The sequence below is a fragment of the Bacillus rhizoplanae genome (assembly GCF_917563915.1).
In the GTDB taxonomy this organism is placed as follows: Bacteria; Bacillota; Bacilli; order Bacillales; family Bacillaceae_G; genus Bacillus_A; species Bacillus_A rhizoplanae.
On record NZ_CAKJTI010000024.1, the window covers coordinates 1 to 51,854 of the forward strand.

Annotated in this window: 57 protein-coding genes, 1 pseudogene and 1 other annotated feature; of the genes and pseudogenes, 16 read left to right on the forward strand and 42 right to left on the reverse strand. The window is 35.1% G+C overall.

Going from position 1 to position 51,854, the window contains the following annotated elements; translation table 11 throughout:
• A partial coding sequence (locus tag LRP84_RS17235; RefSeq protein WP_230576191.1) for an HAD-IA family hydrolase occupies positions 1-406 on the forward strand: 406 nt, incomplete at its 5' end.
• A gap of 54 nt (positions 407-460) precedes the next feature.
• Here the strand turns inward: LRP84_RS17235 and argS are convergent.
• The 9 genes from argS to LRP84_RS17280 all read right to left on the reverse strand — a co-directional run bounded on the left by argS (position 461) and on the right by LRP84_RS17280 (position 9,218).
• Entirely contained in the window at positions 461-2,149 is a 1,689-nt protein-coding gene (gene argS / locus LRP84_RS17240) for an arginine--tRNA ligase (RefSeq protein ID WP_230576192.1), read from the reverse strand.
• 49 nt (positions 2,150-2,198) lie between these two features.
• Positions 2,199-2,414 (reverse strand) — a binding site (T-box leader).
• Positions 2,415-2,454: 40 nt separating this feature from the next.
• Positions 2,455-3,231 carry a class I SAM-dependent methyltransferase gene (locus LRP84_RS17245; protein ID WP_230576193.1) on the reverse strand — a complete coding sequence of 259 codons (777 nt, stop codon included), beginning with the start codon at positions 3,229-3,231 and terminating at the stop codon, positions 2,455-2,457.
• A gap of 45 nt (positions 3,232-3,276) precedes the next feature.
• On the reverse strand, positions 3,277-3,711 hold the full coding sequence (locus LRP84_RS17250) for a BrxA/BrxB family bacilliredoxin (protein ID WP_230576194.1): 435 nt from the start codon (positions 3,709-3,711) through the stop codon (positions 3,277-3,279).
• Positions 3,712-3,795: 84 nt separating this feature from the next.
• Positions 3,796-4,179 carry a thiol-disulfide oxidoreductase DCC family protein gene (locus LRP84_RS17255; protein WP_230576195.1) on the reverse strand — a complete coding sequence of 128 codons (384 nt, stop codon included), beginning with the start codon at positions 4,177-4,179 and terminating at the stop codon, positions 3,796-3,798.
• 5 nt (positions 4,180-4,184) lie between these two features.
• The gene (locus tag LRP84_RS17260) at positions 4,185-5,312 is read right to left on the reverse strand and encodes a conserved virulence factor C family protein (RefSeq protein ID WP_230576196.1); all 1,128 of its coding nucleotides are present in this window, start codon (positions 5,310-5,312) and stop codon (positions 4,185-4,187) included.
• Positions 5,313-5,375: 63 nt separating this feature from the next.
• The gene (locus LRP84_RS17265) at positions 5,376-5,714 is read right to left on the reverse strand and encodes a single-stranded DNA-binding protein (RefSeq protein ID WP_230576197.1); all 339 of its coding nucleotides are present in this window, start codon (positions 5,712-5,714) and stop codon (positions 5,376-5,378) included.
• 160 nt (positions 5,715-5,874) lie between these two features.
• Positions 5,875-6,606: a Bax inhibitor-1/YccA family protein gene (locus LRP84_RS17270; RefSeq protein WP_230576198.1), complete on the reverse strand. Its 732-nt coding sequence runs from the start codon at positions 6,604-6,606 to the stop codon at positions 5,875-5,877.
• A gap of 75 nt (positions 6,607-6,681) precedes the next feature.
• A complete protein-coding gene (locus LRP84_RS17275) occupies positions 6,682-8,574 on the reverse strand; it encodes an ABC-F family ATP-binding cassette domain-containing protein (protein ID WP_230576199.1) in 1,893 nt (630 codons plus the stop codon).
• The gene (locus LRP84_RS17280; protein WP_230576200.1) at positions 8,571-9,218 is read right to left on the reverse strand and encodes an HD domain-containing protein; all 648 of its coding nucleotides are present in this window, start codon (positions 9,216-9,218) and stop codon (positions 8,571-8,573) included. The genes LRP84_RS17275 and LRP84_RS17280 overlap by 4 nt, the downstream gene beginning before the upstream one ends.
• A 121-nt stretch (positions 9,219-9,339) precedes the next feature.
• Here LRP84_RS17280 and LRP84_RS17285 point away from each other — a divergent pair.
• Both LRP84_RS17285 and LRP84_RS17290 read left to right on the forward strand, forming a co-directional pair.
• Positions 9,340-9,687: pseudogene (locus tag LRP84_RS17285) on the forward strand (hypothetical protein); the annotation flags it as partial.
• Between the two features lie 762 nt (positions 9,688-10,449).
• The gene (locus LRP84_RS17290; RefSeq protein ID WP_230576201.1) at positions 10,450-11,025 is read left to right on the forward strand and encodes a hypothetical protein; all 576 of its coding nucleotides are present in this window, start codon (positions 10,450-10,452) and stop codon (positions 11,023-11,025) included.
• 366 nt (positions 11,026-11,391) lie between these two features.
• On the opposite strand, the gene LRP84_RS17295 is transcribed toward LRP84_RS17290, so the two are convergent.
• From LRP84_RS17295 to LRP84_RS17305, 3 genes are all read right to left on the reverse strand, one after another.
• Positions 11,392-13,314, reverse strand: a complete 1,923-nt coding sequence (locus LRP84_RS17295; protein ID WP_230576202.1) for an LTA synthase family protein — start codon at positions 13,312-13,314, stop codon at positions 11,392-11,394.
• Between the two features lie 312 nt (positions 13,315-13,626).
• Positions 13,627-14,115, reverse strand: coding sequence for a hypothetical protein (locus LRP84_RS17300; RefSeq protein WP_230576245.1), 489 nt, complete (start codon positions 14,113-14,115; stop codon positions 13,627-13,629).
• Between the two features lie 175 nt (positions 14,116-14,290).
• Positions 14,291-14,767 (reverse strand): glutathione peroxidase, encoded by a 477-nt coding sequence (locus tag LRP84_RS17305; RefSeq protein WP_230576203.1) that lies wholly within the window; start codon positions 14,765-14,767, stop codon positions 14,291-14,293.
• Between the two features lie 208 nt (positions 14,768-14,975).
• Here LRP84_RS17305 and LRP84_RS17310 point away from each other — a divergent pair, with 208 nt between their 5' ends.
• Positions 14,976-15,197, forward strand: coding sequence for a DUF3925 family protein (locus LRP84_RS17310; RefSeq protein ID WP_230576204.1), 222 nt, complete (start codon positions 14,976-14,978; stop codon positions 15,195-15,197).
• 93 nt (positions 15,198-15,290) lie between these two features.
• Positions 15,291-16,262, forward strand: coding sequence for an MBL fold metallo-hydrolase (locus tag LRP84_RS17315; protein ID WP_230576205.1), 972 nt, complete (start codon positions 15,291-15,293; stop codon positions 16,260-16,262).
• Positions 16,263-16,437: 175 nt separating this feature from the next.
• Here LRP84_RS17315 and LRP84_RS17320 read toward each other — a convergent pair whose 3' ends face one another.
• The 4 genes from LRP84_RS17320 to LRP84_RS17335 form a co-directional block, all read right to left on the reverse strand.
• Positions 16,438-17,607 (reverse strand): DEAD/DEAH box helicase, encoded by a 1,170-nt coding sequence (locus tag LRP84_RS17320; RefSeq protein ID WP_230576206.1) that lies wholly within the window; start codon positions 17,605-17,607, stop codon positions 16,438-16,440.
• Positions 17,608-17,626: 19 nt separating this feature from the next.
• Positions 17,627-18,154, reverse strand: a complete 528-nt coding sequence (locus tag LRP84_RS17325) for a hypothetical protein (RefSeq protein WP_230576207.1) — start codon at positions 18,152-18,154, stop codon at positions 17,627-17,629.
• 90 nt (positions 18,155-18,244) lie between these two features.
• Positions 18,245-19,933 (reverse strand): formate--tetrahydrofolate ligase, encoded by a 1,689-nt coding sequence (locus LRP84_RS17330; RefSeq protein WP_302850618.1) that lies wholly within the window; start codon positions 19,931-19,933, stop codon positions 18,245-18,247.
• Between the two features lie 81 nt (positions 19,934-20,014).
• A complete protein-coding gene (locus LRP84_RS17335) occupies positions 20,015-20,695 on the reverse strand; it encodes a class I SAM-dependent methyltransferase (protein WP_230576209.1) in 681 nt (226 codons plus the stop codon).
• 210 nt (positions 20,696-20,905) lie between these two features.
• Here LRP84_RS17335 and LRP84_RS17340 point away from each other — a divergent pair, with 210 nt between their 5' ends.
• Complete coding sequence (locus LRP84_RS17340) at positions 20,906-21,244, forward strand: permease (RefSeq protein ID WP_230576210.1); 339 nt, start codon at positions 20,906-20,908, stop codon at positions 21,242-21,244.
• A 210-nt stretch (positions 21,245-21,454) separates the two neighbouring features.
• Positions 21,455-21,982, forward strand: coding sequence for a hypothetical protein (locus LRP84_RS17345; protein ID WP_230576211.1), 528 nt, complete (start codon positions 21,455-21,457; stop codon positions 21,980-21,982).
• Positions 21,983-22,070: 88 nt separating this feature from the next.
• Here the strand turns inward: LRP84_RS17345 and LRP84_RS17350 are convergent, their stop codons facing one another.
• From LRP84_RS17350 to ytfJ, 5 genes are all read right to left on the reverse strand, one after another.
• Complete coding sequence (locus LRP84_RS17350; RefSeq protein ID WP_230576212.1) at positions 22,071-23,522, reverse strand: RNA-guided endonuclease InsQ/TnpB family protein; 1,452 nt, start codon at positions 23,520-23,522, stop codon at positions 22,071-22,073.
• 229 nt (positions 23,523-23,751) lie between these two features.
• Positions 23,752-23,961, reverse strand: a complete 210-nt coding sequence (locus LRP84_RS17355) for a hypothetical protein (protein WP_141525095.1) — start codon at positions 23,959-23,961, stop codon at positions 23,752-23,754.
• Between the two features lie 72 nt (positions 23,962-24,033).
• Positions 24,034-24,354 (reverse strand): hypothetical protein, encoded by a 321-nt coding sequence (locus LRP84_RS17360; RefSeq protein WP_230576213.1) that lies wholly within the window; start codon positions 24,352-24,354, stop codon positions 24,034-24,036.
• Between the two features lie 52 nt (positions 24,355-24,406).
• Positions 24,407-25,183, reverse strand: a complete 777-nt coding sequence (locus LRP84_RS17365) for an oxalate:formate antiporter (protein WP_230576214.1) — start codon at positions 25,181-25,183, stop codon at positions 24,407-24,409.
• Between the two features lie 161 nt (positions 25,184-25,344).
• A complete protein-coding gene (gene ytfJ, locus LRP84_RS17370) occupies positions 25,345-25,770 on the reverse strand; it encodes a GerW family sporulation protein (RefSeq protein ID WP_230576215.1) in 426 nt (141 codons plus the stop codon).
• A gap of 135 nt (positions 25,771-25,905) precedes the next feature.
• Here ytfJ and LRP84_RS17375 point away from each other — a divergent pair, with 135 nt between their 5' ends.
• Positions 25,906-26,691 carry a GNAT family N-acetyltransferase gene (locus LRP84_RS17375; RefSeq protein WP_230576216.1) on the forward strand — a complete coding sequence of 262 codons (786 nt, stop codon included), beginning with the start codon at positions 25,906-25,908 and terminating at the stop codon, positions 26,689-26,691.
• A 66-nt stretch (positions 26,692-26,757) separates the two neighbouring features.
• Here the strand turns inward: LRP84_RS17375 and LRP84_RS17380 are convergent, their stop codons facing one another.
• The 6 genes from LRP84_RS17380 to LRP84_RS17405 form a co-directional block, all read right to left on the reverse strand.
• Positions 26,758-27,066 (reverse strand): antibiotic biosynthesis monooxygenase family protein, encoded by a 309-nt coding sequence (locus tag LRP84_RS17380; protein ID WP_230576217.1) that lies wholly within the window; start codon positions 27,064-27,066, stop codon positions 26,758-26,760.
• An 11-nt stretch (positions 27,067-27,077) separates the two neighbouring features.
• Positions 27,078-27,629, reverse strand: a complete 552-nt coding sequence (locus LRP84_RS17385; RefSeq protein WP_230576218.1) for a GNAT family N-acetyltransferase — start codon at positions 27,627-27,629, stop codon at positions 27,078-27,080.
• A 99-nt stretch (positions 27,630-27,728) separates the two neighbouring features.
• Positions 27,729-28,172, reverse strand: a complete 444-nt coding sequence (locus tag LRP84_RS17390) for a GNAT family N-acetyltransferase (RefSeq protein ID WP_230576219.1) — start codon at positions 28,170-28,172, stop codon at positions 27,729-27,731.
• A 22-nt stretch (positions 28,173-28,194) separates the two neighbouring features.
• Entirely contained in the window at positions 28,195-28,680 is a 486-nt protein-coding gene (locus LRP84_RS17395; RefSeq protein ID WP_230576220.1) for a GNAT family N-acetyltransferase, read from the reverse strand.
• Entirely contained in the window at positions 28,677-29,261 is a 585-nt protein-coding gene (locus LRP84_RS17400; protein ID WP_230576221.1) for a 2'-5' RNA ligase family protein, read from the reverse strand. Before LRP84_RS17400 ends, LRP84_RS17395 begins: the two co-directional genes overlap by 4 nt.
• A complete protein-coding gene (locus LRP84_RS17405) occupies positions 29,231-29,797 on the reverse strand; it encodes a GNAT family N-acetyltransferase (protein ID WP_230576222.1) in 567 nt (188 codons plus the stop codon). The genes LRP84_RS17400 and LRP84_RS17405 overlap by 31 nt, the downstream gene beginning before the upstream one ends.
• A gap of 229 nt (positions 29,798-30,026) precedes the next feature.
• Here LRP84_RS17405 and LRP84_RS17410 point away from each other — a divergent pair, with 229 nt between their 5' ends.
• The 3 genes from LRP84_RS17410 to LRP84_RS17420 are packed head-to-tail and all read left to right on the forward strand — an operon-like array spanning position 30,027 to position 32,608.
• Positions 30,027-30,929 carry an ABC transporter permease subunit gene (locus LRP84_RS17410; RefSeq protein WP_230576223.1) on the forward strand — a complete coding sequence of 301 codons (903 nt, stop codon included), beginning with the start codon at positions 30,027-30,029 and terminating at the stop codon, positions 30,927-30,929.
• Complete coding sequence (locus LRP84_RS17415; RefSeq protein WP_230576224.1) at positions 30,926-31,972, forward strand: ABC transporter permease subunit; 1,047 nt, start codon at positions 30,926-30,928, stop codon at positions 31,970-31,972. The genes LRP84_RS17410 and LRP84_RS17415 overlap by 4 nt, the downstream gene beginning before the upstream one ends.
• A gap of 15 nt (positions 31,973-31,987) precedes the next feature.
• Positions 31,988-32,608: a DUF1648 domain-containing protein gene (locus tag LRP84_RS17420; protein ID WP_230576225.1), complete on the forward strand. Its 621-nt coding sequence runs from the start codon at positions 31,988-31,990 to the stop codon at positions 32,606-32,608.
• A 100-nt stretch (positions 32,609-32,708) separates the two neighbouring features.
• On the opposite strand, the gene LRP84_RS17425 is transcribed toward LRP84_RS17420, so the two are convergent.
• A complete protein-coding gene (locus LRP84_RS17425) occupies positions 32,709-33,140 on the reverse strand; it encodes a GNAT family N-acetyltransferase (RefSeq protein WP_230576226.1) in 432 nt (143 codons plus the stop codon).
• A gap of 129 nt (positions 33,141-33,269) precedes the next feature.
• Between LRP84_RS17425 and pdxR the strand changes: the two genes are divergently transcribed.
• A complete protein-coding gene (gene pdxR, locus LRP84_RS17430; RefSeq protein ID WP_230576227.1) occupies positions 33,270-34,664 on the forward strand; it encodes a MocR-like pyridoxine biosynthesis transcription factor PdxR in 1,395 nt (464 codons plus the stop codon).
• Between the two features lie 368 nt (positions 34,665-35,032).
• Here pdxR and LRP84_RS17435 read toward each other — a convergent pair whose 3' ends face one another.
• From LRP84_RS17435 to LRP84_RS17450, 4 genes are all read right to left on the reverse strand, one after another.
• Positions 35,033-35,422: a cupredoxin domain-containing protein gene (locus LRP84_RS17435; protein WP_230576228.1), complete on the reverse strand. Its 390-nt coding sequence runs from the start codon at positions 35,420-35,422 to the stop codon at positions 35,033-35,035.
• A 534-nt stretch (positions 35,423-35,956) separates the two neighbouring features.
• Positions 35,957-37,699 (reverse strand): SulP family inorganic anion transporter, encoded by a 1,743-nt coding sequence (locus LRP84_RS17440; protein WP_230576229.1) that lies wholly within the window; start codon positions 37,697-37,699, stop codon positions 35,957-35,959.
• A gap of 109 nt (positions 37,700-37,808) precedes the next feature.
• Positions 37,809-38,249 carry a DNA mismatch repair protein gene (locus LRP84_RS17445; RefSeq protein WP_230576230.1) on the reverse strand — a complete coding sequence of 147 codons (441 nt, stop codon included), beginning with the start codon at positions 38,247-38,249 and terminating at the stop codon, positions 37,809-37,811.
• Positions 38,239-38,604 carry an ArsR/SmtB family transcription factor gene (locus tag LRP84_RS17450; protein WP_230576231.1) on the reverse strand — a complete coding sequence of 122 codons (366 nt, stop codon included), beginning with the start codon at positions 38,602-38,604 and terminating at the stop codon, positions 38,239-38,241. The genes LRP84_RS17445 and LRP84_RS17450 overlap by 11 nt, the downstream gene beginning before the upstream one ends.
• Before the next feature lie 498 nt (positions 38,605-39,102).
• Here LRP84_RS17450 and LRP84_RS17460 point away from each other — a divergent pair, with 498 nt between their 5' ends.
• Complete coding sequence (locus LRP84_RS17460; RefSeq protein WP_230576232.1) at positions 39,103-39,525, forward strand: GNAT family N-acetyltransferase; 423 nt, start codon at positions 39,103-39,105, stop codon at positions 39,523-39,525.
• 16 nt (positions 39,526-39,541) lie between these two features.
• Complete coding sequence (locus tag LRP84_RS17465; protein WP_230576233.1) at positions 39,542-40,414, forward strand: GNAT family N-acetyltransferase; 873 nt, start codon at positions 39,542-39,544, stop codon at positions 40,412-40,414.
• Positions 40,415-40,472: 58 nt separating this feature from the next.
• On the opposite strand, the gene alr is transcribed toward LRP84_RS17465, so the two are convergent.
• Entirely contained in the window at positions 40,473-41,648 is a 1,176-nt protein-coding gene (gene alr, locus LRP84_RS17470; RefSeq protein ID WP_230576234.1) for an alanine racemase, read from the reverse strand.
• A gap of 166 nt (positions 41,649-41,814) precedes the next feature.
• Here alr and LRP84_RS17475 point away from each other — a divergent pair, with 166 nt between their 5' ends.
• On the forward strand, positions 41,815-42,276 hold the full coding sequence (locus tag LRP84_RS17475; protein WP_230576235.1) for a DinB family protein: 462 nt from the start codon (positions 41,815-41,817) through the stop codon (positions 42,274-42,276).
• Positions 42,277-42,508: 232 nt separating this feature from the next.
• Here the strand turns inward: LRP84_RS17475 and spoIIP (LRP84_RS17480) are convergent, their stop codons facing one another.
• The 6 genes from spoIIP (LRP84_RS17480) to spoIIP (LRP84_RS17505) form a co-directional block, all read right to left on the reverse strand.
• Positions 42,509-43,654, reverse strand: a complete 1,146-nt coding sequence (gene spoIIP / locus LRP84_RS17480; RefSeq protein WP_230576236.1) for a stage II sporulation protein P — start codon at positions 43,652-43,654, stop codon at positions 42,509-42,511.
• Between the two features lie 220 nt (positions 43,655-43,874).
• On the reverse strand, positions 43,875-44,834 hold the full coding sequence (locus tag LRP84_RS17485) for an SPFH domain-containing protein (RefSeq protein WP_230576237.1): 960 nt from the start codon (positions 44,832-44,834) through the stop codon (positions 43,875-43,877).
• Positions 44,834-45,265 carry an NfeD family protein gene (locus LRP84_RS17490; protein WP_230576238.1) on the reverse strand — a complete coding sequence of 144 codons (432 nt, stop codon included), beginning with the start codon at positions 45,263-45,265 and terminating at the stop codon, positions 44,834-44,836. Before LRP84_RS17490 ends, LRP84_RS17485 begins: the two co-directional genes overlap by 1 nt.
• A gap of 667 nt (positions 45,266-45,932) precedes the next feature.
• Entirely contained in the window at positions 45,933-46,673 is a 741-nt protein-coding gene (locus LRP84_RS17495) for a M15 family metallopeptidase (protein WP_230576239.1), read from the reverse strand.
• Positions 46,674-46,930: 257 nt separating this feature from the next.
• Positions 46,931-47,179, reverse strand: a complete 249-nt coding sequence (locus tag LRP84_RS17500) for a hypothetical protein (protein ID WP_230576240.1) — start codon at positions 47,177-47,179, stop codon at positions 46,931-46,933.
• Positions 47,172-48,326, reverse strand: coding sequence for a stage II sporulation protein P (gene spoIIP / locus LRP84_RS17505; RefSeq protein WP_230576241.1), 1,155 nt, complete (start codon positions 48,324-48,326; stop codon positions 47,172-47,174). Before spoIIP (LRP84_RS17505) ends, LRP84_RS17500 begins: the two co-directional genes overlap by 8 nt.
• Before the next feature lie 89 nt (positions 48,327-48,415).
• On the opposite strand from spoIIP (LRP84_RS17505), the gene LRP84_RS17510 reads away from it, so the two are divergent.
• On the forward strand, positions 48,416-48,706 hold the full coding sequence (locus LRP84_RS17510) for a hypothetical protein (protein WP_230576242.1): 291 nt from the start codon (positions 48,416-48,418) through the stop codon (positions 48,704-48,706).
• A 391-nt stretch (positions 48,707-49,097) separates the two neighbouring features.
• On the opposite strand, the gene csaA is transcribed toward LRP84_RS17510, so the two are convergent.
• The 3 genes from csaA to cbpA form a co-directional block, all read right to left on the reverse strand.
• Positions 49,098-49,427: a chaperone CsaA gene (gene csaA / locus LRP84_RS17515; protein WP_230576243.1), complete on the reverse strand. Its 330-nt coding sequence runs from the start codon at positions 49,425-49,427 to the stop codon at positions 49,098-49,100.
• Between the two features lie 68 nt (positions 49,428-49,495).
• The gene (gene brnQ4 / locus LRP84_RS17520; protein WP_230576244.1) at positions 49,496-50,833 is read right to left on the reverse strand and encodes a branched-chain amino acid transport system II carrier protein BrnQ4; all 1,338 of its coding nucleotides are present in this window, start codon (positions 50,831-50,833) and stop codon (positions 49,496-49,498) included.
• Positions 50,834-51,188: 355 nt separating this feature from the next.
• A complete protein-coding gene (cbpA, locus tag LRP84_RS17525; RefSeq protein ID WP_230576246.1) occupies positions 51,189-51,836 on the reverse strand; it encodes a cyclic di-AMP binding protein CbpA in 648 nt (215 codons plus the stop codon).
• Positions 51,837-51,854 lie beyond the last annotated feature (18 nt).

Here is a 51,854-nt window from a genome sequence, read left to right on the forward strand (position 1 = left end):
ATCTAATGCATCTTTTTTATATGATGAGAGTATAGACCTTATAGAAAGTCTACATAAATACTATAGACTTTCTATAATTACCAATGGTCTTAAAGATGTCCAAGATAATAGAATACGAAAATCTATTATAGCAAAATACTTTGAAGATATCGTAGTCTCTGAGGATGTTAAGGTATCAAAGCCAGATTCTAGAATATTTGAACACGCATTAAACAATATAAAGCATACTGACAAGAGCAAGGTATTGATGTTAGGAGATAGCTTAACTTCTGATATACAAGGCGGGATCAATTTTGGTATAGATACGTGCTGGTTTAATCCTAATAAAATTGTAAATACATTAGGATTAAAACCTACTTATGAGATTTCAAATTTAATGGAGCTTAAAAGTATACTTAAAAAATAAATAAAAAAGAGAAAGAAATTGATAAACACTCAATTCCCTTCTCTTTTACATCTTCTACATCTCCTCAGGCGCTTTCATCCCAAGCAAACGTAAACCTTCTTTTAATACAATTTCCACCGCATATACGAGCGCAAGTCTACTTTCTTTTTCTGCATTTTCTTCTAAAATACGAACGTTACCATAATATTTATTAAACGCCTGCGCCACGTCTAGTAAATATTTTGCAATATGAGATGGCTCGCATTTTACAAAAGCTGTTTCAATTACTTGCGGAAAGCGATTTAACAATTTTATCACTGTCCAGCTTATATCATCAGTTAACTGTAATTTTTGTTTTTCAATATCGATATCGCTTTTTTTCAATAATGAACAAGTACGTGCATGTGTGTATTGTACGTATGGTCCTGTTTCTCCTTCAAATTTCAACATATTTTCAAGTGAAAATTCAATGTTATGCATGCGTTCGTTTTTCAAATCGTGGAAAATAATTGCGCCAACACCGACTTGCCTTGCTACTTCATCTTTCTTTTTCAAATTCGGATTTTTCTCTTCAATATTTTGTTTCGCTAGCATAATTGCTTCTTCTAGCACTTCTTCTAATAAAACAACTCTTCCTTTACGAGTAGACATTTTCTTACCATCTTTTAAAATAAGTCCGAACGGAACGTGAGCCATACCTTCTACCCACTCAAATCCTAGTTTCTTTAATACAGTGAAGAATTGTGAAAAATGCAAGCTTTGTTCTTCCCCAACAACATATAATGCTTTATCAAATTCATACGTATTTTGGCGATATAATGCAGCTGTTAAATCACGCGTTGCATAAAGAGTGGCACCATCTGACTTTTTAATTAAATATGGCGGCATTCCTTCTGCCTCTAAATTTACAACTTGTGCCCCGTCAGATTCTTCTAATAAGTGATGTTCTTCTAGAAGCGAAACAAGATCATCCATTTTATCATTATAGAATGCCTCGCCTTGGAAATTTGAGAATTCTACGCCAAGCAGTTCGTAAATACGAGAAAACTCTTTTAAAGATTCGTGACGGAACCAGTTCCATAAATATACCGCTTCTTTATTACCATCTTCTAACTTTTTAAACCAAGCACGTCCTTCTTCTTCTAACTCTGGATGCTTTTTTACTTCCTCATGAAAACGTACGTATAACTTAAATAGCTCACGAATTGTGTCTTCTCTTACAAGCTCTTCATTGCCCCATTTTTTATAAGCAGTGATTAGTTTTCCAAACTGCGTTCCCCAGTCACCAACGTAGTTAATACCGACAACTTCGTACCCACATTTTTCACATATATACTTTAATGCATTTCCAATCATTGTAGAACGTAAATGCCCCATCGAAAATGGTTTAGCGATATTAGGAGAAGAATAGTCAATCACAACTGTTTTTTCTTGCCCAAAGTACAGACGTCCGTACTCTTCCTTTTCATCCATAATTTTACATAATACTTCATTACTTACATCTTGACGATCAAAGAACACATTTACATATGGTCCAACCGCTTCCACTTTTGTAAAAAATGGGTGAGATAATTTGTCTGCTAATTCCTTTGCAATAACTGCCGGTGCTTTTTTGTATTGTTTTGCTAATGTGAAACAAGGAAAAGCGGCATCTCCAAACTCATCTTGCTTTGGCGTTTCAATTAAAGCAGCGATTTGTTGTAATGATAAACTTGGTTCTAATACTTCGAATACACGATTTGCAAACTTCATTTTATATTCCATCAGTTTCTTCCTCCTTTTTTGTTCATAAAAAAACTCGCCTCTTTTCGAAAAAAGAGACGAGTTTACACCCGTGGTACCACCCTTGTTGTTCATACTGAACCACTTTCCCGTTTATAACGAGGTTAGGGACCCCCGGCTTACTCTACTATACCGTTCAAGCAGCATCTCCGAAGTGCGCTTCATTATTTTCTCTGCACTAGGCTTTCACCGTCCCTAGCTCGCTATTGCTTCTGAAAATAATTACTCTCTTCATCTAAGATTTTCTATGCAATTTATTATAGACTATTATACATATTGTCTAATAATTAGCAAGTTTCAATTACACCAAAATGAAATTTAGAGCTTTTTCGTTTATATACAAAGAAGTTATGTTTTTCAAAGCGCGTACTACGAAAATGATCCTTTAACACAACACGTTTTCTTGCTACACGCTTAGCCTGTTCAATTGTTTCATCCGTAATATCGTTATACAGAGCAAAATGTTTTAAACCACGAATACCGTCTGATTCTATTACCGTTTCTTCAAACATCGGATCTAAATATACTACATCATAGCTTTGATCTTCACATTGTTGTAAAAAAGAGAAATGCTCCGTATGCTTTACTGTAATTCGCTGCATTGCTTCGTTAATTTCTATTACACCTGCATTCCATTGCTGTAGACCTTTTTCAATTAAATATGCCATATAGCGATTACCTTCTAATCCAGTAACTTGTCCCGCTTCTCCTACAGCATAACTTGCCACAATGCTATCAGATGCCATACCAAGTGTGCAATCTAATACTGTCATCCCTTCTTCTAACTGAGCAGCTTGCAGAAATGGATCATGTTCACCGCGCATTAATCGCTTCACGCGAAACATTGCTGAATTTGGATGGAAAAAGAACGATTCTTTCGTCCCTTGCGGAAAAATGGCTAAACGATTTTTCCCAGCAACAAGTACATCTTGTTTATATTGATCATGTAATTCATAAATAGGATGGTCATTTCTCGTAAAAAAAGAACATTGTAAATCTGCTGCTATTTTTTCAGCATATGCTGTCATCTCTTTACTTGTTCGCCCTGCTGTCGTTACAATCATTCTGCCACCTCATTACAAAGAAAAAGGGAGAAAATCTCTCCCTTTTTAGCAATGCTTTTCAAAAGCTTGTTCTAAGTTATTAATAATTTCTTCCATTGTTGCACCTTCAATTTCATGACGGTGAATAAAGTGAACTACTTCTTTACCTTTTAATAGTGCCATAGATGGTGAAGATGGCGGGATCTCATCAAAGTAAGAACGCATCATCGCTGTCGCTTCTTTATCTTGACCTGCAAATACAGTTACAAGATTGTCAGGTTGCTTCTCAGAACGTACAACCGCTTGACCAGCTGATGGACGCGCTAAGCCTGCCGCACAACCACAAACAGAGTTAACAACAACTAATGTTGTCCCCTCCGCATTTTCCATATATTCTTGCACATTTTCTGCTGTTGTTAATTCTTTAAATCCCGCGCGTACTAATTCTTGACGCATTGGGATTACCATTTGGCGCATATATTCTTCGTATGCATTTGTCATATTACCAATCTCCCCTTCAACTTTCATTCCAGATTCATCATATCACGCTCTCATAATAGACGCAAAAGAAACATCATGACTCTCTTATTTTTCCCTCGGAAGTTCGCAAACCCCATTTTTACAATGCCCAACGGGGACAATTTCCCTTTTTGTCGCAATATAATCATATAAGAAATGACCAAATCCAAAAAGAATCGATAATTTAATAAAAGGTACGATTGCCCAGTATGCAGGAATCGCTTTCGCTAAAACATCTACACTTCTAATGCCTTTATACCAACGACTATCTTTATAAATATACAGCTGTTTCTCCATATTTTGCTGCATCTCTTCTGATAAGCAATATTGCTGAACAATCTCTTCTTCGCGAAAAGAGACAAATTTGATTTTCCCCTTTTTATCTAGTTCTTTCGTTCGATTTGCAACCTTTGTACACATCGGGCACCAGCTATCATAAAAAACAAGCATGGCTATTATTCTCCTTTTCGATACTCCGTCATTTGCTTCCAAACAGAACCTTTCGCTTCTTCTCCGCCTTCAATACGTTCAAGTGCTAAGCGAGCTTGCATCGCTACCTCAAATTCTCGATCTTCCTGTGCTACGCGAAGTGCCGGAACTGCACTTTCATCACCAATTTCAAATAAGAACATTGCCGCACGCCAGCGTACAAGTTTACTTGGATCTTTTAACGCTTTAATCATCACAAACATTGCTGCTGGGTCACCGATATCTGATAGGCAGTCACCTGCTGTACGACGTACGCTTACTGATTTATCAAGTAATGCTTTATATAGTAAAGGTAATACGGCATCACCTTTTACCATTCCTAAATAAGCTGTTGCTAAGCGGCGAATTGATACTTTTTCATCTTCTAACGCTTTCTTCAGTACAGGAATATCTTCTTCTGCTGGATCCATTTGTTCAAGTGCCGCATAACGTTTTGTCCAATCAGAATCATTCATCATTTCCTCTGTTACTTTATATGGCTGACGTTTTGTAATCGTTACTTCTTTTGCTCCTGCTTGCTGTAATAATTCTTGTACAATCGCATCTACACGATCAGCTGGATATGCCGCAACAATCTCTTCCACAACTTCTTTCCCGATGTCTTCAAAGTCACCGTAGCGTGTACTTTGCTCAACCCACTTACGTTCTTTTACAACATTTGGCGCTGACATTTGCACTTTCATAATCGCTTCTTTAAAGCGATCTGGCAATCCTACGCGTTCCTCAGTTGTACCATCTGTTAGTTTCACTTGCATTGGGATTGTAAAGAACATTTGAATGAACACTTTCACTTCTCCAAAATGGGCATTTTGTTCTTGCTCGCTCTCTGCTGCGACTTCTTCCCCAAATACTGCACGAACTTGCTGTAAAATATGTTTCCAGTCATATTTCGCATTACGCTCTACCGCCAAAAAATCCGCTACATGATATACACCTTTTACACCTTCAATGTGTAAAATTTGCTGCACTCTCTCTGGAGCGTCTATTATATTATCACGTGTGTAATTATTACGTGCCCCTGCTGGTAATACTTCGTTTAAAATAACCTTCATTGTATTTGGACTTGGTGTCGGTTCAATTCCTTTAATCTTCACGAATATTGTCTCTCCTTTATTGCTGTTCTTAGCTGTATTGTAACATGTTCTGAAATGAGACTCCTACTGCGGTGCTTGCTCTTTTTTCTTCTCTAAAAAAGTAAGTCTTTCAATAACAACTTCTGTTCTATATATTCTTTTTCCGCTCTCATTATTGTATTGACTCGTATGAATATGTCCGATTATACCAACAAGTGCTCCTTTTTTGCAGTACATCGTTACATTTTCCGCTGATTTTCGCCAAATCATACAGTTAATGAAATCTGCTTGCTGCTCCCCTAAACTGTTACGAAATCCTCTATTTACCGCTACGCAAAGACGTGCATAAGCAATCCCTTGCTTTGTATAGTATAAGTCTGGATCTTTTGTTAACCTGCCAATTAACACAACTCGATTCATCATACGATTTGTTTCACCTCTTCGTTTTTTCTTTATTGTAGAAAAAACGAATCATATAGTAAAAAATGTAAAAAGATATTTTTGTATAAAAAAAACTCATCTTTATCTCTATAAAATTGCAAAAAAAATCCTGCATGATACAAACATGCAGGATTTCAGTACGTTAATCATTTTTTACAAAATAAGAAACGAAGCGTAAAATTTCTAGGTATAACCAAACTAATGTCATCATTAATCCTAATGCGCCGTACCACTCCATATACTTCGGCGCACCGCCGCGCGCACCGCCTTCAATGAAATCAAAGTCTAGCATTAAGTTTAACGCGGCAACAACAATCACAACTGCACTAACGATCATGCCAATTGTTCCACCTTGATGTAAGAATGGTACTGCCACGCCAAATAATTGTAGAACTAAAACGATTAAATACATAATCATAATCCCAAGCGTTGCTGCCATAACACCTGTACGGAACTTATCCGTTACTTTCACAGCACGCGTTGCATATAACACTAACATTGCTAGTAAAATAGAAATGGTTAGTAACACTGCATGTAAAATGATATAATCACCAAAACGTATTGTATACATAGCAGAAATACTTCCTAATACAATCCCTTCCACAGCTGCATAAATCGGTGCTGTAATTGGTGAAATACGCGGTACGAATACCGAAGCAAGCGCTACAATCGCCGCTATAATTAAAGCACCAATTAATACTGGTGGTTGCATCTTATTTTCTATCATCTGCGTGTATGCGTACACAGACGTTCCTAATAACAATATGAGCATAATAAACGTTTTACCAACTGTACCACCGATTGTCATCGCTGAAGTACTTACGCCCTCTTTCCGAAACGCCTCTTTCTTTAACATTGGATTAGATGTTCGCATGATTTCCCTCCTAAAATATTTTCTACCAATAGTGTAAATATTTTTCCTTTATTTTTCAACATATGCAGCTTGTTCTTATTTTAACCCTTCTACAATGTCAGATAGTTCACTCCAGCGCTCCATTGTTTGCTCTAATTCTCCTTCTGTTTGTTGCTGCTCTTCAGAAAGCTGCTGTGCTTTCGTATAATCAGCACCAACTTTCTCTAATTCTGCTGCAATACTTTCAATTTTCGCTTCTAACTCTGCAATCTTATCTTCAATTGTTTCCCATTCACGCTGTTCATTATAGGAAAGTTTACGTTTCCTTTGCTGTTTTGGAGCCTCTTCTACTTTCTTTTCTTTCTGCACTTCTGCTTTTAACAGTGCTTCTTGTTCTTTTTTCTCATCTAAATAATCGCTATAACTACCAAAGAAAACGCGAACGTGACCGTTACGTTCAAAAACAAAAAGTTCTTCTGCGATTTTATCAAGGAAGTATCGATCATGCGATACGGTAATCACAACACCAGGAAACTCTTCTAAATAATCTTCAAGCACTGTTAATGTTTGCGTATCTAAATCATTTGTCGGCTCATCTAGAAGCAGAACGTTCGGCTCTCCCATTAAAATGCGCAGTAAATACAATCTTCTTCTTTCACCGCCTGACAATTTATTAAGCGGTGTACCATGTGTGTGCGGTTCAAACAAGAAGCGCTCTAGCATTTGCGAAGCACTAATTGTTTTTCCATCTGTCGTATGAATGACTTCAGCTGCTTCTTTAATATATTCAATCATACGCTGATTTAAGTTCATATCTTCATTTTCTTGCGTATAGTATGCGATTTTTACTGTTTGTCCTACTTCAATCTCACCACTGTCTGGTGTGATTTTACCAGCTAGCATATTTAATAGAGAAGATTTCCCGCTACCATTTGCACCGATAATACCGATACGATCCCCTGGTTTCACAATATATTGGAAATTATGAAGAACAGTTTTATTCCCGAATGTTTTTGTTACATCTTTTAATTCAAGTACTTTCTTTCCTAATCTACTACCGCCAAGTGCAATATCAACGTTTTGTTTTGCTGTTGGTCCTTCTTTCTTTTGCAGCTCTTCAAAACGCTGAATACGTGCTTTTTGCTTCGTAGAACGAGCCTTTGCACCGCGGCGAATCCATGCAAGTTCACGGCGATATAAGTTTTGACGCTTTGTCTCCTGTGCAATTTCTTGTTCTTCTCGAAGTGCTTTCGCTTCTAAAAAGGCACCGTAATTTCCTTCATAGCTATATAACTTACCATTGTCTAATTCAAAAATACGGTTCGTTACACGATTTAAGAAATAACGATCATGCGTAACAAGTAAGACGGAACCTGTGTAACGTGATAAATATTCTTCTAGCCATTCTACTGTTTCATGATCGAGATGGTTCGTCGGCTCATCTAAAATTAATAAATCTGGTGTTTGAATAAAACATTGCGCCATCGCAACACGTTTTTTCTGTCCGCCTGATAAATTTCCTACTGCCGCAGAAAAATCAGTAATACCAAGCTTTGTTAACAACGATTTTGCATTTGCATTTGCTTCCCAAGCATTCATTGCATCCATACGCTGCTGCACTGCAAATAATGCTTCCTGCGCTTTTTCATTTGTTGGATTTTTTTCTAAGTTCAATAATGTTTGCTCATACTCACGAAGAAGACGAATTAACGGTGTATCGCCATGGAACACTTGCTCAAGTACAGTTAAATTTTCTTTAAAATCCGGTTGCTGTGATAAATAACTAATCGTATAACCACGCGTATGTGTCATTTCTCCTGTATCTGGAATTTCTACACCTGCAATAATTTTTAATAATGTTGATTTACCAGTTCCATTTACACCGATGATACCAGCACGCTGCCCTTCAGCAATACTAAAAGATAGACCATTAAATAACGGTTTCTCTCCATATGATTTGGATACATTTTCGACTGTTAACATTCTCATATTTGTGCATTCCACTCTTTCATAAATTGGTCAATAAATTGCTCCATATAGCGATGACGTTCTTCCGCCTCTTCTTTCGCTGCAGCTGTATTCATTAAATCTTTCAACTTTAACAGTTTTTCATAAAAATGATTTAACGATGGTTCATCACTTTTTCGATATTCTTCCTTCGTCATCACTTCACGCGGTGGAATTTTTGGATCATACATTAAACGTCCCTTTGCCCCTCCATAAGCAAATGTCCGGGCAATTCCAATTGCCCCAAGTGCATCAAGGCGATCAGCGTCTTGTACAATTTTTCCTTCTAACGTTGCCACAGTTCCGCCGTGTCCACCTTTATAAGACATATTGGCAATAATATGAACAATATGATCTACATCCTCTTGTATAATCTCTAATTGTTCAAGCCAATCTGTTACTTTCTTCATACCAGCTTCTTCACTTTCATTTAACTTCTCATCTGCGACGTCGTGAAGCAAAGCTGCCATTTCAATAACAAAGCGCTGCCCGCCTTCCTTCTCAGATAATGCAATCGCTAATTTATGTACACGCTCAATATGGTACCAGTCATGTCCGCTTGCATCTTTTTCTAGTATGTCTTTTACAAATGTAATCGTTTTTTCAATTTGTTCTTGTTTTTTCATAATATCTTCACCCAATTTATTATTGTAACACGCCCTCATTTTTTCATCACACATTTTCTCATCCGCCCATACTATATGTTGTAACTAGTATCATGGAGGAGGAAAAAAAATGTTTTATAACCCGCAACAGCCCTATCCACAGCAACCATACTATCAATCAAACTATGAGCAACAACCACACCAACAGTATTATTATGATTCACGTGTCCCTCAATCCAGCCCTGCAACGCCAACAGAACCAACACAACAACAAATCCAACAATATGTTTCACAATTTCAACACTTAAAACAACCTGTATTAAGCCTTGTAAAACCTTGGGTAGACTACGGTGTAAATGAAGCAAAACATACTTCCGTAGCACACGCCATGACTGAAATTGCGGCGATCACGTACTTAATTGGCCGCGGTGTAAACCCGACAGTTGCTCATTATATCGTTGAATCTTGGGAAAAAAATGAACAGTTTTAAAACTATTCATTTTGTAAAACATACAAACGATGAAAGTGCCAAGTGACCTTGTATTACAGGGATTTTGGTGCTTTTTGTTTTTCTATAATCTATTTTATCACAAAAATCTTTTTCACATTTTCTGCATATTTTTATATTGTTCATGAGCAAAATTTGATCCCAGAACCTAAAGAAAAAGCCTTTATATAGCGCTATTTAATATTAATAAAACTAGAACTTTAATTTTTTTCACATATTTTTAGAAAAAACTGTACACTCTATCCATAAGCCGTTCGAACTAGCGGCTTCACTCTTCTTGCAATGAGTAAGCGATTAGTTATAACAGCTTACTCATTGTACCAAATGACAGGCAATTCATTTTTTCCTGCCTCTTTTTAGATAAGATAGAACAATTTTTTACATACTTCTAAAAACTACTTGTATCGAAAATCTCAATACCTTTCTAACAAACTCTCCTCCGTTAACCAAACGCTGTTATAATCGACAAAATTTTAAGTTATCTGTTGTTTTTTGTATAATCCATTTCATTTTACCTACACTATCCAAGAGTCCTTTTAACAATATGAATCATTTGAGAATTACTTAACACTACTTGAATTATTTTCAATCTGACAGGATAAGCAGAAATGCTTGTCCTGTTTACAGTTCATGTATTTCCTCTACTTTTATCCACCTGAAATTTTATTTAGTATTAAAAGCTAACTTTTGTACATTATAAAAAATGTTCTTCACTACAATGTGAATACAAAAGGAGGACTAAAAATGGACAAACGAACAGAAAAAAAGGTTGAGGCTATAGCACGTAAAGCAGCAGATTTAGAAGTAGCTGAAGAGTTAACTAATCTGAGAAATCAAATTCAGCATTTACAACAAGCTCTATCCCAAAGATCTCAAACACAACAACAAAGTCAACAGCCACAACAAGGATTACAACAAGCTAATCAATTAATGCAACAGCTTCAACAATTTAGCCAACAGTCTCAACAACAGATGCAACAAGCTGATCAACAATTACAGCAAACTATTCAACAAGCGATTCAAACTTTAAACCAAGGTCTGCAATACCTTCAATCTAATCAAACATTAGGTCAAATGAACCAAGCAATTTCTCAAGCTCAACAACAAATCAAACAAATGGGTGGTCAACAAGGCCAAATGAGTAACCAGCAAGGCCAGCAAATGGGCGGTCAACAAGGGCAAATGAGTAATCAGCCAGCTCAACAAATGGGCGGCCAACAAGGCCAAATGAGTAATCAGCCAGCTCAACAAATGGGCGGTCAACAAGGGCAAATGAATAATCAGCAAGACAATTATTCAACCCAACAACAATTTCATTAAACATATCCCTAATCAAACAAGAACAAGCAAACTTTCTATCTCTTATAAGATAGTAGGAAAAATCCAATTTCTTTTTATTAGCTATAATTAACTCAAAAACATCAATGTATATTCTTGAAGGAGTACCTATCTATGGTACTCCTTTTTATGAATCTTCTATAGCCATACAAAATTTTTGTTGTATCTTCTTGTATTTTCATCTAGGACACGTATATATTATGTTGAACTCTTCTTTGCCCGCCTTCTTAAACAAGAGTACCAAGAGACCTTATTATAGAAATGTTTTAGTCCTTTTATATTTCTGCGTAACATAGTAATAACATCTATAGCAAAAACCCGATGCCTTTTTCAGACACCGGGTTTTCATTATTCTTTCTTATCATCTTTAATAGCTGTTTTGATTGTTCCTGATTTCACTTTATTCGCATCTGAGAAACGTAACAAGTCACCTTGAATAATACTATCGGACATTTTCAATTCTGTCTGTGCCCGATTAATAAGTGCTTTTGCCTCTTGTTCTGGTACTTGAACGACTTGACCACTTTTACGATCGTAGAATGTGTTATTGTAATAAATATATTTGTCTGTAATAAAGCTTCCATCACGTTCTACAACGAACGGTTCTCGCTCTGGTGAAAATAAATCATGACCAAACTCAATATCCTTAGAAGTATCAACTCCTAATAAGTGAAGAATCGTCGGTTTCACGTCAACTTCACCAGCAGGAGCAGTCATTGTTTTTCCTTCTGTTTGACCTGGAACATGAATAAATAATGGTGTACGTTGTAACTGCATGTGATCATATGGAGTAATTTCATTTTTCCCTAAGTATTGTGCCATCGCACGATTATGGTTGTCTGAAATACCATAGTGATCACCGTAGAAAACGATAACTGAGTTGTCATATATTCCAGTGTCTTTTAAACGTTGAATAAATTCTTTTAAAGCTTCATCTTCATAGCGCGCTGTAACAAAATAGTTATCTAATGTTTCGTCACCTGAATTAAATGGTTCAATCATTTTTATACTGTCATCATACGTAAATGGAAAATGGTTCGTTAATGTAAGAAAACGAGCATAGAACGGCTGTTCAATATTTTGTAATTTATCCACAGATTGATCAAAAAATTCTTTATCCTTCAATCCCCATCCTATTTTATTCTCTGGTGTAACGTTATAATCCAATTCATTATAGTAGCGATCATATCCTAAGGACGGATACATCACATTACGATTCCAGAACGTAGCATTATTCGCATGGAATACAGCTGTATAATAGCCTTGTTGATGTAAAATTTCCGGAGTTGCCATATACTCATTTCCAGCATTCGTAAAGAATACAGAACCACGATCTAATGGATATAATGAATTATCAATCATAAACTCTGCATCCGATGTTTTCCCTTGTCCTGTCTGATGATAAAAGTTTTCGAAATAATAACTTTCTTTTTTAAATTGATTTAAGAAAGGTGTAACTTCTTGACCATTTACTTTAGAATCAATTAAAAAGGACTGCGTTGATTCTAAAGAAACAACAATGACGTTCTTTCCTTTTGCCATACCATACATATTTGGATCAGGTTTTGTCTCCACTGTTTTCATATAATTCTCTGCTTCTTGAATTTTACTTCCATCAGCAAATACTTTTTGTGAGCTTGTCTTTACTTGTAATCCAAAATCATATAATTGATGAAAATATATCCCAAGATTTTTCACAATCATAACGCGGTCAAATGAACGAGTTAATAATTCCGGACGTTCCTTTTCTGCCAAACCAAGGTTTACCATAAAAATAGCAATGCTGATTAAAAAGTATAGCGACTTCATAGAGCCAGAAATACGCTCTGTTTTTGCAAATTTAGGCTTCTTTTTAGCAAGGTAAAATAAAAAGATAACATCCGCGAACATTAATAAAAACTTAATGTCTAACAAAGCTTTTATACTAGATCCTAATCCGTCCATATTCGACGTTTGCGTTAACACTGGAAGTGTAACAAAATCATTATAAAAACCATAAAACATTACATTACCAATGAGGATAATGGTCATAATAATGTCGATAATGATAGCTATATAATTCCTTTTTGGTCCCTTCGCAAATAATGCAAGCCCAATTAACACCAAAGAAGATGCTAACGGACTAATAAATAGAATGAATTCCTGCATAGGAGATTCTATCTTCAAATCAAAACTAAATCGCGTAACAATATATGTTTTTAACCATATCAAAATAGCGGTTAACAAAATAAAACGCATATTTTGAAATTGTTTTTTTAACGCTTCCTTCATCTCTCTCTCCCTTTCTGACTAGAACATTTGTTGAATGAACACATAGAATATCTCTTCATGTATTTATGGCTTCTTTCTCACCGAGACATTGTATCGAATACTTTTGTATTTCGTGTGAACTTTTTCTTTTTTTTATTAAATTAATATACAAAAAAGAAGCCCTTCTATTAGAAGCCTCTATTTTATCATAATTCCTTCAATTTGCCTTTCTAACTGTTAACATCATTATGAAAAATCACTATGAACATTTAAAACAAATGGTTAATCATTTTGTTTATTCTTTGTTTCTTGCGCCTTCGGTGTTTCTGCATGTCAGTTTTTCTTTGCTTCTATTTTTTCTTTTACTTTTTCAGCTTTATCTAAAGATTCTCCAATTTCCTTCTGTTTTTCTCTTACTTGATCAACACTATCTACCGCTTTAATTGCTTTATCAATACCTTTCTCCTCTACTGCCTTTCTTTTTTCATCTCTCGTTTCTTCTTTTTTCTCTATATCTTTTGCCTTCTGCAACATTTCTTCAGCATTGGACTTTACAGCTTTTTCAAGTGTAGCATCTTTTTTCATATATATTACTTGATTCGCATTTTCAATTGTTTGTTTATAATCCCCATCTTTTAATGCAGTAGAACCCTGTTCCATCCATTTTGCAACTTTCATATAAGTTTTTGTTTCAGCTGTAGACTTTTCTTGATTGGCTTTTTCAAACCACATAATTGCATCACTATACTTCTCATCTTTTAATGCTTTCATGCCCGCTTCAACGTGTGCATCATAATTACTCGTACTGCAACCAGCTAACATAATAAATAAACATCCTATAGTAAAAATAAATTTTCTCAAACTATTTCCCCCTACATCCTTATACTACTATATTATTTTCGAATGCTCCTATTATCAATGAAAATTCTTCTCTGCTATCTATGTTTTAAAAGGTAGCTAACAAAAAAAGAGGCTCTTCTATATCGGCCTCTTTTCTCTATATTTCCTTTTCGATCTCCATTTCTAGCTGCTCTGGTTTCGTCTTAGGTGCAAAACGCTTCACTACCTCGCCGTCACGCCCCACTAAAAATTTCGTAAAATTCCACTTTACCGCTTTCATCCCTAATAGCCCTGGCGCTTGCTCCGTTAAATAGTGAAATAACGGATGCGTGTTATTCCCTTTTACATCTATTTTTGCGAACATCGGGAACGTCACACCATAATTTAGTTCACAAAAACTCGTAATTTCATCTTCTGTGCCTGGCTCTTGACCTCCAAATTGATTACATGGGAATCCGAGTATTTCAAAACCTTGCTCCTTATATTTTTCATACAAAGCTTGCAATCCTTTATATTGTGGTGTAAAACCACATTTACTGGCAACATTCACAATTAACACTACTTTTCCTTCATAATCACGTAATGACTTTTCTTCCCCTGTTATTGTTTTTGCAGAAAAATCATAAATTTTCATGTCCTTTTCGCTCCTATCATGTAACTCTCACTTTCATCATAAGACGCTTTCTCTGTATTGTCTAATGTGAACGCCTTATTTTTGTTCAAAAATTTGTCACAACTAACTAGACATTTTTCTTGGAAAGTTTTACAATAAAAGTGTGAACAAAATGTGACAGTTTATCTTCTGAATTGTGACATTTTCAATTCCATTATTACAAATAAGGATGGTGTTGATAATGAAAACTGCACAAAGTGAAAAGCTTTCTAATCGCGAATTTTATTTCGTACTATACATGATGATGTTACTTGTCTTAGGATGGTTTATGGATGTTAACGGTATTTTCTTAAGCAAATACTTTACACTAGCAGGAATGATTACTGTTCCAGCAATTGGTGGTCTTGTCGGATACTTTATTATGTCTCTTAACAAACAACAAAATAACTAAACATATTACATAAAGGCAGAAAACGATGTTTCGTTTTCTGCCTTTTCTTTTATAATAAAAGAAAAGAATAGTAAATTATAAGGAGTGATAAGTTTGAAAAAAGTAGAGAAAATATCTTCACGGTTATATATCATCGACGATTACGACTTACAGCATGAACAACGTACAGGTACATATGTCTTACTCGGTGATGAAATCACTATAATTGAAACGTGCGCTGCACCTTCTCTTCCTTATCTTTTAGATGGATTACAACAATTAAATATACAGCTTGTCGATATTAAAAATATTATTGTCACACACGTTCATCTTGACCATGCTGGTGCTGCTGGCCTAATGATGGAGAAATGCCCCAACGCAACGCTATTCGTTCATTCTCGAGGCGCTCGTCACATGATTGATCCGACTAAACTCATTCAAGGTGCAAAAGCTGTATACGGAGATTCATTTGATAAACTTTTTCACCCCATTTTGCCTATTCCAGAAGAACGTGTTCACATCGTGCAAGATGGTGAAACACTGAATATCGCAAAAGATCGAACGCTTACATTCTATGATACACCTGGCCATGCAAAGCATCACATTAGCATTCATGATTCCTTAACAAATGGTATATTTACAGGTGATACGATTGGTATTTACTACCGTCAATTAGCTGAACTAGGTGTTGAGCTTTATTTACCAACAACATCACCTACACAGTTTCAACCAGAAGCTATGTTAGCTTCAAAAGACCTCATTCAAAATATGAATGTCGATTTCATTTATTTCGGTCATTATGGTGCCTCTTCTCATGTCTCGGAAATCGGCGCTCAGCTAGAACATTGGCTCCATATTTTTGTTGAAACTGGAAAGCAAGTATTTGAAAGAGAACAAAACTTTGAAAAAGCAAGCCATCAACTGTCCACTTTATTGCTGGAAAAAGTGTCATCGCACCTTACGAAAAAAGGCGTCCCAGCAACACATTCTATTTATGATTTGTTGAAACTTGATATGGAAATTAGTGCGATGGGAATTATTGATTATTTGATGAAACAGGAACAATCAGAAACAACTATAAAGTAAAACTTTCATCATTATTTTTCATTTCCGCTGATGATTACAATTTTAAAATTTTCATTAAAAGTGTCTTACATTGGCTTTTCAGTACAAAACCTCTTCCTAACCACTAACCAATCTACACCTAAATGATAATGAAAAAGACGCGGCTACGTAATATTCGTAGCCGCGTCTTTTTTATTTATCTAGGCTTCTTCTTCCCATTAAATGCAGGTTTCTTTTTCTTTGGAGCTTTCGGTTTCGATTCAACAAATGATCCTTTAAACATTTCTTGCTTGTTGAACTGAATACCTAACTTCTTCGCAAATTGAAGTAACTTCTTCTCTTCTTGCAGTGTTACAAGCGAAACGACTGTCCCTTCTTTACCCATACGTCCTGTACGTCCTGAACGATGAATATATTGATCGAGTGTATCTGGTAATTCTAAATGAATAACATGTGTTAAATCATCAATATCTAATCCGCGTGCCGCAATATCTGTCGCTAATAAGATTTCTACTTTTCCTTGACGGAATGCGCGCATCGTTGCTTCACGTTCTTGTTTGTTTGCTTCTGCATGAAGAGCTGCTGCTTTCATCTTACGGAATTTCAATTTTTCAGCAATTTCATCTAAACGGAATGGATCATTTAAAAAGGCAACTGCTTTTACATCGCCAGTATGCATAATTCTTCTAATATACTCGTTCTTTTCACGACGCTCGCAAACGATATACGTATGCTCAACAAGACTCTTCGTTTCCGTACGTTTTACGCGAATCAATTGCGGTTCAACGGCAAAATCACGCGCTACTTCCTCTGCATCTTTTGTCATTGTTGCAGAGAAGAATACTACTTGACGATCACGCATTGTCGATTTAATTACATCGGACACAGCATCTATCATCTTTTGTTTTACGATTTGATCAAACTCATCAAATACAATTGTTTTCACTTCATGCATTTTCAATTTCTTCATGCGGATTAGTTCTAAAATACGTCCAGGTGATCCAACGATCACTCGTGGATGTTTCTTTAACTTCTCTACTTGACGCTTAATATCCGCGCCGCCAATTAAAGATGCACCTGAAATATCAGTTCCCGCCGTAAACTTTTGCACTTCTTCATGAATTTGCATCACAAGTTCACGCGTCGGTGCTAAAATGACTACTTGAGGTTGTTTCACTTCAGGATTAATTTTATGTAAAAGTGGCAATAAATACGCTAATGTTTTACCTGTCCCAGTTGGGGATTCAGCAATAACATCTTGTCCTTCTAGAATAGTTGGAATAGCTTGCTTTTGGATTTCAGTAAACTCTTTAAAACCAGCCTTCTCCCAAGCTTGTTGCAAAAATGGTTGCATATCTTTTATCATTTCTTTTTCTCCTTTATCTCTATTTTTGAAGAAATTGTTGTATTATTCGCATCGTTTCTATCATATGAGAAATAACAGCTATTAAGTCATCAACATGGTCTTCTGTAATCACTTTTTGAAATAAAATTTCTACCTTATTATGATATGAAATCGCTTGCTTATTATATTCATATGAAATTTGCTGCGTAATCATTCGTTCTTTTCCCCATATGGATTGTAGCAACGCTTCAATTTCTTGACAATCTTTTTCTGGATGCTTCAAAGAAAATGCAAAGAAAAGCTTCATTTCACAGCCAGGCACAAAATACGGTACCTCTAATATCTCACCTGATAAATTTTCTGCATTAACTGATAATAAAAATGTTGCTTCTACTAGTGACTCTATATATTCTTTCAGTTGAAACGAAATGGTATATGTACGACTAAACGACGCTAGATCCATTATATCTTTTCGGTCAGTTACAATGATGTCACCATGCAAATCAAAATCATATACAGCTCCTTCAACAATAACTTTTAAATTTTCAAAAGCAGTTGGATCAAACATATATTCCTCCAAAAAACAAGCGCCTTTCCATCGAAAGGCGCCTCGTGATGTACGTATAGTTTACCGATAAAAGAGAAGAAATACAACCTTTTAGAATAAACCTACTGCTTTTCCATCTTCATTTACGTCCATTTGAAGAGCAGCTGGTTTCTTCGGAAGTCCTGGCATTGTTAGCATTGTTCCTGTTAACGCTACGATAAATCCAGCACCAATAGATGGTTTTAACTCACGAATTGTTACAACAAAATCAGATGGACGTCCTAATTTTGTCGCATCGTCAGAAAGAGAGTACTGTGTTTTTGCCATACAAATTGGCAAGTTGCCCCATCCTTCTCCCGCAAATTGCGTTAATTGCTTGCGAGCTTTTGGTGCAAATTCAATATCTTTTGCACCGTATACTTTTTGAGCAATTGTACGAATTTTTTCTTCTAATGGAAGTTCTAAATCATATAAAGGTGCGTATTTATTTTCACCTTTTTCAATTACTTTTAATACCTTCTCTGCTAGGTCAACACCGCCTTGACCACCTTTTTCCCATACTTCTGTTAATGATACTTCGTAACCGCGCTCACCGCACCAATTTTGTAAGTACTCTACTTCAGCATCTGTATCTGTAATAAATTTGTTGATTGCAATAACAAACGGAACACCAAATTCTTGAATGGTTTCAACGTGTTTTTGTAAGTTTTCCATACCTTTTGCTAACGCATCAACATTTTCTTCTTTTAACTCATCTTTCGCTACGCCGCCATGCATTTTAAGAGCACGAATTGTCGCAACAATGACAACTGCTTCTGGTTTAATACCTGCTGCACGCGCTTTAATGTCTAAGAATTTTTCAGCACCTAAATCTGCACCAAAACCAGATTCCGTAATCACATAATCACCCAGTTTAGCTGCCATTGTCGTTGCAATTACGCTGTTACAACCGTGTGCGATGTTGGCAAATGGTCCACCGTGAATAATTGCCGGTGTATTTTCTAACGTTTGTACTAAGTTTGGCTTTAATGCATCTTTTAATAGAAGTGTTAATGCACCTTCTACACCTAAATCTTTTACTGTTACAGGCTCATTATCCATATTGTAGGCTACAACAATACGAGCTAAACGTACTTTTAAGTCTTGTACATCTGTCGCTAGACAGAATACAGCCATAATTTCAGATGCAACTGTAATATCAAAACCATCTTCACGCGGTACACCTTGTACTGGTCCACCTAGACCAATTACAACATTGCGAAGCGCACGGTCATTTAAATCTACACAGCGCTTCCATACAATTTTACGTGTATCGATGCGAAGGTCATTTCCTTGTTGAATATGGTTATCGATAAATGCTGCAAGTGCGTTATTTGCAGTTGTAATCGCATGAATATCGCCTGTAAAGTGAAGGTTAATGTCTTCCATTGGTACGACTTGCGAGTAACCACCGCCCGCTGCACCGCCTTTTAATCCCATAGTTGGTCCAAGAGATGGTTCACGAAGTGCAATAACTGCTTTTTTACCAATTTTATTAAAAGCTTGCCCTAAACCAACTGTTACAGTTGATTTCCCTTCCCCTGCTGGAGTAGGGTTAATCGCTGTAACTAAAACAATTTTTCCATCTTCTTTTTCTTGTAAGCGCTTAAAAATATTAAGAGATAACTTCCCTTTATAATGGCCGTATGGCTCTAATTCTTCTTCTAAAATGTTTAATTCTGATGCAATCTCTTGGATTCTCTTCATGCTTGCTTCTTGTGCAATTTCAATATCAGATTTTACTGTAGTAGTTGCTGTCATATTCCCTAGTCCCCCTTTAATTGTTTCTGAAAATATTGTATCAGTTTTTTGTATTTTCTGCACTTATAATCCTCCTATAAGTTACTTCTTTTGAAACATAAATACCCACATAAATGTTAAAGCTTGCTGCAATTCAAGCGGAAGTTGTCCAATCATCTTTTCGCTTACGCCACGCTTATATACGCCCATTCCATCTATTAAATTGAACCCTTGTTCCTGTGCAAGCTTTTGAAATTCCCACGGCATCATCGTATTACAAATAACATCTTTTCCATATAGACGTGGATAGCTATTTTCACGTGGCTTTGCTGTTGGTCCTAAAATGGCAATACATGCAAAACCTTCTGGCGCTAATACTCGCTTTATTTCTTGCAATGCTTGAAGTGGCGCTTCCGTCCATTCTAATGAATTTACTGCTAAAACTGATGCAAACTCCTCATCTTGAAACGGTAATGAAGTAAGATCTCCTACTATAAACGATAAATTAGGACCCTCACCGCGCTCTTTTCCTTTTTCAATCATTTGCTCTGATAAATCAATACCACAGGCTTTGTAACCAGCTTTATTTAATTTGTATGTGCCATATCCATCTCCGCACCCTACATCAAGAACAGTTGCCCCGTTTTGTATGTATTTTTGGAAAAATGGAATAATTTCACTACGGCTGCCACTATCCCACATTTCTTGACTATTTTGATTCCAAAAATCAGCATTATTATCCCATTTCTGCTGCGCTGCTTCATGCCAATTAAATTTTGTCATTATTGTCCCACCTTTACATTTTACATCTATTTAAAAGTCATTCTACATCATTTTACATTATTCCTGTTTATTCTTAAGGAGAGATGGATAACATAGCAATGGACAATCACTTTCTCCATTTTTTATTTGTTTGGATATAAATAACAGGCATGCTTTTTTTCTTTATAAAAAATACTAAACATACCCTAAATCGAAAGAGAGGGCTATTCATTGCCAAAGAAACGAACGCATCATTTAAAAAGCGGAGAAAAACAGGAAGAATATGCGGTAGAAATCACCCCTCAGCGCCTTCCAATTAGACGTCGTCGTAAAGAAATCGATAAAGAAGAAGACAGAACAGACATTGGTACAATTGTTGGGTACATCGCATTATTTCTCTCTTTATTTTCAATTGCTTTCTATCCTATTACATTTGGATCTCTTTCCATCTTAATTGGGCTTCTCGCTGTTCGTTATGAAGCAAAAACACTTGGATATACAGCTATTGGCTTTGGAGGATTTTCTCTACTTTTCAGTTTATTATATCCTCTCTTCTTATCAGCCTTTTAAAAGGCGCTTTCTTATAAAGAACTAAAACAAAAAATATTTGCAAACTAAAAAAGGAGTGAATCTTCACTTCTTTTTTAGCTTGCAAATCTATCACCTTCATTATTGCGTTTTATAACTGAGTAAATTATTCATTCTAAACTTAGAGGATTGTCCATTTCAGATGCCCTCAGGTTACATATAATTTATTAAAAAAGGAGTTGTTATAGCAGTTTGGAAAATAAACAAGTAGATGCCTCTGCTGAGTTAGACGGACAAAAAACTATCGTTGAACGGTCTATACATGAGAAGCTAAAAGTTGTAATTGTTATTAACAACCAATTCACTAATGCACCAAATACTACACAACTAGCAAGTGGCGCAGGTCGAAGCAGTGCTGAAGGAAAAGCAAAAAATGAAGGCATGGAAGGCACCCAGTACGAATCACATGAAAACCATAAAACATGCTGTGCAGAAGAAGAAATCATCATTATTATTAATAATCAGATTAATTATGCAGGAGAGAACGATTCTAATTCATCTGCTACTCAAGTAGCAAGCGGTGGTGGCACATACAGTACAAGTGGTACAAATTCGGCAATTGAAAATTCCAATACGAAACAACAAATTTCAATTGGTTGCTCAAAAGATGCTATAGGATTAAACAAAGGAATGAATAGTGACCAGATAGGAGCACATTCCAAAGTTTTCAACTCAAAACAACAATTTTCTGATGATGGACCTAAACTTTTCATCCCTTAAAGAATGAACTGCCCTTTACGTATAGGATGAAAACTCCCGCCACTTATCTCCTTCGGATCTTGAAGTGGGGGTTTCTCGTGTATCACCTTCAAGAGATGCTTAACACGAGTGGAGTTGACACAGCTGCCTGATGGCACAACCCCTCTATTCCATCGGCAAACGCCTTTGGAACTGCTTTTTTTAAGATGTTATAGGAAGCATTCACATCTGCGTTCAGTAGTTTGTTCTCTTTCGTACGATACAAGCCACGTGTAATCCGTTTTCCACTAAATATAGGAATGTCTTCCTCACCGTAAGTGGGAATCGCATCATTGTCTAGAAAGGATGCCTTGCTTGTATACGATTCTTCCACGACTGGTACCATTATTCCCTGTCGATTCGCCTTATAAGTGATCATTTCAATAAGTAGATTATGTGGAATATGGCAGAAGGATTGATTCTGTTTTTTCCCCATCTCACTGTTTTGTTTCCATGCTATATTTTTCCCAATCACAATCACAGAAATCTCCTGTTGAATCGCCAGCTGGACAATATGATAACTCATTTTGTGAAAGAGATCTTTTATCTTGAGAAACCGTTTCTCATGAAGCCTCTCTAAGCGGTTTGATGTATGTGGTCCTTCTTTTGGTTCTTTTCCATGACGAAGAATACCAAGTAAACGAGCCCTTTGCTTGTTGTAATATTGATTGATGCTTTTGATCACATTGCCCTTTACTAACACAGGTATGGTTCCTGTATTCGTTACGATGGTTGCAATGTTATGAATCCCTAAATCAATACTCATATAGCGATTGTTATCTACATGCTCAGGCGCTGGCTCAGATTTTCCTGTCACGATTTCCACTTTAAACTTCCCGTAAGCAGGAGAAACACGTACCTCTTTTAGATTTTCGATATATCCGAACAATTTACCGATATTTAATTTTATGTTTGTTTTTGGAAAACGAATGTATTTATCTTGGAGTTTACACACTTGATTCGTGAAAACAATTTCTTTCATAGATGATTTCATATATTTGGGAATGCGAGGTCTGCCAGTAAAAGTGGAAGGATGTTTCTGATATGCTTTCATAGAAGTGAAGAATGACTTCCAATTTTGATACAACTTCTTCATGACTGCTTGATTCATTTGAGCTGGTAAATTCATATAATCTTGTTGTTTCATTGTTTTAAACAAACAATCTAGAAAGTTATAGGATAGAAACGATTTCTCTTTTGTCGGTAATGTAAACAAGTTACATTTCATTTCTTTTTGTTCTTTAACAGGTTTTGCTTTCTGTTTTTGCACACGTTTTTGGTACGCACGAAGTTGATTTTCGTTCATGATTTCAATCTGTGTTTGTAATGTATGAAGGACTTCTTGCTGAAGGGGCTGTAATGGTTGATTCGTACGTAAGGCCGTATACACTTGGCGAATATAGAAGTTTGTTGTATTGTAGAGATTTTTTGCGTTTTGACACATTTTTAGGAAGTAAGAGTATAATTTATGACCTTTCTTGATCCAAATTTGATAGGTTGCATATTCTTTTTCTTTTGTCATCATGTTCACCTCCTTCTTTCCTTCATGATACTACAAAGTAGTCAAAAGGAACATATATTCGCCATGCTGCGAAAATATTTTTACAAATGCGATGGCAATTCATCTCCACCTTAAACTGGGCTATGCCCTACACGTTTTGAAGATGGAGTTTTCTTGCCAATTTTTCGATAAAATAAATGCATCCACTCACAATTGTTGAATGGATGCATTTATTTTATCCCTTTGCTTATTAACGAAATAACATCACATAACCGCAACCACTGCAATGATAAGCAGTAATTTCTTGAAATACAGGATAGTTCTCCTCATCTCGCTGTTCAATAAATACTTTTTCAAAACGATACATATTCGGCGCATACGCCCAATCTTGTTTTGTACGAGCATATAAGGTGGACGAAAAAAATTCTTCTCCTCCGCAAACCATACAAGTCTTTTTCAAAATACTCTCCTCCCCAAGCCTGTCTTACCATAACTATATGAGGGAGAGTATAAAAAAAAGACCTTCTAAATATTAGAAAGTCTTTTCGGAGGAAAAGAGGAACATCCCCAATATTCCAATGGCACTATACGTCTTCTTTTTTCCTGTTTCTGTTTGAAAGGTTTGTTCTATTTTCATAAAGAATACGCCGTTTCGAACATCACTACTAACAAACTCTAGTTTCTCTTCTTTATTATCTTTTTGCTGCGTACAATTAAAACTCATTTCACTACACACAATTGAATATTCATCTGCTAAATGTTTTTGAAAGTCTGCTTCTTTCGGACAAGTTAATAATAAAATTGCTACAAATATAATACTACTAATACCTATTATTGTGAAAGTCTTCCCCATTTTATCTCCTTTCAAAAAAGAAAGAAAACTTGACTCCTATCGTCAAGTTCCCTTAGTCCATTATCCACTGCCACTCTTGTTCTTTCTTATCAAAGATAAGCCATCCCGTTTTAGAAGCTTCACTTTTCAAATCTTCTAAACCATCTAGAACTTCATTTGTACTTTCATATGAGCCGATGACATAAACAGGAATCTCTAAACCACGCCTTGATTCTATTTTTCCTGCTAAGTCCAGGTATAAACCATCTTCCATAAATGGCAAAAGTTCGAGAATAACCTCTTTTGAAATTGCCGGATAAATTTTCGATTTTTGAAAGAATGTGAATCGTTTTTTTCCAAATGAGCCAAGTTTATACGGAATTACCTTAGTAAGCATTCCAACAAAGTCCGGCATTCTTCGGTAATATACCTTATTGTACCAGCCATCATCATGAGAAAGATAAACGAATCTATTTTTCAAAAGTGGGAAAAAGGCCTTCCCAAGCGGTTCCTTTTTGTGTGCCAAATAGAGTAATTCTGCAATTTCTTTTGGCTCCAATTCATCCAAGTCATTTACATCATCAAAATCAACCCAGCAAAATTCTTCAAACTTCTCAACATCTGCTGCAATTAATTTATGTATACTCTCTTCCTCTGCATATTCAAATAAAGTATGATAATGAAAATCCGCCCATTCAAAACTATGCTTTAAAAGCAGAACTTGATGAAGCGGCGAAGGAATATTGCTTGCAAATTCCTCAAACGTAATTCCAGATGTGATAAAACAATGATTGCGACGATTACCATTAATATAAATCATATTTTTGATTTGGTCAGATCCTCCAGACAAAGCACCTAGCCACCTTCGTTTTATATGTTTCAATACTATAGGATATTTTATCACGAAAATTTTTAGAAACATAGAAAAAACTATAAAAACTATTTACATTTTTATGAGTTTTATTACATCACCGTTACAAGAAAAAATGCCTGCTTATAAACAGGCATTTTTTATGCAATTTCATCTGGATTTTGTGGATAATGCGAACTATCCTGTTTTTTATTATTTTGAAAGATCGACTGAATCTTATCAATTGTTTGCGGTGCAAGTTCGATTACTTTCTCTGCCAAGTGCGTTGCATTTTGCAAATGAAGAATATTTACACCATCCTTATTCACAACAAGAAAGGCAACCGGTGTAATAGAAACCCCACCAGCACTACCACCGCCAAATGCGGGATGACCTTGTGCCTTTTGTACGTCATTTGTGGAAAAATCTGATCCACCTGCACCAAAACCAAATGCTACTTTTGAAACAGTTAAAACAACACCGCCATCTGCTGTTTGAACAGGCTCACCGACAATTGTATTCACGTCAACCATTTCTTTTAAATTTTCCATAGCTGCTTTCATCAGCCCTTGAATTGGATGATCCACCGTTCATAACCTCCTTTTTCATATCCTTCCTAGTTTTTCCTAAACATTGTGAACTAAACATAAAATTTTTTATTGATTTCCAAAATTATAAGTACTAATATTTAGAAAATACAAATAAAAGGAGATTCAGCAAAAATGATTCGAAAACTAACCGAACAAGACCATGAACAAGTACTTTCTTTTTTAAAGAAAGAAGCTGCATTCAACCTATTCTTAATTGGTGATATTGAGGCATTTGGATATGATCAGGATTTTCAAGAACTATGGGGACAGTTTACGATAGAAAATGAATTACAAGCTGTTCTATTGAGATTCCATGATTCCTTTATTGCCTATGCTGAGGCTTCATTCCAGCCAGAAGCGTTTATTGACCAATTTACTAACCATGACTACATTAAACTCTCTGGAAAATCAGAGGTCGTAGAACAGTTTGAAAATCTCGATAACCTAAACCTTGGTAAAAAACTGCAGACATACTTTTGTGAATGTACAACCGAGAAACAATTAGTAAAAGATATAAACAAAGAAAACATAAAAATGGCAACGGTTGAAGATGTGGATCGTATTATACATTTACGAAAACAAATTACAGAATTTAAGATAGCAGACAGTGCAGGTAAACTCCTTCGCCAAGCAATTGAAACAAACACCGGACGGACATATTATATAGAAGAAAACGAAGAAATTATTGCGTGCGCGTCCACATCTGCAGAAAATTCATTATCTGCTATGGTTATCGGTGTATGCACACATCCAAATCACCGCGGAAAAGGGTATGCTTCTCAAATCATAAGTAAAATGATTCAAGATTTTATCGCTGAAAGAAGAACACTTTGTTTATTTTACAGCAACCCTGCTGCTGGACGGATTTATAAACGTTTAGGATTTGAAGATATTGGAACTTGGACAATGTATCGCTAAAGTGAAACTGCCATCAACATAGAACATTTCCATTTCCTATTGATGGCAGTTTCATTTCATTAATAATTAATCCTTCTTCTTATCCAATTCCACGTATTGAAAATGCTCTACTGTCGGAAACGGCTCGTAAAAATGATGCAATCGTTTTTTCCATTCTTCATACTCACTTGATTTTCGAAACCCTTCCGTGTGATCTTCTAACGTCTCCCAGTTCACTAACAAAAGATATTTCCCTTTGGTTTCTATACATTTATGAAGCGTATGACCTTGGTAACCTTTCATAGAAGAAATAATGCTAGAAGCCTCTTGGAAGGCATTTTCAAATTCATTTTCCATTCCAAGCTTCACTTGGAGCATTGCTGCCTCTAATATCATCATCTCATCTCCTAACTTATTATTACATCTCGAACCCATTCTTCTCGTAATAAGCCCATTATCACTGTATCGTAGTATTTTCCATTTACATATACATCTTCACGGAGAACACCCTCCACTTGAAACCCGCACTTTTCATATGAACGAATTGCCCTTTCATTTCCACTCCATGTATCAAGTTGAATTTTTCTCATATTTAAGTTTAAAAATAAATATTTTACAAGTGTTTGTATAGCGTCTGTTCCAAACCCTTTTCCCCAATATTCTTTATCTCCTATCGTTAAGCCAATTACCGCCTTATGTGTCACCGCATCTATATCTCTATAGTCTGCTATTCCGATATATTTTCCCTCTAACGTGTAAACAGCAAACACACATTCATCTTTTTTATTTAAGTTCCATACTTGTTCAAAAAAATGGTCTAACTGTTCCATTGAAACATTTGTATAAAATGGTGAATTTCCTGTCGCCCAGTAACTTACTTCATCATCATTGCGCCATTTATAAAGAGAGTTCATGTTTTCTTTTGTAATAGCTCGTAATTCTACTAAATTCCCCTTCAATACATATATCCTCCTCAAATATAATCCTTTATCCCCATTCAAATGCTTTCCCATCATTATTTTTAGATTTAAAAGTATGATTCCATGTTTCTTTCAAAATTACATACTCTCACGTTTTAAACTCATAACACTTTGCCTCTCAACGAATCCCATTTCTTTATACAACTCTTTCGCAAAATTCCCTGCAAATACGTTCAAACGAATTTCTGAGTAGCCTAGCTTATAGAGTTCATCAACTGCTGCTCTCATAAGCTGGCGTGAAAGACCTTGTCCACGATAAGAAGGAAACACATACAACTCATAAATAAAACCTATTTCTTCTCCAGAAAAATAGTCCTTATTGCTTCCAATCAATATCCATCCATTCAATATATCATCATGTTTTATAACAAGATAGAATGCTCCTTTTTTTAAAAGAGGGACTGTAAGCTCTAGTACTTTCTCTTGGCTAAATTGACTCGTTTTCATGGTCCCTTCATATAAAGATTCGGCCGCATGAGCTAAAATTTTTTCCGTATCGCTTTCAGTTGCTCTTTGGATCATAAGAACCTCTTTCCCCCTCCTATTAAACATGTAATACCATTCTTAATGTTTTCAGCATATATCCATCAAAGTCTTCTTCAAACGCATCTACCACTGCAAATCCTTTTGCAGTATAAAATGCTTTTCCGGTTTTATTCTCTGATTCTACGTTAATATATATCTTCTTGACACCTTCTAATGTTGTAATTCCTTTATGTAATAACGCTGTTCCCATACCACTTCCTTGGTATTCAGGCAATAAGTAAATCGCCCCTAACTCCGTTTCACATTGATACTTTATCGGTGAAAAATTTGCAAATCCAACAACTTTTCCGTCTACTTCTCCTATAAATAAATGTGAATGTTGTAAACGATGCTTCATCATGTCATGAGAATAAGCATGTTCTAAAAATTTTTCTTGCACTGGTATCGGAATAAGATCTTTATATGTATCGTTCCAAGAAGTCTTGGCCACATATTGTACAGATGAGATATCTTCTTCTTTCATTTCACGGATGACAAAATTCATAAAGACTCCCCCAACTTATATTCTGCTAATGTGTTACACTTCACACACATTCCATCTTCATATACGACTTGGATTAATTTAATACAATCTACTGCCGCTCTCATCGCTTCAAAGCTCTCACATACATGTTGAAAAATTTGTCCTAATTGTATTTTCGTTAGTCTACTTGCTACTGTACAATGTGGAACCCATTTATCTGGTACATAATAGGAATCTGCATTATCTTGAAAAGGACTAAAATATTTATGATAGTTTGTATGAAACTGTTTCAGATTTTCTGTTATCGTTGGAGCATAAAACACCGTTCCATTTGCCGGGAAACTCCCTACATGAGAAAATTCAATTTCAATAATATTCGTACGCTTTGAAAACTGACGCAGCTCTTGCTTGAATATTTTTACATCCAGCTGTTTATAATCTGCTAATGTAACATGTGGTTCCATTCCTTCAATGTTGTTTATATAAGATGACAAATCACTTTCATCCCACTTCTTTTTTATATATGTTCCAAATAGTTCATCAAACGTAACAATTGCTGCGTACAAACTGCTCATCTCCTCACTGCCTTCATTTCTTCCCATTCTTCACGGATCATCCCCATCCGAATCGAATCATAATATTCTCCATTATAATAACGGCATTTTCTCATTCTTCCTTCTAATTGCATGCCAAGCTTCTCAGCAACTTTCATCATGCGGCTATTTCCTGACCATGTTGTCAAACCGACCCTTCCAATCGTCATATGTTGGAATAGAAAGTCAATGTACATACGTAAAGCTTCTGTACCATAACCTCCATTCCAATATGTTGGATTGTAAATGGTAATTCCAATCTCTAACCAACGTGAAGGCTCATGCTCCCAGTAATACGTTACGATCCCTATGATTTCACCATCTTTTTCAATAAGAAATCTTGAATATGGATCTTTCATTAATTTAGAACATAGACCTTCTTGAAAAGCAGTAAACTCTTGTCTAACAAATGGAAAATACGGTGCATCCCATTTTTTCCACTCTGGATTTTCTTCTTTATAAACTTCTTGCCATAGCAGGTACAGATCCGCTTTTTCTATCGTTCGAATAACTACTTTTTCGCCTTTTAAATATGTTTGTTCCATAGAATCCTCCTATATATGCTTTCTTATCTTTCAATTACTATGTAGCAATACACTATAAGTTTTACTAGCAAAGATAGTACGAAATTACTCTTCTCTATTTCTAAATGAACTAGAGAAATATTATATTTATTTACTAGTTTTATTTATTATAATGTTTTTTCTGAAAAATCAAAACAAACAATCGATTATTTTGTATAATATTGTAAAAATGTTTTTTGGGAGGGATTTTATGCTAAGGAAGCTATGGAAATTCTCTATACAACTACTAGCTGTTATCATTACGTTACTTGTTCTATTAAACATTCCAGCCCTATTTATAAACGAAAGCGGAAACATTTCATTTCAGCCAAACAAATTCATAAATACAATCATCGATACAGTAAAACACGCTTTTTCTTTACATTCCCTTACTTTTCAAATACCTGCACCTACAGGTGGAGGTAAAACAGTATCCTTATTTCCCACTGTATTAGAACCATATATATATTCATTTACAATTTTATTTACTGCCTTTTTTCTTTCTACCTTCGTTGCAACAAGTATTGCTTACCTCTATTTTTTATCAGCAAAGTTGGTCCAAACTATCATACAGCGCACCGTTTTTGTATTGGAAGCTGTCCCTGACGTAATGATTATGATCTGTATACAAATGTTTTTTATGTGGTATTTTCGGCAAACAGGTGAATTGCCAGTACACATTATGACATTCAATGAAAACAAAGCGTATATACTACCTATTATTTGTTTATCTATACTCCCAACAATTCAAATGTTCCGAATGATGATATTGTACATAGAGGAAGAACGTATAAAACCATATGTCGAAGTTGCTTATGGAAAAGGCCTTTCTTCAAGCTATATTATCCGTATACATTTATTTAAAAATATTTTTATTCACCTATTTCATCATTTAAAAATGATTTTTGTCTTTTTACTTTCCAATTTATTTGTACTAGAATGCGTGTTTCACATGTCAGGCATTATTCAATTCCTTATTTTCACAACCCACTTTTCGACATCAATTACATTCGTTGTGCTTATTATGATTGTGATTCCATTTTACCTTTTATTTCAAATTTCTTCTTATTTTATAAAAAAATGGGAAAATCAAATGAACGGAGGAATTATATGAAAGCTATTTGGAAATCAAAACGTTTTTTAATCGGATTGACATATATTGTCATACTTGTCATCGCTAGTTTTATTTACGGCTTCTACTTCAAAGAAGATACTTTAAAGCCAATGAGACTGTTATACGATGAGAATGGAGATTTAATTGCCGCTTCACCATTCTCACCAAAGCAAATGCCACCTCTTGGTTCTGATCGCTTTGGAGAATCGATTTCCTTCCAAATATTAGATGGTGCAAAATTTACAATTTTATTCGCAATTGGAATCAGTTTATTACGTGTTTTACTTGGTACAATATTCGGTGTGTTATTAAGCTTATATGTAACACGATTAAAAAACTTTGTAAAAACATGTACAGAAGTATTTTATTATTTAGCAACCGTTTTCGTTGCATACATATTAATGCAGCCTATGAACAAAATGGTCTTTTCAAATCTAGATAGTAAACTCGAAGTGAATTTGCCTCTTGTATCATATCAAGCTATCGTTCTCGTTCTTGTTGTTTTACCTACTGTAACAATATATATTTCTTCTGAAATTGATGAATTTATGAAACAAGAATATATTTTAAGTTCACAAATAATGGGAGCAAGTCGTTTACACATTGTTCGTACACATTTACGTGTATTACTAAAAGATCGCCTCTTCTTATTATTTATGCAGCATATTGTACAAACACTTCTTTTAGTTACTCATCTTGCATTGGTAAGTCAATTTATCGGAGGTGTACAAAGGAAAAGTGCAGACTTAGGCGAAGATAAATTTATTTCGCTTTCTAACGACTGGGCAGGACTTATTGGTCTCAACTATTTCGAACTAAATGTATCAATGTGGATTGTTTTTAGTACGCTTGTTGCTCTATTTTTGACTATTCTCATACTGAAATTCATGACAACAGGAATACAAGATGCTTTAGCAAGGCAAGAATATTCTATTAAAAAAATTGAAAGAAAAAAAGAAACGTCTCCATACATACAAGACAAACACTCCTTCACCTTCGCTAACAAAAAAGAACATTCTTATCATTCTTCTGCCAATATGTAGTAAGAAAGGATTATTATGAAAAATAAATTCGGCTTAATTATGCTATGTACGATTATTACTACAAACATCATTCTATACTTTTTCTTGCCGCCTGAAGTTGTAACAAAGTGGGATTTTAACGGAAATCCCACTTCTACTATGACAAAAGGAACACATGTAACAATCGCTATTCTTCTGTCATGCTTTATCGCTTTTCTATTTGAAGGCTTATCACACACGATAGAAGACGCACGTTTTTTCAAATGGATTGGAAATGCAGTGTTACTTTTCCTTTTCTTTACTGACACTACTCTTTCCCTACTTGCGCTTGGATATAATCTTCCTCATGAACAACTCATTCTCTCAGCTGTTGGGTTACTTTTCATTATTATTGGATATTTCATCATGAAAGTTGACGCGAAAAATTCTACCATATCCTATCAGTGGAATAGCAAAAGGCTGGAGAAAAAGGCACAAAAGATATGTGGTATTTCTATTATACTAGCAGGTGTATGCATCGTAATTTCACCATTTGTGTTTCCTTCTTCTCTCATGCATTATGCTGCATTTGGAACAATTGTTATTATGACAGTTGTAGTCATTGGCAGTACGATATATTTATTTATAAAGGATCAAAAGCAGTCTTCTTCATTATAAAACAAACTCTTTGTATAAATTGAACTACCCCCACCTACCGCTTCGCGCTTGAGGTGGGGGTCTTCTCGCCAGATATGATAAAGCAGAAGAATATCCTGCTTTATTTTATTTCTTTCCAAAACGAATAGCTCACCTTTTCATACCCTTCTCGTTCATAAAAACGATGTGCATCTATTCTTGGAAACGCTGAAGTTAATACGACACAAGTACAATCATTTTCTTTGCCCCACCCCTCAATATACGACAGCAGTGTCTCTCCATATCCTTTTGAACGATGTGCTTCTGCTGTAACAAGATCATATATAAAGACATGTTTCTTATTATAAAAATTTGTACAAATTGCTGTTCCTGCTAAACTCACTACTTCTCCTTCACTATTATACAAAGCAAATAGGCGATAATTTTCTTCGTTCATTCTTTCCAAAAGAGACTGTGCTTCTTCTTGAGAAAGTGTAGGCCGCAACTGCTGTAATACTGGTAACACCTTACAAAATTCTTGCTCTGTTTTTACCTCTTGCACACATGTATTCATATTCTTTCCCTCCAATTATTTATAAAAAATTCAAAATGTTTTATGATTGTTATTATAAAAAGCGCGTGCCCCTTTTGTAAGTGGCAGTTTTATTCTTTTTTATAGGGACAGTTCGAAAGGAAGATGACAATGGAACTTATCATCCCATTAGATTCAGAAAGTAAGATACCACTTTACATACAAATTTATAACTATATAAAACAAGAAATCTTACAAGGAAGTATTGAGGTTGGCAGTCGTCTGCCATCTCACCGCAATTTGTCTTTGCAGCTTGGTGTAAGCCGCAATACAGTTGAATATGCATATCAGCAATTAATAGCTGAAGGGTATGTAGAAAGTAAACAAAAAAGAGGTTTATTTGTTGCTGATGCAGCTTACGATATGATCCAGACAACAAACAATAAAAATATTGCATATAAAGAGAAACCTGTTCAGGAAAATTTACGTTATGATTTCAGTCATGGGAGCATTGATATAGACTCCTTCCCGTTGTCTACTTGGAGAAAGATAACGAATAATTGTCTCCTAGAATATGAGAATGACTTATTTACAAAAGAAGACTCACAAGGTGAATGGCAGCTTCGCTATGAAATCTCTCGCTATCTCTATCAAGCGCGTGGTGTCCACTCTACTCCAGAACAAATTATCATCGGAGCAGGTACACAGCCTCTTCTTTGGTTACTTTTGCAATTGCTTGGGAATGAGTATAGATATGCAATGGAAAATCTGGGTTTTCACCGAGTAAGAGCTATAATACAAAGCTGCGGATTACATATACACCCCATTTCTCTAGATGAAAAAGGTATTCGTATTTCCTCTTTACATAAAAGTGGGGCTAATGTTGTATACATAACACCTTCTCATCAATTTCCATACGGAATGATTATGCCACTTTCTCGCCGAATGGAGCTGCTAAAATGGGCAAGTGAAAATGATGGCTATATTATAGAAGATGATTATGACGGCGAATTTCGTTATACCGGAAAACCTATTCCTTCCTTACAAGGATTAGATACAAATGGACGTGTCATTTATATGGGAACATTTTCGAAATCATTTTTGCCTTCAATCCGAATGAGTTATATGGTTCTTCCACAAGCCCTGCTAAAAACTTACCAACATGATGGTACCATCTTCAAGCAAACTGTCTCAAAAATACAACAACTCACGTTTGCGACGTTTATGAGAGAAGGTTATTGGAATCGACACTTGAATCGAATCCGCACTGTATATAAAAAGAAACATCAATTATTAGTACATACAATTCAACAAGAAATGGGAACATCTGTCGATATCATAGGTTCTCAGTCAGGACTTCATATTGTATTACATGTTCATAACGGAATGAATGAACATGAGCTTATCGATAAGGCAGCTGAAAATCGTGTCAAAGTATATCCTCTTTCTCTATATGATGCAGTAAATGCTTTACAGAAGGAATCTTACGTATTGATGGGGTTTGGAGGGTTATCAGCAAACGACATTCTCTGTGCTATACAATTATTAAAGAAAGCTTGGTTTTAGTGTTGCTTTAGAATAAAGTTTGATCAAATTGATACTAATAACTTTAATAAATGAACAAAAGGAAAGAGCGTGTTTTGAAAAAAGATTGATCAAAACATGCTCTTAATATATCCCGGTAAATCAATCTTTTATAAAAAAGATTGATCATTTCTGTTATCCTTATTCAATTAAAGCGCTCGATTGTGGAAGATCTTAATTACTATGTCTTATTGAACAAACCTACCTCTTTACTTTACAAAAAGTGAGCATTTACTTTTTATAAGAACATATGTTCGCGCATGAAAGTTAGCTGTTATAATGATGTCTGGGTAATAATAAGTAAGTTACCGTTGCTTATTAAAAAAGCAAGGCACGATTGGCCCCGCTTGTTATTTGACTATCACTTTTCCATCCATTCCTTTCTGGAAATGGTACCGACATATCAGTTCATATGTACCGGGCTTTTTAGGTTTCACGGTTATGTTTTTTTCTTTTCCCGGCTGGACTTCGGCGTCAATTCCGAGCTTTTCCACTGTGAAGGTGTGCTCTTTATTACCTTGGTTTTTCAATATCAACGTTGTCGTTCTTCCAATCGGAATAGTGATGACGTTCGGATTAAAGTAATCATCGTTCAACTCGACCTCAATCACTTTCACTGACTCAATAGGCTGTGTTACGACGCCGGGTTCGGCAAATACACTGAGTGAGCCTGGAGTTGTCACAACCACAATCATCGCAAGCAAAACGACCAATCCAGTTAACCACTTTTTCACAGACATTCGCAATCCTTCCTTTCCTAAGCACTATTGTTTTCCAATTCATAAAATATTATCACTATAAATGGGGTTCCAACGTGCTTCAAATAGTAACTCTTTATCTGAAACAGTGACAAAGAAAAAAGATCGACTCTATTTACGATCTTCTGAAATCCATTCTTCTTCAATTAATCTGCACCATTAGTTTAAGTGTAATACTTCACATTCAAACAAAATATTTTCATCATCTTCAAGTTGATCTTCCACAATCTGGCCCTTTAATTGAACAATACAACTGGGGTTTAAGGGTCAAAAGAAAAACCCTAAATTAATACAGAGTTTTATCAAATTTTTTTATAAATTATCGAACTTTTTTACAAATTATCAAACCTTATTTTAAATCAACATTTAGGTAACATAAGCAACAAAAAAAGTGCTGTAAACGATGTATTTTATCTGTTTACAGCACTTTTTCATTTCTTATTTAAGATAAGGGCTTTATTGTCCTATAGGATAAAAAGGGCACCTTGTTTTCTTGCATATCCTGACAGATCTTTTTTAATAATCTAATGCACTCACTGGTTGAGGTTGATGAGAAAGTTGGGTGCATTCACGAAAAGCAAAATGTTTACACTCTATACATTTTTTCGTATCCAACTGTTCTAGAGCATAAGTAATAGCTTCTCCTGTGTGATCAAAAAAGTTCTTTTCTCCGATTTCATCATACAATCCATTTTTATCTAAAGTTGCTTTTAACTCTGATTGAATTCCTGAAACAAGAAGTACGCCACCTTGTTTTTTAAAATGATGAACAATATTCCTAAAATAGGATTCTCCTGTTGTATCAATAAAAGGAACCTTTCCCATACGTAAAATTAATACTTTTGGTTTATAATGAATAGTTGCTAAAATGTTTTGTTCAAACGTTTGAGCAGCTCCAAAGAATAACGGACCTTCTATTGTATAAATACTAATTTGTGGACAATCATGCGTTTTATTCACCACATGTGGCAGCAATTTTTCGTTCTTTCTTGTATGATCAGGAAGCACTTTAGATATAACAAGCATGTTACTCATACGTTTTGTAAATAAAATAATAGCTAGAATAAGACCGATTTCTACAGCTGTTGTCAAACTAGTAAATACAGTAAACAAAAATGTTACAAGTAATACAAGAGAATCTCCTGTTTTCATTTTAAGGATGTGAGCAAAATGTTTTTGTTCACTCATATTCCAAGCTACTACCATTAAAACGGGGGCCATACTAGCAAGCGGAATATGTGAAGCAGATGGAGCTAGCAGTAGAAGCGTTAATAAAACAAGCACCCCATGAATAATACCTGACATCGGAGAAGTAGCTCCACTCCTAATATTAGTTGCTGTTCGGGCAATCGCTCCAGTTGCCGGAATTCCTCCGAATAAAGGTGTAACAATATTAGCAATTCCTTGACCGATAAGCTCTTTGTTACTGTTGTGCTTACTATTTGTCATACCATCTGCCACGACAGCCGATAAAAGAGATTCAATACTACCCAACATGGCAATAACAAATGCAGGACCAATTAACTGTTTTATACGCTCCAATGTGATTTCTGGAATATGGAACTGAGGAAGTGTATTCGGAATCGCACCATATGCTGTACCGATAGTAGGTACATGACCCGAGAAAAATACCGTTGCAATTACAGTTGAAATAACAATACCTACTAATGAACCAGGAACTTTTGGTAAAATTTTTGGTGTTATCAATATAACAAAAAGGCAAATCAAAGCAGTTATAATACTATAAAAATTGATGGTATCAATATGGATAAAGATTTCCTTCAAATTTGCTATAAATTCCTCATGCTTTTTTATACCTGTCAGCCCCAAAAAGCCAGCAATTTGTCCCGTAAAAATAGTAACAGCAATACCTGATGTAAAACCAACTGTTACAGGACGTGGAATAAACTTAATTAAAGATCCCAGTTTAAAAATCCCCATAAGGCATAAGAGAATTCCAGCTAATAAACCCGCCAGTAATAAATTTTCATATCCATAAGTAATTACAATGCCTAAAAGAATCGGAACAAAAGCACCTGTCGGTCCTCCAATTTGATACTTCGAACCACCAAATAGCGAAGTGAGGATCCCAGCAATACATGTTGTATAAATCCCGTATTCTGGTTTAACCCCAGAAGCTATAGCAAAAGACATAGCAAGTGGAATCGCAACAACTGCGACAATTGTTCCTGAAAGAAGATCCTTTTGAAGATGTCCCAATGAGTATCCTTCAAATCTTCCTGTATATAACCCTTTCATATAAACCCTTCTTTTCTATTCTTAATAAATTTTGCTTTTTCTGAAAGAATAACTATTTTTTAATAAATTCAAATTGCAAATTTTAACTTTTTCTAAAGAGAACGTGAACCTAATATTTACTATACGTTTTGTTCAAACGACATTCTAATTTACCTATATCTCCGCCTTCTTGTACGTAGGTTTTCAACCTTTCTGCTAGAAGTTCTCCACCGTGACTATCTAGCTTCTGCGTATCTATAAATGATGTAATCGATACCTTCTTTGGCGTACTATCTCTACGAAACATCTGACCCGGAATTTCGCTCCAAAAACGATTCCATTCATCCAGTAATCCTATTTGATCAAATAAAAAACTTTGAATCCCACATAACCAAGCTGTACAAGCTGTATTCCTTTCTTGACATCCAACTCCATCTTGTAAATGTTGGCATGAAAAACAACAAGAATTCCCACTTTTAATACAAACATTGCAAACGTGATGAGCTCCTATTGAGCGAAGTATTTCAATTCCGTGTTGGATAATAACTTCTTTCTTAACCTCAATATTCAACCCGTACCTCCTTGGCTATCGTTTCACCGTCTGTTTCATCTAGTTCTTCTAACATTGAAATCGTATCAATCAAATGGTTATTAAAAATTTTCCGTGCAACTTCCAATAAATTCATAATCATAGGATCTCGAAGAGAATATAAAACTCGTTTTCCATCTTTGGTACCAACAACAATATTTTTTGCACGTAACACACTTAACTGTTGAGAAACCGCAGAACCTTCCTTATTAAGAATGCTTTGAATTTCATTTACACTTTTTTCCCCCTCTGACAGCAATTCGAGAATACGAATTCGCAAGGGATGTGATAAAGCTTTAAAAAAATCAGCCTTAAATTGTTGCATTTCCCCTCCCATTAAAACACCTCCATTACTTATTGTTAATTTTAAATAACCCAGAAGTATCATATACATCTTCAAATGTTTGAAGATGTATATGATACTTCTAGAGTTTACAATTTTCAATACAAATCTTGAAACGTTAACAAAAACTCAAAAAAGTGCTGTAAACGATGTATTTCATCTGTTTACAACACCTTTTTTGATTCTGTGCCATCACTTATCCGCCTAAAATATCCCTATTTTACCTATAAATATTATATAATAATTTCGAGTGAATTTTCCGAAAAAAGAGTCCGTATACGATATGATGCTACAAACGATGTTTTCTTCCCCTATTTTACACATAGAAGAATTACATCCTGGCTACGAAGACCATGCAAGCAATGCAGATAACCATATCGATACTTATATCATTTACTGTCTGTCCAAGGAAGTGTGGACCTAGACGAGTGGATGGAACACCCATCTTTCTTTTAATTATCAAACAACACAATATAAAAAGGAGAATACAATATGCAACTTCAAAACAAATGGATTCAAAAGGACAGCGATTATATTAGAAAACAATTAATCGCATTCAATCATTCACAAGTTTCAGGTAGTGAGAAATCACTTGTTAAAGATGTCTGTTTAACACTAAAAAATGATAATGAAGAACTAGTGGCTGGTTTAATAGGGAATATATTTTGGCAATGCTTACACGTCAATATTTTATGGGTCAGTGATAGTCTGCGCCATCAAGGTTATGGCAGTAAACTTCTATTTGAAGCCGAACGAATAGCGAAAGAAAACCATTGTAATCTTATTAAACTTGATACATTTAGCTTTCAAGCACCGGAATTTTATAAAAAACATGGCTATGAAGTATATGGTATTATAGAAGATTTTCCGAAAGGACATACACACTATTACTTACAGAAAAGATTACTAGTATGAAATGGAGAGTGATTCTTTGAAGATTAAAAAAAAGAATATATTAACCTCAGAAGACATACAACAAATAATCGATTTAGCAACATACTGTGAACGTAACGATGGACTGGAGTATAAACCTTCTTTATATGTAGATGTGCTCCAAACAAGAAATGAAGATCAGGTGAATGATTTTCTTTATTACCAAGACGACAAATTAGTTGGTTTTGTAAGTATGTACGAATTTGAAAGACCTACTAAACTTGAGTTAATAGGAATGGTTCATCCTTCATTTCGAAGGCAAAAAATATGTAGTAACCTTCTAGATGCAGCTTTTGACGAAATAAAAAAGCGCAACATCAATGAACTATTATTCATCGTAAATGCTGCTTCTACAAGTGGAAACGCCTTTGCTAAATCTTTTGGATTACAAATTTCGTTTAGTGAATACTCTATGCAATTTAAACGAGATTCAACATCTTTGATAGAAATGAAAGATACCCTTCAACTTGTACCAGCTTCAACTGAGAACTTAACGACTATCTCCAAGATTGCAAGCGAAGCCTTTGGCGATTCTTTACAGGATAATATAACATGGTTACATAAGACAATATCATCCACTAATCGATATCTCTATATTGCTCTTTTCAATCGCGAAGCAGTAGGAACGATAACCGTTTCTCACGAAGAAGAGGTCACATCGATCTCCGGATTTGCTGTAGATCCTTCTTATCAAGGAAGAGGAATTGGAAAAAACGTGTTACAAACTACTGTACAGCGATTATTACAAGAAGGAAAAAGAAACATTACACTAGAGGTAGAAACAGAAAATGAGAATGCTTTGCAACTTTATAAACAATGTGGTTTTGAAATTACTACAAGCTATCATTACTATGATTTGATCAACAAATAGCCCGATAGTAACCGCTTTCATTTATATAAAAAAGAAGAATGCATAACATTCTTCTTTTTTACTTTCTTCTTAATGGATTTACAACTCCAACGATTTTACCATCTTCTTTGTATACACGTGGAATTCTTCGATCTAACATGCACGTTACTTCATAATTAATTGTCCCTAACGTATCAGCAATCTCTTCTACTGTAATCTCTTCATTACCTTGCTTACCATAGAAGACAACCTCATCCCCAACATGTACAGGCATCGCTTTTGTTACATCAAGCATAAGTTGATCCATACAAACACGGCCGATAATAGGTACTCTCACGCCATTAATTAACGCATATCCTTTACTTGATAATTGACGGCTAAATCCATCTGCATATCCGATTGGAATCGTAGCAATCCACTCATCACCTGTTGTAACATACGTATTTCCATAACTTACGCCTCTTCCTTTTTTCGCGTGTTTCACATGAGATACTTTTGACTTTAACGTTAAAATTGATTGAAGTGAAACTGCTTTATGGTCCACTTCTTTTGAAGGATACATTCCATATACCCCTATCCCAACACGAACCATGTTTTGAAATTCGTTATCTAATTCCATAGTTCCTGCGCTATTGGAACTATGAATAAGCGGCAAATGAATCTCCATATCCTTTGCAGCATTTACAGCTTTCTTAAATAAATCTTTTTGCATCAACGTATATGTTTTATCTACTTCATCAGCAGTCGAGTAATGTGTAAACATTCCTTCTACTTTCACATGTTTCATTTCTTTCAATTCTTGTAGAAATGTTGTCACTTCTTCTTCTTGTAAGCCAATTCTACTCATACCTGTATCAATTTTAATTTGAATACAGGCCTTCTTTTGCATACGTTCTGCTATATGATTGATATCTCTTAAATCTTCAATTCTATATACAGTCATCATAATATCGTATTCAATTGCATCTGCTACAGCTTCTTCCGGCGTATAACCTAAAATTAAAATTGGTACAGTAATTCCTGCTTCACGCAGTTCAATTCCTTCATCTACAAAAGCAACTGCAAAATGACTTACTCCAGCTTCAATCGCTACTTTTGCAATTTCAATCGCACCATGACCATATCCATTTGCCTTTACCGCTGCCATCATTGCAATATTTTCATCGTTTACACGTTTTTTAAATTCTCTTACATTATGTTTTACAGTATCTAAATTAATTTCAACAATTGTATTTCTTCCATATCTTGAAATCATTATTCTAACTCCTAACTCAATAATTCCATTCTATTTATCGTTCAATAGGACCTTTAACAATATAATACTTTTCATTTTTTTCGTCAAACTACAAGAATCTTCAGAATTTTGAATATGATAAAATACTCTTAAGACACTATTATAAACGGATGTGAGGAGAAACACAATGTTTGTTCAAGCCACGCTGCACCAATTAAAATTTGGGATTGATTCTACAATACAGATGTTAGAACAATTTACTTACGATGAATTACAACATCGCCCTATCAAAAACAAGCGATCCCTCTTTGAAATTTATACACATTTATCTCTTATTTGTTATGCCGATCTTCTTATTTTAAATGAAGCATCAAAAGAAGAACTAAATAAATTTTATTCACAACATACACCTCATACACTTGCAGAAGTTCAACAGACAATGAAAGAAGGTTTTCAACTTCTTGCTAAAACATTTCAAGCATACTCCATAGCAGAGCTTGAAGAAACCACACATTCCTACTGGGGTGCTTCTTATTCTCGTTTTGAATGGTTACTTGAAATTGTTGCTCATTTTTATCATCATCGCGGGCAGCTACATACTTTATTGACAGAACATGTGAAAGACCCATTAATTCCTTTATTCGAATAAAAACAAACTGCATATGCATTTCAACAAAAAACAGCAGCCAATCATGTTCATACAAGTGGCTGCTGTTGATAAAGTGAAACTTCTATCAGTGTTTTTTTCATCCCCCACCTATCTTCTTCGCTTCTATCTCAATCTTGAGCTCCTTAATGCGGGATAAAGTACAACTTTCATTTGTCTTCAAGAAATAGAAAAGGAACGGTTTTCCGTCCCTTTCTATTGCTCTTATTTTTCATTAATAATTCACTTTCTCCGCATCCCAATAATACTTGCTAAACGCTTCTGCTAGTACATCAATAGAGTTATACAATTCTTCTAGCGTATTATCAACACCACCAACTTCTACAAGTAGAGCATTGGAAGATAAATCTTGATTATATGTACCATCTCCTTTACTTTTGTCCTTTTTGAAAATCCCTCGGCTGAGTCCATAATAATGTTTATCCAAATATGAATTAATTTCGTTTGCGATTTTCATATTTTCTTCTCGTCCTTCATTTTCCATCCCGATAATGAAATAAAGTTTTGCGTATGACTTTCCATTAATCACTTTTGTTGTAACATTCTTACGCTGATCATCTCGGTGAATATCAATCGGAAATACGATTTGCTTATTTTGAGCTAACGCTTCTTTTACATATCCATGCGATGCTTTATAAGCTTGATACCACTTCATCTTTTTCTGCGCTAATAAGTCTCCCATGTTTGTCTTGTCATGTACAGCTGGAATTCCTTGTCCTTCTAATTGCTGTTTTAATCTTGTACCAAGGAGTGAAACATTTACATCTGGACTTGATGCTTCATCTGGAATTTTTGCTCCAGGTAATAACGGTAAAAACGATTCCCAACTATGCGTATGATAAATAAATACGGCATTTTTCCCCTCTATAGCATTTCCTTTCTTTTGAACAGGATTATTCTTTTCTGCTTCCTGAACTTTTTCTTTAGCCACTTCGCGCTCTTTCGTAATTTCTTCTATCGGTACACTTGATTCATTTGGTATATTTGTATAATCGGTTCCTTCTCCAGCTACAAGAATGTCAGAATAATAGTTTGCCATTCCTGGGATTTCTTTTCCCATAAATGTTCGAATATCTTGCAAACGCATATCTGTTGTTAATGAAAACAATAACGCTCCTACTGATTCTCGTTTCTTTGTTTGAAAATATTCAAAAGAAAAGTAATAATTTTCCATTTCAATCATTTGCATAAATCCTTGTATGGAAATTTTTCCAAACCATTGACTCACATAATATGATTTCATTGTATGTAACATCGTTGTGACCAAAGATGCAGCAACTAAAATAAAAAATGCATAAGAACACAGCAAAATAATAATCTTCTTCCCATGCGTCTGAGAATGTATAAAATACTTTTTCATGGTACCACCCTTTCTATACATGGGTATGTACAAGCTTTATACAATATACATTCTGATTACACTACTATGTCCTGCACGTTTTGAAGCTTGAATATATACACCTACTATTTAATTCGTATATATATTTTCAGCTTCATTTCATATATCCACTCCTCACATCTTCAACTTCAAATATATCCTCAAAAAAAAGAGAAATGGCAACCATTTCTCTTCCTCGTTTCTATTGTTCTTTTTTCGTATCTATAGAAGGCAGCTGTTTCTCTTTAAACAGCTCTCCAATTGCTCCTAAGCTTCCTAATGTTTCAACGGCGTTTGTTGGAAGGAACACTTTGTTTGCTGGTCCTTTTGCAATCTCAGTTAATGATTCAAATGACTGGTATGCAAGAACACGCTCATCAAGTCCTGCTTGACGCAGCATTTGAATACGATTTTGTTCTGCTTTCGCAATTTCTTCAATTGCTTTTGCTTCCCCTTGCGCTTCTAGTTCTTTCGCTTGTCGTAAGCCTTCTGCCTCTCGAATACGCGCTTCTTTATCACCTTCAGCCATTAAGATTTTACTTTGTTTTTCCCCTTCCGCGCGAAGCACTTTATCTTGTTTTGCTGCTTCTGCTTCGAGAATAATTGCACGTTTATTTCGTTCTGCCTTCATTTGTTTTTCCATCGCTGCTTGTATGTCTTTGGGTGGATTAATATCTACAACTTCAACACGTTCAATACGAACGCCCCATTTTTCTGTCGCCTCATCAAGCGCTAAACGAATTTCTGTTGAAATTTTCTCACGACCAGATAACGTTTCATCAAGCTCCATTTTCCCAATGATTTGTCGCATTGTTGCAGATGTAATATTACGAACCCCGAATTCATAATTTGAAATACCATATGTCGCAAGCTCTGGGTCAACAATTTGATAGAAAATAATCGTATCAATCTCAACTTGTACGTTATCTTTTGTAATTACTTTTTGCGGTGGTACATTTGTTTGTTGGATGCGCAAATCATGATAAAGGCGTACACGATCGATAACCGGGATAACCATATTTAAACCCGGGTGCATAACACGCTGGAATTTACCTAAACGCTCTACAACACCTACTCTCTGCTGCGGAATAATTTTAATTGTTAATGCGATAAATACAATAACAATCAATGCTAAAATAATCGATAATGTTAAACCAACCATTATAGTTCACACTCCCTTTTCACATGCACAACTGTGCTGCTCCTCTTTACAACAATAACGCTTTCTCCATCTAAAATTGGTTCATCTGAAACAGCAGTCCACATATCTCCATCTATTTTCACAATGCCATTCGCTTCATTTGTAATCGTTTGCACTATTATACCTTTTTTACCAACAAGTTGATCAACTGCATCTGTATACCCTTTTGCCTCCCGAAAATTCTTGGAAATACGTTTTGTAAAGATTGTCAAAACAAGACTGACAATAGATGCTATTACAACTTGAAGTAGCAAAGAATTTGGTACAAATAGCGCAATTAGACCTCCGACCACTGCCCCTATTCCAAGCCATAATAAGTAAAATGTAACAGTCAGCATCTCTGCAATAAATAAAAATCCGGCAATGACAAACCAAATTACCCATCCTGCCATGTGCAACCCTCGCTTCCATTCTATTTTTTATATGTATATGAGAGAAAGAAAACTTTATCCCGCATTAACGGGCAGTAAGCCCCCCACCTCAAGATTGAGGGCAGCGAAGAAGATAGGTGGGGGGCTTACTGCCCGTAAAAGTCCGATTGGTTCAACTAACCGCTAAAAAGCTGAGGCGCCCATCCACAAATAATAAAATCTTACTATCACTAGAAAGTATGTAGTATCAGATCTATTAGATGAAGAATATACTAAAATGATATATTAATATATTCTTTATCGCGCATGACAAACCCTCTCAAAAAATGACAAAAAATATTTTCTCACAAATGAGACCATGAAATAAATAACTTAGATAAGAAACAATTACATTATCTAAGCAAACATTTCCTACGTATTTAGCTAATTCGGTCATATATACGTCTCGATGTTGTTTACCACTTACGTATACGTAACAGTGAGAAAGCGATGTTTCTTAGATAGAAACATCGCTTTCTTGTTTACGCATATACTTTTTTCTTAATATAACATCGGCACTCCACCATTCTCCCCTTTATCATCATTACTTTATTTTGCTACTTGTGAGCAGTAAAACTCCCACCTCAAGATTTTGAGAAAACAAAGAAGATAAGTGCACGATGAAGAAAAAACCTCACTGATAGGAAGTTCACTTTATAACTTCTTCTAAAGTGAACTGATTTTCATATAAATATGTCGCATATGGATTTCCAACATAGCGCACATGCCACGGTTCATACGTATATCCTGTTATCGCTTCTTTTTCTTTCTCATAACGGATAATAAAACCAAATTTATGAGCATTTTCAGCAAGCCATTTTCCTTCCCTCGTGTCTCCAAATAAAGGTTCTAATTGAAAATTTGCAGATTGTGATGTAATGTCGATTGCTAATCCTGTTTGATGTTCACTTGTACCAGGAACTGCACTAGACATCGCTGTTTTTGCTTCCCCATCTTGTTTTTTATACATCGTATTTAATGCTTTTTGCCGTTCAAATGAACGAAATGCAGAAACAGCAAATAAAGAGATTTTTTCACTATTCGCTTGTTGAAACATGCGTTCTAATGCTGTAGCAGCTTCTTTACGCATTTTCTTTTTTTCATTATCGCCTTCATATAGAAAACGAACTTTTGGTATTACTAAATCTTGTGGTTCATACAAATCTGGCAAACGCCTTTTCTTATTCACAAGGACAAGAGTTGAGTCTGGGTTGTTAACAACCGCAAGCCCTCCTTCTATTTTTGCAATTGTTTCTTGTACCTTCGGAAAAACAACGTTTCCTTGCGCTTCTATCGCTTGTTTTTCCTTATGCTCTATATATTGCAGCATTGCAATTGCAATCACTCCAATGACAATCGCTATACTAAACAACATCCATTTTCTCTTCATATAACATCCTTTTATTCTAATAATTTTTCTATACAATACTCATCAACTTCCGTTACGCTCAATAACAGTTAATTCTAAACATCACATACCATATATTTTTTCCCATTCTCTCATCCATTTAAACAATTTGCTCCAACTTATTTCAAAATTTTAGAGATGCGTTTGCTTCTTATACTGCAATTTACCTACTCATTACGGTTACATTGTTTACATAATAAAATTATTTACAAGAGCCATTTTATAAAGTGAAACTTCCATCAGTGGGGTTTTTTCATCCCCCACTGATGGTTAGTTGAACCAATCGGGCTTTTACGGGCAGTTATCCCCCACCTATCTTCTTCGCTTTTCTCTGAATCTTGAGGTGGGGGTCTTACTGCCCACGAATAGCGGGATAAATGAACATTCGCTACTATTTTTCTAAATCCCTTTTCCTTTTTCATAAGATAAAGAGACAAATTTCGATACAAAGCAAATAGCGTAAGCAATGTTTGCTTACGCTTAACCATTCACTTTCTCCGCTTGCCAATAGTACTCACTAAACGCTTCTGCAAGCGCATCGATACTACGATTGAGTTCTTCTTCCGTATTATCAACACCACCTACTTCAATGAGAATCGCTTGACCAGATAAATCCTGATTGTATACCCCATTTCCTGAACTAAAACCTTTTTGAACTACTCCTCGGCTCAATCCAGGATACTTTTCGTTTAATGATTCATGCAGCGCTGTTGCCAATTGTAGGTTTTTTGCATAATTTTTATTTCCTTTCCCAATAACAAATGCCAACTTTGCATATGATTTATCACCAATCTGTTTCGTCGTAACTTCTTTTCTTGCACTATCCCTATGCAAATCAAAAAAATATTGAAGCTCTCTATTGCTGGCCATAGCTTCTTGCACAATCCCACGAGACATTTTATAAGAGCTATTACTGTTTAACCCTTTACTAATTAGTTTTTTACCCACATCCGTTATATCATTTACTGCTCCAATCCCATGACTTTCAAATTGTTCACGAAGTCTGTTTCCAAACAAAGAAATATTCGTTGTTGCACTCGTTGCTTTATTTGGATCCGGGTCATTCGTTAAATTTAATAATGGCAAATACGACTCCCAGCTATGTGTATGATAAATAAACGCTACTTGCCGATTTCCCGTCGTTTGCGCTGGCTTCGGTTTCGCTTTATTTGACTCTGCCTTTTCAGGCTTTCCTTGTTCTCCCGTCCGCTCTTTTACAAGCTCTTCTAAAGGTACACTCGATTCAATAGGCAAATTTGTATAGTTTGTGCCTTCTCCAGCAATCACAATTTCCGTGTCATATTTCGAAAACCCTGGAAGTTCTGTTCCAACTAAACTACGAACGTCATCAAAGCGGATATTTGTCATTGCAGATAACAGAAAAGAAGAGATAGAAAAATCTGCATTTAAATGACGATATTCTTGTGTAAAGTAACGATTTTCTGACCCAATCACATACATATATCCATTCATAGAAATGTCATTTAACCATTTATATAAATACGTTGACTTTGTCTCTTTTAACGATGTTACGATCATACTAACAAACAAAAAAGCAGCCATCATCCCCAAAAAAAGTAAAAAAATAAATTTTGGAATACTCGTTCGTTTCACATAAAAATAGCTTCGACTCATTAGATCACCCTCTCCCTATAAACATATGTACAAGCTATAGAGAATAGACCGAATGCAATTTGGCAATATTGGCATTGAGGTGAAAAGAATTGAAACTGGTGATTGGATTATTTCCTATTATATTATCTTGTTTATTTGTTTTACTTGCGGTACATCCACGTATTCGCATTTGGTTAGATATATTTGCGTATGTTTGTTTATATGGATTTGGAACCATTATTGCATTTACTGTATACGATGTATTACTTCAACAGACTGTTTTTATGACAACCATTCATCGTATATTATTAAACCCTTTATTTCTTCTTACTGGTGCGTATATCGGTATATATTTTTTATATCTAATACTGTATAAACTCATTTCAAGCATAAGAAATTAAAGGAAGGTGCTATGATGAAAAATTATATATGTTGCCATAAATGTAAAAAGTTTATTTATCGTAAACGTGATCTCGTTACAGTTGCTTTGTTTTTTCAAATCCTCACTTATCATGGTTGCTGTTTTGAACAAGAATTACACGAACTACGCTTTCCTTTGTCCAAATTCCTTCCCTTAAACACACTGTTTGGCAAATTTTTTTCTTCTTATACACTTTGTATTGGTTTCATTTTACTTCTGACAGACCCTTCTGTATTTTGGCTTAGTATACTTTGCTTTCTTCCAATCTTTTACCGTTTCTGTTCTTATTGGTACATTGAACGTTACTTCTAAAGAAACTGATTAGATTTTCCTTTTGAAATACTTAAACATGTCCATTTTTTCTCATACTTTTAGCCAATCGCTGTTCCATTGAGAACTTCCATACCTGGCTCTAATAAAATAACATCACCTTTTTCAGGAACGCCACCAAGTACAAGTACTTCAGATTTAAATCCGGCCACTCGTTTTGGCGGAAAATTAACAACTGCAACAACTTGCTTTCCAATAAGTTCTTCCGGCGTATATCGTTTCGTGATTTGCGCGCTTGAATGTTTCATTCCAAGTTCACCAAAATCAATCTCTAGCTTAATAGCGGGTACTCGAGCTTCAGGAAATACTTCTGCTCGATAAATCGTCCCAATACGAATATCTAATTTCATAAAATCTTCAAAAGTAGCCATTTCTATATTCCTCCTTGCCATTTATATTAAATAGTTGCTTTTATTTCTCTTCCAAAAAAGAAAGATGCTTATGCACCTTTCTTTTTTACTTCCTGCAATTCTTTCGAGCTATGTAAGAAAAAGCCAATCGCTCCTCCAACAATCGCTGGTACGAGCCAGCCGATGCCTTCTTTATATAATGGAAGCATTTGCAACGCTGCTGATAATGGGCCGAGAGAAATACCTATACTTTCTAAGCCATTACAGAAACTAACGAAAAACGCTCCGACAATTGCACCAATATATATATTATTTCGTTTTCCAATAAATTTATGGAAATATGACAACACAATCAATACAATTGCAACAGGATAAATAATGATAAGCACTGGTAAAGTAACAGCAATAAGCTGTGTTAGCCCTAAGTTTGAAACGAATAAACTAAATACACAAATAATTGTAACAATTGTTTTGTGCGCAACTTTTGGGAATAAACTTGTGAAAAATTCCGCACAAGCAGAAGCTAATCCAACTGAAGTTGTTAAACAAGCAAATGTAATAACAAATGCCAGTAATACTTTTCCTGTTGTCCCAAATAACTGATTTACAACATTTGTTAAAATTAAGCCCCCATTATCAGAAACACCAAGGGATGTACTTGTAGAACCAAGATATGAAAGTGATAAATAAATAAGCGTCAGTCCAATAACAGCAATAACACCTGATATTATCGTTGTTTTCGCAATTTGGTTACTTTCCTTAATGCCCATTGAACGAATAACTCGCACTACAACAATTCCAAATACAAGTGCACTAATAGCATCCATCGTTAAATATCCTTGAATGAATCCACCGAAAAAGGCATTTTCTTTGTATGCTTCCATCGGTGAAGCAGGTGCTCCGATTGGATCAATAATTGCCTTTCCAACAATTACAGCAACAATAATAACAAGAAGTGGCGTAATAATTTTTCCAAACCAATTGATAAGTTTTGATGGATTTAATGATAAATACCATGTAATCCCAAAGAATACTACGGTATATAACAACATCATATACCATTCCGCCGCCATCGTTTCGGATAAAAATGGTTTCATGCCCATTTCAAACGAAACAGCACCTGTGCGAGGAATTGCAAAAAATGGACCAATTGCTAAATAGCTAATAAGCGGAAAAATAACAGCAAATACAGGATGTACCCTAGAAGATAACGCTTTCAAATCTCCTTCTACAAATGCAACAGCTGTAACTGCTAATAGGGGTAGCCCTACTCCAGTAACAAGAAAACCTATCGTAGCAATCCAAACATTTTCACCGGCTTGCTGTCCTAATACAGGAGGAAAAATTAAATTTCCTGCTCCTAAAAATAATGCGAATAACATTAAACCAATGGCTAACGTGTCCCCTAACTTTAATTGCCTCTTCATCTGTAGTCCACATAACATAATTTCGTTCTCATTTATGCCATGCGTACCTCCTCTCTACTCATGATATAAATGTTTGACTTTTTAATAGACATAATTTTTCCTTGTCCGTTCTTCTTAATTCTTTGTACTCTTATATATTTTTAAATTTCCTAAATATTAAGAGTGGATATAACAATAAAGATTATAAGATTATAATCTTTTATACTAATTTTCTTCAATATAGTAACATATTTAATTGAAAAATGGAAATTTATCCACTATATAGAATTTTGAAAATAATAATGATACATATAAATATAAATTCAACACAACAACAAGAAAAATCCATCTCTACTTTCAGAGATGGATTTCCCTCTTACTCTACAATTTCCACTTCACGTGAATTTTTCATTTCTTCTACATGTATAACGCGGAATCCATGATCTTCTAAGTCTTTTAAAAGCGGCTGTAATTCTTCTGCCGCAAATCCTTCTCCTAATGTAAACATAATTCTACGTACATATAGTGCGTTGTTATCAAATGTCATTAGACTTTGAATTCCACTATATTTTTTCAATACAGTTGATAGTTTTTGAATAGCACCATTATAATCTTGCGTTCCGACCATAACTGAATACCTACTAGAATGAAGGCCCCATGCATCTTCTAGTAACTCAAATACTTTTTTATGTGTTAAAATACCAAGAAAATCCTCATTATCATTCACAACAGCAATATATGGTAACTCTTTAATTGTAAAGAACACTTTAAAGAATGAAGAATCTTCTTTTACATACCCATCTTTATTGCGCAATAGCTCTTTCACATTATCATCTAAAGAACCTTTATATTCTAAAATATCTACTTTATAAATATTCCCTAAAAATGTTTCTTCTTTTTTATCTAGAACTGGAACACAGCGATATCCTGTTCTATTTAAATGATCTAGCGCTTCTTGTAACGTATATGTATCCTTGCAAAACAACACTTCTTTTTTTGAAACATAGTTTCCTTTTACTCTCATAAAAATCCCCCTTATGTT

Bases quoted from the DNA above. Each gene is read 5' to 3' on its own strand.
- LRP84_RS17500 (WP_230576240.1), bottom strand. From the start codon at position 47,179: ATGGTTAAGCGTAAGCAAACATTGCTTACGCTATTTGCTTTGTATCGA.
- LRP84_RS17395 (WP_230576220.1), bottom strand. From the start codon at position 28,680: ATGAATTTTGTCATCCGTGAAATGAAAGAAGAAGATATCTCATCTGTA.
- LRP84_RS17485 (WP_230576237.1), bottom strand. From the start codon at position 44,834: ATGGTTGGTTTAACATTATCGATTATTTTAGCATTGATTGTTATTGTA.
- LRP84_RS17375 (WP_230576216.1), top strand. From the start codon at position 25,906: ATGATTCGAAAACTAACCGAACAAGACCATGAACAAGTACTTTCTTTT.
- LRP84_RS17300 (WP_230576245.1), bottom strand. From the start codon at position 14,115: ATGTTAGCTGGTTGCAGTACGAGTAATTATGATGCACACGTTGAAGCG.
- LRP84_RS17425 (WP_230576226.1), bottom strand. From the start codon at position 33,140: ATGAATACATGTGTGCAAGAGGTAAAAACAGAGCAAGAATTTTGTAAG.
- LRP84_RS17490 (WP_230576238.1), bottom strand. From the start codon at position 45,265: ATGGCAGGATGGGTAATTTGGTTTGTCATTGCCGGATTTTTATTTATT.
- LRP84_RS17405 (WP_230576222.1), bottom strand. From the start codon at position 29,797: ATGGAACAAACATATTTAAAAGGCGAAAAAGTAGTTATTCGAACGATA.
- LRP84_RS17265 (WP_230576197.1), bottom strand. From the start codon at position 5,714: ATGATGAATCGAGTTGTGTTAATTGGCAGGTTAACAAAAGATCCAGAC.
- LRP84_RS17330 (WP_302850618.1), bottom strand. From the start codon at position 19,933: ATGACAGCAACTACTACAGTAAAATCTGATATTGAAATTGCACAAGAA.
- cbpA (WP_230576246.1), bottom strand. From the start codon at position 51,836: ATGAGAGTAAAAGGAAACTATGTTTCAAAAAAAGAAGTGTTGTTTTGC.
- LRP84_RS17495 (WP_230576239.1), bottom strand. From the start codon at position 46,673: ATGAAGAGAAAATGGATGTTGTTTAGTATAGCGATTGTCATTGGAGTG.
- spoIIP (WP_230576236.1), bottom strand. From the start codon at position 43,654: ATGAAAAAGTATTTTATACATTCTCAGACGCATGGGAAGAAGATTATT.
- LRP84_RS17255 (WP_230576195.1), bottom strand. From the start codon at position 4,179: ATGCTTGTTTTTTATGATAGCTGGTGCCCGATGTGTACAAAGGTTGCA.
- LRP84_RS17390 (WP_230576219.1), bottom strand. From the start codon at position 28,172: ATGATCCAAAGAGCAACTGAAAGCGATACGGAAAAAATTTTAGCTCAT.
- LRP84_RS17275 (WP_230576199.1), bottom strand. From the start codon at position 8,574: ATGAGAATGTTAACAGTCGAAAATGTATCCAAATCATATGGAGAGAAA.
- LRP84_RS17280 (WP_230576200.1), bottom strand. From the start codon at position 9,218: ATGAAAAAACAAGAACAAATTGAAAAAACGATTACATTTGTAAAAGAC.
- brnQ4 (WP_230576244.1), bottom strand. From the start codon at position 50,833: ATGAAGAGGCAATTAAAGTTAGGGGACACGTTAGCCATTGGTTTAATG.
- argS (WP_230576192.1), bottom strand. From the start codon at position 2,149: ATGGAATATAAAATGAAGTTTGCAAATCGTGTATTCGAAGTATTAGAA.
- LRP84_RS17460 (WP_230576232.1), top strand. From the start codon at position 39,103: ATGCAACTTCAAAACAAATGGATTCAAAAGGACAGCGATTATATTAGA.
- LRP84_RS17420 (WP_230576225.1), top strand. From the start codon at position 31,988: ATGAAAAATAAATTCGGCTTAATTATGCTATGTACGATTATTACTACA.
- LRP84_RS17310 (WP_230576204.1), top strand. From the start codon at position 14,976: ATGGTGTTGATAATGAAAACTGCACAAAGTGAAAAGCTTTCTAATCGC.
- LRP84_RS17380 (WP_230576217.1), bottom strand. From the start codon at position 27,066: ATGATATTAGAGGCAGCAATGCTCCAAGTGAAGCTTGGAATGGAAAAT.
- LRP84_RS17305 (WP_230576203.1), bottom strand. From the start codon at position 14,767: ATGAAAATTTATGATTTTTCTGCAAAAACAATAACAGGGGAAGAAAAG.
- LRP84_RS17400 (WP_230576221.1), bottom strand. From the start codon at position 29,261: ATGGGAAGAAATGAAGGCAGTGAGGAGATGAGCAGTTTGTACGCAGCA.
- LRP84_RS17415 (WP_230576224.1), top strand. From the start codon at position 30,926: ATGAAAGCTATTTGGAAATCAAAACGTTTTTTAATCGGATTGACATAT.
- LRP84_RS17250 (WP_230576194.1), bottom strand. From the start codon at position 3,711: ATGACAAATGCATACGAAGAATATATGCGCCAAATGGTAATCCCAATG.
- LRP84_RS17350 (WP_230576212.1), bottom strand. From the start codon at position 23,522: ATGACAAAAGAAAAAGAATATGCAACCTATCAAATTTGGATCAAGAAA.
- pdxR (WP_230576227.1), top strand. From the start codon at position 33,270: ATGGAACTTATCATCCCATTAGATTCAGAAAGTAAGATACCACTTTAC.
- LRP84_RS17475 (WP_230576235.1), top strand. From the start codon at position 41,815: ATGTTTGTTCAAGCCACGCTGCACCAATTAAAATTTGGGATTGATTCT.
- LRP84_RS17335 (WP_230576209.1), bottom strand. From the start codon at position 20,695: ATGACAAAATTTAATTGGCATGAAGCAGCGCAGCAGAAATGGGATAAT.
- LRP84_RS17325 (WP_230576207.1), bottom strand. From the start codon at position 18,154: ATGTTTGATCCAACTGCTTTTGAAAATTTAAAAGTTATTGTTGAAGGA.
- LRP84_RS17290 (WP_230576201.1), top strand. From the start codon at position 10,450: ATGGACAAACGAACAGAAAAAAAGGTTGAGGCTATAGCACGTAAAGCA.
- LRP84_RS17440 (WP_230576229.1), bottom strand. From the start codon at position 37,699: ATGAAAGGGTTATATACAGGAAGATTTGAAGGATACTCATTGGGACAT.
- csaA (WP_230576243.1), bottom strand. From the start codon at position 49,427: ATGGCTACTTTTGAAGATTTTATGAAATTAGATATTCGTATTGGGACG.
- LRP84_RS17245 (WP_230576193.1), bottom strand. From the start codon at position 3,231: ATGATTGTAACGACAGCAGGGCGAACAAGTAAAGAGATGACAGCATAT.
- LRP84_RS17410 (WP_230576223.1), top strand. From the start codon at position 30,027: ATGCTAAGGAAGCTATGGAAATTCTCTATACAACTACTAGCTGTTATC.
- LRP84_RS17270 (WP_230576198.1), bottom strand. From the start codon at position 6,606: ATGCGAACATCTAATCCAATGTTAAAGAAAGAGGCGTTTCGGAAAGAG.
- LRP84_RS17360 (WP_230576213.1), bottom strand. From the start codon at position 24,354: ATGGGGAAGACTTTCACAATAATAGGTATTAGTAGTATTATATTTGTA.
- LRP84_RS17450 (WP_230576231.1), bottom strand. From the start codon at position 38,604: ATGGGAGGGGAAATGCAACAATTTAAGGCTGATTTTTTTAAAGCTTTA.
- spoIIP (WP_230576241.1), bottom strand. From the start codon at position 48,326: ATGAGTCGAAGCTATTTTTATGTGAAACGAACGAGTATTCCAAAATTT.
- LRP84_RS17435 (WP_230576228.1), bottom strand. From the start codon at position 35,422: ATGTCTGTGAAAAAGTGGTTAACTGGATTGGTCGTTTTGCTTGCGATG.
- LRP84_RS17320 (WP_230576206.1), bottom strand. From the start codon at position 17,607: ATGATAAAAGATATGCAACCATTTTTGCAACAAGCTTGGGAGAAGGCT.
- alr (WP_230576234.1), bottom strand. From the start codon at position 41,648: ATGATTTCAAGATATGGAAGAAATACAATTGTTGAAATTAATTTAGAT.
- LRP84_RS17295 (WP_230576202.1), bottom strand. From the start codon at position 13,314: ATGAAGGAAGCGTTAAAAAAACAATTTCAAAATATGCGTTTTATTTTG.